This is a genomic window from Lactiplantibacillus sp. 7.2.4, from assembly GCF_018991185.1.
GTDB lineage: Bacteria > Bacillota > Bacilli > Lactobacillales > Lactobacillaceae > Lactiplantibacillus > Lactiplantibacillus pentosus.
In genome coordinates this window covers 1-51910 of record NZ_JAGYGS010000022.1, presented here as the reverse complement: position 1 = coordinate 51910, position 51910 = coordinate 1, and the positions used below count along the sequence as shown (strand labels likewise).

Sequence of the window (51910 nt, the reverse complement as noted above, 5' to 3'; positions counted from 1 at the left end):
TTAAAAAGCTCATTTAATGTTGTACTAAAATTTATTTGCTAGCGAATTGACTTCGCAAATGTTTTGCTCTTGATTCAAAATCAAGAGACCCTACACATTTGATTCGTCGAAACTTTGTTCAGTTTTCAAAGGTCTAAATCGTTCGTTGATTACCTCAACGCAACTTAATCATTATATCAAGTCATCAACATCTTGTCAACAACTTTTTATAATTAATTTTTCGTTGGAAGCAAGCGGCTAACCGCTTTGTGCGCCTCAACAACGTATACTAATTTACCAATTATCCAGATGAATTGCAACCCCTAAAACGTAAAAATAACCAGTCAATAATATCATGTTAATTAATCCAGCATTCGAATGTACGGTATTAATTTTCGAGCCGCCGTTTTTCACTCGTAATCGACCCAGTTTGTCACTCAAAAATTCGGTTTTCCTTAATTTTATCCAACTCATCTCGCAACAATGTTCGGTTAAAAAATTTTGAACTTTTTTCAATCAAAACGCTTTCTAAAGTTAAGCGGCACTAAAAAACGGCATCTAACTCAGGTCAACTGAGCTAAATACCGTTAAAATATTACTTATCTTCTTCTGGACGCATGGTTGGGAAAAGTAAAACGTCGCGAATTGAATCCGCATCCGTCATCAACATAACCAACCGGTCGATCCCAATTCCTAATCCACCAGTAGGCGGCATCCCGTATTCCAACGCCTCGACAAAGTCTTCATCGATATGTTCCGCTTCATCATTACCAGCAGTCCGTTCAGCCGCTTGAGCTTCGAACCGTTGCCGTTGATCAATTGGATCATTCAATTCACTAAAGGCATTGGCATATTCATTACCTAAGATAAATAATTCGAACCGGTCGGTAAACCGAGGGTCGTCTTCATTCTTCTTAGCTAATGGTGAAATTTCAACTGGATGACCATAAACAAAGGTCGGTTCATTTAAGGTATCTTCAACGAATTCTTCAAAGAACGCGTTGATAATATGACCAACCTTCCAGTATGGTTCATATTTAACGTGATGTTCATCCGCTAATTTTTGCGCATCTTCTACTGACATTGGTTGCCAGAAATCGATACCCGTCTTTTCTTTGATGGCATCAACCATGTGAATTTGCTTAAATGGTTGGTTGAAATCAACTTTTTGGTCATGGTAAGTCACGACGCCATCTTCAGTCACGGCATTAGCCGCAGCTTTAAAGATACCCTCAGTCTCGGCCATGACATCGTGGAAGTCATAGTAAGCCACGTACGTTTCCATCATTGTAAATTCAGGATTGTGTTCGCGGTCCATTCCTTCATTCCGGAAGACCCGGCCGATTTCGTAGACTTTTTCCATCCCACCAACGATCAAACGCTTTAGATGTAATTCTAAGGCGATTCGTAGGTATAAGTCGATGTTCAAAGCGTTGTGATGCGTGATAAATGGTCGTGCAGCAGCACCACCCGCCTGATTATGCAACATTGGCGTCTCAACTTCAGTGAAGCCCTGACCGTCCAAGTGATGCCGAATCGCAGAAATAATCTTCGTCCGCTTCAAGAAACGATCGAAACTATCCCGATTCGAAATCAGGTCCAAGTAACGTTGACGGTAAATCTGTTCCACATTCTGTAAGCCATGGAACTTGTCTGGTAATGGGCGTAATGCCTTCGATAGGAATGTTAAGCCCGTCACTTTGATCGTCAATTCACCGAAGTCCGTCTTGAAGACTTGACCAGTGATCCCTAAGAAATCACCGATATCGGAACGTTTGAAGATATGATAAGTGTCTTCGCCGACCACGTCTTTACGTACGTAGAGTTGCATCTTACCTGAGCGATCCCAGATATCAGCAAAACCCACTTTACCTTTACCACGCTTAGCAAGCATCCGCCCAGCAATCGTTGCTGTAACTTGCTTAGCATCCAACTCGTCCTTATCCATCTCGCCATACTTGTCTTGCAAGTCTTGGGCTAAATCAGTCCGTTCAAACCGGTGACCAAAAGGATCGATGCCTTCTTCACGCAGTTCATCCATTTTTTCGCGACGAACCTTTAATTGGTCGTTCATCGTCTGTTCTTGTCGTGCCACTAGTGTTCCTCCATTTCTAGTTAGCGTATAGATTACTCCATACCTAAACAATCACTACATGTTAATTTTGACAATCACGCCGTCAAAATGCAAGTTAATTATTCACTTTACCACATGGTCGGCTAAATAAGTCGCTAATTGCGCTTGAAAATCCGTCAAAATCGACTTCATCGCCGCCAACGAGTCTGCTTCCATCAGGGCCACCTTTGTCCGAGCTGACCGTGGAATGCCCTTTAAATAGTACGGGGCCTGTTCACGGAATTCGTGACAGCCACCACGTTCACCCTTCAATGCCACCAACCGTTCTAAATGTTCGATGGCCGTTTGCATCTTAGCCATCGGTGTCGGCGGCGTTAACAGTTCCCCCGTTTCCAAATAATGAACGGTTTGCGTCAGCATCCAGGGATTGCCTTCGACTGCGCGACCAATCATGACCGCGTCAGCACCGACTTCCGTTAACATCCGAGCGGCATCCTGGGGTGTTTGGACATCGCCATTGCCCATAAACGGAATCGTGACGGCATCCGCAACGCGTTTTAACACGTCCCAGTCAGCGTGTCCCTGATACATCTGCTTACGAGTCCGACCGTGCATCGCAATTGCAGCGGCCCCGGCGCGTTCAGCTGCCCGTGCATTTTCGACTGCATAGACATGTTCTGCATCCCAACCAGTCCGCATTTTGACTGTCACTGGTTTATTGACCGCGGCCGTTACCGCTGCAACCATCTCATAGACTTTGTTAGGGTCCAGTAGCCACTTAGCGCCCGCATCCGTCTTAACGACCTTATTGACCGGACATCCCATATTAATATCAATAATATCCGCATTCGTCTGCTGGTCGACAAATTCAGCCGCCTGTACTAAGGTTGCCTGACTGCCACCAAAGATTTGAATGCTCATCGGATGTTCCTTCGGGTCGACAAACATCATTTCGAGCGTCTTGCGATTATGGTACATGATGCCCCGGTCGGAAATCATCTCGCAAACCACCAGTCCCGCACCAAAGTCCTTACAAATAACCCGAAATGCGGCGTTAGTCACCCCAGCCATCGGTGCAACCACGACCCGGTTGGGAATCGTCACGTCACCAATCTGCCAAGCACTCGTCATTATTCAGCACCCTTAGACCGTGAGAGGACTGCTTCAAGTTCGGCCTCGCTGAACTGGTATTGCGACCCACAGAAATGACAAACCGCCGTCGCACCATGGTCTTCATCGATCATGGCCCGAACTTCATGCTTTGGTAAGGCCATTAAGGCTTCGGCAAACCGTTCCTTAGAACAATCACATTCAAACTTGACGGGCATCTTGTCTAATACTTTGACATCACCATCAAATAGCAAGTCCAAAATATCTTCGGGGGTCTTACCCTCGCGCATCAGTTGTGAAACGAGTGGTAAATCTTTGAGCTTGGCTTCCAAACTACTAATCGCCCCATCAGTAGCGTTCGGCAATACTTGGACTAAAAAGCCCCCGGCCACACCAATCGAGTTATCATCATTCACAAACACCGACAAACTGACCGCTGACGGAATTTGTTCAGATTGGGCTAGGTAGTAAGTGAAGTCTTCGCCTAATTCACCAGAAACCAAGGCGACCGTCCCCGTAAACGGATCACCGACACCCTGATCCTTGGTGACTGACAAGAAACCGTCCGTCCCGACCGCCGTCTTAACATCAATCTTATGTTGTTCATTTAATGGTAGATGGATGTGTGGATGCTGCAGGTAACCTTTGACCGTTCCCTTAGCATTGCCGTCGATCACGATGCCACCGACTGGGCCGTTACCGTTGATTTTAACGGTCATCTGTTCGTCACCCTTCAATACGGACGACGCTAACAAGAGCGTCCCCACTAAGCTACGACCTAAAGCGGCGGAAGCAGCACTCCAAGTATCATGGTGCTGCTGTGCTTCTGCAACGACCCCGGTCGCGTCGACCGCGTAGGCCCGAAACATTTCGTTACCGGCCACGCTCTTGACTAAATAATCTGACATTCAATCAAACTCCTATCTCTAATTAGATTTACTTGTACTTTTGATCATACGGTTCATTACTGCACTCAAATACGGTTGCCAGGCGGTTAGACCACCGCCAGTGTATTTGCCTGAAATATCATAACGCAAAAAAGGAGCTGAGACAAAGTCCCAACTCCTTAATAACCATTTTAATTGCGCCTACGCCTGAGAATTAGAATCATCCTGTGACGTTGGTGCCGCACTTTTAGCATGTGGTAAGCCAGTCTCTGAAGTGGATGTCGCACCACTCGTCGCTGAGCTAGTTGCAGAAGTTGCATCTGCTGAACTAGCCTGACTGTCTGCACTTGCTTCAGAACGAACTTCCGCTTCACTTGGGAAAGTTGGTTCTTCGACACTGGTCTTGGCCGTGTCATCAGAATCAGTGCTATCAGTATCGGTACCTTGGTGTTGCGCGTGCTTTTCAGCTTCGCGCCGTTCCAATTCACGCTTGGATTCTTCAAAGGTTGCGGCCTTTTCACTAGGGAATTGGTTGCTATCCTTTTCAGGCATCTTCCCAGTCTTGAATAAACTGAGAATTTGCTTTTCGTCCAAGGTTTCGTACTTCAACAAGGCTTCCGCGATCAACTTGTGTTGTTCACGGTGTGATTGAATAATATCCGTAGCCGTTTGATGTGCTTCTTGACTCAAACGACGAACTTCATCATCAATTAACTGAGCCGTATGTTGTGAGAAGGCACTAGCGCCCATCCCTTGTTGGTAAGCGGCTTGCTGGTTGGCATTTTCTAATTCAACTGGGCCAAGTTTTTCACTCATCCCATATTGAGTGACCATCGCACGGGCAATTTGGGTTGCCTGTTCGAAGTCATTAGAAGCCCCGGATGATTGTGCCCCAAAGATGATTTCTTCGGCTGCACGACCACCCATCAAACCAGCCATTTGTTCCTTCGCATCACGTTTCGACATTAACATTTGGTCTTCACGCGGTAACATGATGGCGTATCCGCCAGCACGACCCCGTGGCACGATCGTTACCTTATGAACGACCCGCGCATCATTTAAGACCAACCCAACGATCGTATGACCCGCTTCGTGATAAGCAACGGTTTCCCGTTCATGCTTGTTCACGACGCGATCATGCTTAGCTGGTCCGGCAATGACCCGGTCCTCAGCCTCATCTAGGTCCGCTGCGTCGACTTGCTTCTTATTCCGACGAGCCGCTAATAAGGCCGCTTCGTTCAGTAAGTTTTCCAAATCGGCACCCACGAATCCAGGTGTTTGCTTGGCGATTTCCTGGAGGTCAACGTCAGCTGCTAAAGGCTTGTTCTTGGCATGGACTTTCAAGATGGCTTCGCGGCCCTTGACGTCCGGACGACCAACTAAGATCTTCCGGTCGAAACGACCTGGACGAAGTAAGGCAGGGTCTAGGACATCAGAACGGTTCGTCGCCGCCATGACGATGACCCCTTCATTACCCGTAAATCCATCCATTTCAACCAGCAATTGGTTCAAGGTTTGTTCACGTTCATCGTGACCGCCGCCCATACCATTACCACGTTGACGTCCAACCGCATCAATTTCATCAATGAAGATAATTGATGGGGCATTCTTCTTCGCTTGTTCGAATAAGTCCCGAACCCGGCTAGCACCGACCCCGACGAACATTTCGACGAAATCAGAACCAGAGATCGAGAAGAATGGCACACCGGCTTCACCGGCAACCGCCTTGGCAAGCAAGGTTTTACCAGTACCAGGAGGCCCCTCGAGAAGCACCCCAGATGGAATCCGGGCACCTAAGGAGACAAACTTCCTTGGATCCTTCAAGAATTCGACAACTTCGACCAATTCTTGTTTTTCTTCTTCTTCACCGGCAACGTCTGAGAAACGAACTTTGTTTTGCTTACTATCAGCTGGTTTGGCCTTCGTCTTACCAAAGTTCATCACCCGGTTGTTCCCGCCGCCTTGTCCTGCTTGTCCCATCATCATATAGAAGAGGAACAACATTAGGATGACTGGCGCGATGTACATTAATAACGTGACCCAGATGCCGCTAGATTCCTCGGCTTTCGCCGTCACCTTCACGTCATGCTTAGCCGCCAACTTGGAGACTTGGTCAACCGTTGAGTTGTTTTCCAACATCGTTGTTGAAAATGACGTGGTCTTTGTCGACGCGCTCTTGATTCCAAGGGCGTTAGCAGAAGAAGTCGTCCGTGCTTTCCGGTATGAACCAGTTACCTTGTAGACGCCGCCACTAGGCTGGATACTAACGTTTTTAACGTTATTCTTATCTAATTGTTTGACAAATTCGCTATAACGAATATTTTGCGTCTGCGAGCTTGAATTTCCACCAAAGAAAAAGTAGATAATTCCCATCAAACTCAAGAACATCAAAATGTAAAATAAGCTATTACGAAAGAGTCCATTGCGTCGATTGTTCATATGTGCCTCCTTCATCGAAACTTTTATATTCAGTTACTTCGATAGTCTAAATAATAGCACATTTGACTATCATTGACCAATTATTTATACTCGTAAATCGCAGGTTTTAAAATCCCAACGTACGGTAAGTTCCGATACCGTTCGGCGTAGTCCAAGCCGTAGCCGACTACAAACTCATTTGGTACTTCAAATCCGATATAATCCGCCTTAATATCAACGAGTCGACCAGCTGGTTTATCCAAAAGCGTGCAGACCTTTACCGAGTTCACATCGCGGCGTTTCAACAGGTCGACCAGGAACTTCAAGGTCCGACCGGTATCAATGATATCTTCAATAACTAGCACATCGCGGCCCGTAACGTCAGCGTCTAAGTCCTTAGTCAGCTGAACCTCACCACTCGAGATGGTTTCATTACCGTAACTTGATAAGTTAATAAAATCAAGGTCCGCGTAAATATCCATCTCCCGAATAATATCAGTGGTAAATAAGACGGCACCCTTGAGTACGCAAATAATTAATGGGTTCTTACCAGCATAGGCGGTTGTCAGTTCTTTTCCTAATTTTTGTGCAACCTGATGGATATCCTCGCGACTATATAGTACTCGTTCAATGTCGTTGTTCATCGTTTCAGATGTACTCCTTTCAACTCTTGTGTTTTAAGGCTAAAAATACGGTCTGAGTGCCAGTCGTTCGATAACTATATTTATGACCAACGACCCATAGGACCTCCCCTTGAGCATTCACTAACACTTGCACCTGATCTCGCCGTTCAGCCGGCACTTTTTGATTGATCAGTAGCCGGCGAACCGTCTGATGACCGCCACCCTTTAAGGCCACTCGGTCACCAGACTGCCACGGTCGCCAAACTAGCGGCCAATCAGCGGTCGTTAACCAAAATGGTTGACTAGTAGCAGTCGGTGCTTGTGTAAAGATTCCAACCGTCTGGGTTGTCGTGATTTTCTGCCATTGGTTTAAGTCTACCATAATTTTTTCTTGGGGCATTAACTTTTTACCCCTTTTTTTGATTGGCGCAGCTTCAATGATATCGGCACTGCGCTGTAATTCCCAGCTCGCATTCACCGCCACGGTTCGAGACGCTGAGGACGATGGTCGTGCCCAGGCAACGAGTGGCTTCAACTTCAGCTCACTCACTAAGTTGCCCGTCCGCTCAGTCAACCACGCCTTGAACACTGGCAGTTGCCACTGGTCCGGCACTCGTTGCCACTGACTCACGATCAGTCCCCCAGTTTTCGTCATCACGGTCGGTAATAACGTCGCTACCATCTGCTGCTTAGCCGCCAACAAATCGGCCAACTGTTGCTGATAATCCGCAACATGACTCAGTAACCGCGGATTGACCGTCATCAATTCTGGCACAACGCGCTGCCGAACCCGATTACGCGTCAGCTGGACATCTTGATTCGTCGCATCTTCGAAGTAGGTAACATCATGTTGGGCCGCATAGTCTCTTAGCTCCGCCTTCGACCAATCCAGTAGCGGTCGTACCAACTGTCCGCCCGCAAACGGCCGACTGTCAGCGATTCCCGTCAATTGCGCGATGTCGCCACCGCGCGCTAGCTTCATTAAATAGGTCTCAACTTGGTCATTCGCGTGATGGGCCGTCAACACGGCTTTAGCTCCCGTTGCTTGCATCACCTTGGTGAAAAAACGATACCGAAACTGGCGGCCAGCTGCTTCAACGCCATGTTCGGGATGGTCCGTTGCCTGCCAATCCGCCAGCTTTAAGTTCAATTGATGTTTCTGACAATAACGTTGCAAGTACGCCGCTTCCGTCTGGCTTTGTGCCCGCAAATGGTGGTTAACATGCGCGACGACCAACTGTGGCCGTTCCGTCACCGGCAATTGTTGCAACAACCGCAACAACACCATCGAATCCACTCCCGTCGACACCGCCACCACGACCGTCACTTGCGGCGACAAAAGTCCTGCGGCTGCCAACCGCCGATTGAATTTTTGAATTGGGGTCATTTGACACCTCCTATCTATAAAACATCATTCTTCATTGTATATTGACATTTCAAAATCAAAACCGACCAGCTTAGGTACGCTCGAATCAAAGTGAGGCGGTCATGTTCGTCTGCATCAGGTTCGTCCTAGTCCGACCTCCGGGGGTGGCTGACAATTGCTGGAACGTAAGCCGACATCGATTTGAACTCACGCAGAAACCCACTGCGCAATTTCAAATACGAGTCTTATTCTAAGCCGGAAGCAACCCACTTCCGACTTAGAATAATTTGGCTACTGAGCATTGTCCGCCAGTCCCTCCAGTCGGGAAGCCGTTCGAATGGCGGATGAACGACCATCTATCTTGGTACAATTGGCCACTGAATTTTGGGAGGCTGCTCCTTCACACAAACTATGAGCCAGTATCTCGCGATTGGCGATTGGATGTAGAATTTCAATGTCAGATGACCTAGACACTACTGAATAATTCCATTTAATAGGCCCCCTAGAGGCGGATGACAGACTCATCGTTTGTTAAAAATCAAGGCTTATACACTTTGAATACATGTCGAGTAGTGTCTAGAAATTCAACGGCCCCGTACACCATGAGAATTACGAAGATAACCTAAGCTTTCAATCAAACCTAACCACAAAGTTAGATAACAGACTATCAGTCGACTAAGAATCAAAGACCAGTTTTTCAAAAATTGAGTCCGCACATGTTCGCCTTTCGAATACCATCCCGGCTGGAAGGCGTTCTGGGCAAGGCCCAGTGGTGAAATTTCACTTACCAAGTGTTTTGTGCTTGGTTAGTGAAAGACCAGTATTTAAGACGTGGGTTTCGGCTTAAATCTGTGTCCACCACGTTCCGGCCATTGCCCAGAATGCCTGGAAGCCGGCCTAGGACGCAACTACCACAGAAAGTTTACACTAACTCGCCCTATTTCCAGCGCCCTAAGCTGGCCTGCCGTTGACTTTGAACTAGTACCACTCGCCAAGTTTTGAACAAAAAAAGCACGGTCTGACTTTAGTCGCACCGTGCTTCTCAATTTAACTAGATTAATGGCAAGTCACTAAGTTTAGCTACGACGACCGCCACGGCCACCGCGTTTACCTTCCGTATTACGCTTTAAGGTCGCTAATCGATCCTCGCTGTCTTTTAAGAAACCAGACATCAATGAGTCAAAGTCTTGCTTCTTAGGTTCATGTTGCCGTGATTGGTAACGGCCACCGCCATTGCCGCCGCGGCTATGAAAATTATTGCTGTGTTCACGATGATTACCATTGGATTGGCGTTCGCCACGGCCATGGTTATTGCCTTGATGATTATTATTTGGACGGCCACCACCTTGATGATTGCCATGATGTTCATGTTCACCCTGTGGCTTGTCGACAGCTTTACGAATTGATAAGCCAATCTTACCGTCGTCACCGACTGATAAGACCTTGACCGTCACTTCATCGCCAACACTCAAAACGTCATGGATGTCCTTCACGAACCCATCGGAAACTTCACTGATGTGTACCAGCCCCGTTTGATTATTACCCAAGTTTACAAATGCACCAAAATTCGTAATCCCAGATACCTTACCAGTGACTTTTGTTCCTACTTCAATTGCCATAAAAAAAGTTGTTCCTCCTATGAAATAATGGTTTTAGTATAGCATACTTTGTGAAATGTTGAGTTATACATTTAAACAATTATTAAAAAGTGGTCTACCTACATAAAGTAGACCAAATTCCCGACTAGTTGGCAGTTACATCCGCAGCGCTGTCATTTGGTAAACTGTAGACCGTTTCGCCACTCTTCGTATAATCATACTTTGAACGTAATAACTTTTGTAAGTAATCCTTATTATTCAGCTGTTTGATCTGACCTTCGAGTTGGTCATTTCGCTGCTGCACCTTTTTTAATTTAACTTGACTGGTCGCAACTTGGCGGTTCATCTGGTGCAGATTAGACCGCGTATTAATTAACTGAAAGCCTAAAAATAATATCAACGCGCCGAACACCGCAACAATCAAAACAAACCGTCGCCGTCGCACCTGTGAGACTCGCTGGGCTTGCCCATGCTCATTAGTTGCAACTTGGCGGATGTAATCATTATCTAACTGTTTGATTTTATCCCGTGACCCATTCGTCATGTTGGTCCAGTCCTTTCAAATTGGGTTGCCTAAATTATAACAACTTCACCGGCTGGTGTAAACGACATCATTACGATTAAATCAACGCTTACGACCATTTCAATGAACGGATGCCCGCAATTAATCGCTGAATGGTTGCCGATAATCCGTTTTATAATCTTCACTGACAATATCATACATTAATTCAGCGTCATTTTTCTTGGTCGTTTCCAATAATTGCGTCACTTTGACCGTTAATGTCTTATTACCAAAGCTAATGACCAGTTCATCGCCAACACTGACGTTGCTGGATGACTTGGCGACTTTGCCGTTGATTTGAATCCGGCCCTTATCCGCAATTTCTTTGGCGACCGAACGCCGTTTAATAATCCGTGATACTTTTAAAAATTTATCTAACCGCATACTCATGAATGATGTTCCTTTCCTTTTACAACGGCCTTAATTAGCCGTTTTCCGTATGGTAAGACTAACCACTCGCGAATCGTGAATAATCGGGCGTAGATTGCGCCGACTAGGAAGACGATCACGCCGAGCACGACCCCGACGACCGTCACGATTCCCGCCATTCCACGCGTATTTGCGAGGACCGGGTTGACGAGCGCGGTCATCTGATGGCTGGTGAGAATCACCACAATGCCCATCACCGCACTGATGGCGAGTAGTTTAATCAAATAACCACTCTCTAATAACACTTGCTGTAAATCTTCGGGTGACCCGAGCCACATCACCGCAAACATCACGGCGAGGCTGAGCACAGTCACCGCACTGGCCCCGTTAATGCCGTAGTGAACGACAAAGACGTAATTGGCGAACACCTTGGTTGCCAGACCAGCTATGATGCCAATAATCATGGCGGTATACTGGTTTAAACTTTGCAGAACGCTCGTATACGTCGTGATGAGGGCGGCAAACAAAATACTAATAATATAAATTCTCAGCGCGGTGGTCCCTTCTAGTGAGCCAAATAATAATCGGTTGATTTGCGGCATCAAGGCAATTAAGCCGACAGTTGCCGCCATCGATAAGGCCAAACTCACGTGGACCATCGCCTGAGTCTGCCGTTTAAATTCAATGGGTTGACGTTTGGCGAGTGCATCCGTCAGTGCCGGTAATAAAGTGGCCGAAAAGGCAGTCGCCACGACCAACCCGAGTTGAACTAACGGTTGGCCTCGGTCATAGACCCCTTTCAAGGCTTTGGCGACGTCTGGTAACTGGCCCTGACGAACGAGTCCACGCATCACCGTGAACGAATCCACGAGCTGTAGCAAGATTACGACGGCCGCGACCAGACACAACGTCCCACCCTCGACGATAAACCGTTTAGTCAGCTTACGGTAGCTCGGCAACGGCCGGGTTGCGGCGGGCGCGGGTGCCAACAAGTACTTTAACCCAAAAGTCGTAAAAATCAGTGAGGAACAAATTGCCGCAATCGGCGCAGAGCTCATCGCCCACGTGCCCATGTGGTAATTGTCCCAACCAAGCCGGACACTGAAGTAGGCTGCCATAATAATGATGCCGACCCGAACGACCTGCTCAATCAACTGGGAGACAGCGGTCGGACCCATCAAAAACTTGCCTTGATAGTAGCCACGCCCCGTCGCCAGCCACGGCATAAAGATAAACATCCACGCGACCGCACTAATGATCGGCGCCAAACTGGCATCGCCCATATGGACCGCAATCCAAGTCGCCCCTAGCTGAAGGCCAAAGAAGACGATCAACGACAGTCCCGTCAAAATATGGAAGGCCCGCCGCGCAATCAGCGACTTACTGGTCTCATCCGGCTGCTCCGCCACTAACTTTGAAATGAAATTTGGAAACCCATTTAACGCAAAGGTCATGCCAATGCCGTACAAGGGGTAAATTTGTTGATAAACGTAAAATCCCGTATTACCAACCATGTTCTGTAATGGAATTCGGTATACCGCGCTCAGTATCTTAGCGACTAATGATGATATCGATAAGATGAGTGCGCCTTTGAACATGGTGTTCAAGTGATCCTTTGGCATAACCAATCCCTTCTACCGAGCGACTCGGTGCTTAAATCTAACCGACTGACTGAATTTCCCAGTCAAATGTGCCGACCAGCCTGACTACGACGCGGTTGTACGACGCGCCACACTGGAAGCCAGAATTTGCTCACGATCTTAACAGTCAGTGACAACTTTTAACCAGCCATCCGTTGCGGGCCACCGGCTAAAAGGTGCTTTAAGCCATGCGACTTAGGACGCACTGGCCACGTCGTCTTCTGCCAAGATCAAACTGAGCTGTTCGACAAACTGGGTTAACTGTTCGAGCCATTCATCCTGTTGCATCTTCGGTTGAATGACTAATTTAACCTTCATTTTATCATCATCAATTCCAACTGTCGCTTTTAATTTGGTTTTTGCTAAGGCCTTAAAAATATCTTTAGTATCTAGCTTAGCGGTGCCTTGTTGCGACAACGTCAACTGTAAGTCGCTGTCTTCACGTTGAATCTTTTCAATCAGCGCATCATCGGCTAACATTTTCAGCTTGCCGACTGCCAACAGTCCCGCTACTTCAACCGGATAGTCGCCAAAGCGATCCATCAAATCATCCTGGACTTCCAAGTACTGATCGTTATTTTCCAACTGCCGAATCCGCTTGTAAATCTCAATCTTCTGCCGTTCGTCTTCAATATAGGACGTTGGCAAGTAAGCCTCGATGCCCAATTCGACGGTCGCATCCGTCTTGACTTTCGTAGCCTGCCCGCGTTTCTTAGCCACCGCTTCCGACAGCATCTGCGTATAGAGGTCATACCCGACTGAGTCGATGAAACCGTGCTGTTGCTTACCTAGTAAGTTCCCAGCGCCCCGAATCGAGAGGTCGCGCATCGCGATTTTGAAACCAGAACCCAGTTCCGTGAAGTCCTTGATGGCTTGTAGCCGCTTTTCACCAACTTCCGTCAAAACTTTGTCCTGTTGATAGGTAAAGTAAGCATACGCGACCCGACTACTACGGCCGATCCGTCCCCGCAATTGGTACAGCTGTGACAAGCCCATCCGGTCCGCATTCTCCACAAACAAGGTGTTGACATTTGGAATATCGACCCCGGTCTCGATGATGGTCGTCGTCACGAGCACATCGTATTCGCCACGAATGAAGTCATAGAGAATTCCTTCCAACTGTGACTCGGGCATTTGGCCGTCAATATGCGCCACGGCAGCGTCCGGCACTAAGTCCTTGATCTGCGCCACGACTTTATCAATATCGTGCACACGATTATGCAAGTAAAAGACTTGACCGTTACGCTGCATCTCACGCTCGATGCCTTCCTTGATGACGCCAAAATTCTGGGCCATGACGTACGTCTGAATCGGATAACGGTTCGTCGGTGGCGTCTCAATCACTGACAAGTCCCGCACACCCAGCATTGACATGTGCAGCGTTCGTGGAATCGGTGTCGCGGTCAATGTCAGCACATCGACACTGGCCTTCAATGATTTCAACCGTTCCTTATGCTTCACACCAAACCGTTGCTCTTCATCAATAATCAGTAGACCGAGGTCGGCAAACGCGACGTCCTTTGATAACAGACGGTGCGTCCCGACGACGATGTCCAACTCACCATTCTTGAGTTGTTGGACCGTCTCCTTCATTTCCTTAGAAGTCCGGAAACGTGACAGCATGCCAACGTTGATTGGATAACCTTCAAAGCGATTAAGCATCGTTTCGTAATGTTGTTGGGCCAGAATCGTGGTCGGCACCAGGAAGGCGACTTGTTTACCGGCTTCAATCGCCTTAAACGCCGCCCGCAAGGCAACTTCCGTCTTCCCATAACCAACGTCACCAACTAGCAAACGGTCCATTGGTTTCGGCCGTTCCATATCATGCTTGATTTCGTTGATACTCCGCAATTGGTCCGGAGTTTCAGGATATGGAAAATCATTGTCAAAGTCTTCTTGGTAACTGTCATCGGGTGGAAAGGCATAGCCCTTCTCCGCTTCACGTTTGGCATACAAGTCCACGAGTTCATCCGCAATGTCCTCAATCTTGGCCGCAACTTTACGCTTGGCTTTCGTCCACTCGGTCCCGCCTAACTTGTTGATCTTAGGCGTCTTAGATTCGGATGAGACGTACTTCTGGACCAAGTTCAGTTGTGTGACCGGAATAAAGATTTTGGCGTTATTTTGGTACGCGATCGTGATATAGTCCTGATGCACGCCGTCAACTTCCAGCGTTTCCATGCCGACGTACTTCCCAATCCCGTGGTTGACGTGGACGACATAGTCTCCCGGCTTCAAGTCGGTATAACTCTTCAGCCGTTCCGCGTTGGCCAAGGTCTGGCGCCGCGGCCGCTTCTTAGCGACTTTCTTGAACATTTCCTGTTCAGTAACGATCACCAGTTTGCCATCCGGGAATTCAAACCCGTTCTGCAGGCTGCCCTGAACGATCTGGACTTCCCCTGGTTGCAAATTGGTCGCCTTAGTCATCACCGCCTCGATTTCAAAATCATCGAGGGTATCACTGACTTTGGTCAGGCGTTCGGCTTCCGACACCATCAAAACGACCGTCTGCTGTAACTTATGCCAGCGGTCCAATTCAGTCTTCAAGGCCGGCAATTGCCCGAAGAATTCTTGCATCGGCCGAGTCCGCACGTTGGTCACTTGCGCCAACCGAACGTTCCCGATGCCCTTTTGGAAGAGCGAGATCAGTAATTGCGCATGGGCGTCATCCCGCAACAAATCCCGAATGTCATTGCCGTAACTGGCCGTTGCCAGTACCCGATGATGGGCAAGCTGGTCGGTGACCCAGTCAGCTTCTTGGGTCAAAAGTTGTTGTTCATTATCTAGGAGTCGCGAGTATTCTTCAAAAATCACCAGCCCGTTTTCAGCCACGTAGTCTAAAATGCTGGTCTTGCTGTCATATAAATAATCACCGTACAATAACAAATCATTGCCGATAATTCCTTTTTGCATATCTGCCAAGGGTTGTGCCAAGTTGTCCGCTAAAGTCTGACGATCAGCTGGCTTGAGCTTCTTGCTCTCCGTTGCCATCGCGGCCTTTAACCGCTCAGCCCCGGCCGTCATCATGTCGTCGGTCAAAATAAAATCGGTCGCTGGCAAGACGGTATACGCATCGAGTGATTCCACTGAACGTTGGGTCTCCGGGTCAAAATACTTCAAGGTATCAATCTCAGTATCGAAGAAGTCTAACCGCAATGGGTAATCCGCGTCGAGCGGGTAGATGTCCACGATTGAGCCCCGGACCGCATAGTCACCTGGCCGTGCGACCAACTTTTCTTTGACGTAGCCCATCTCATGTAATTGATGTTGGAGCACTTCTAGATCAATATCCTTGCCAACTGCTAAGGATAACGTCGCTGCTTTGAACTGTTCGACTGGTGGCAAAAACCGGCGAGCACCCGCAACGGAAGTCACAACTACTGCCGGCTGCGGACTGAGTAAGGCGTTGAGTGCCTCGACCCGTTGTGCCCGTGATTCTGGTGAACTAGTCGCCACCTCGGTCGCAATCATCTCTTCTGCCGGGAACAGATAGACTTGGTCTTCATCTAATAGACTGGTCAAATCATCCACTAACTGACTGGCATGAAAACCGTTGTCAGTCACGATCAATAATGAATGCGTTAATTGATGAAATAGCGCACTTAAATAAACCGTTCTCGCCGAACCGTTTAATCCTGTAATCAATTGACGACTGTGCGGACTGATTGCCGCTAAAATCGTTTGAAAGTCGGGCGTTTGCTCAACAATCGTCTCAATATCCATACTGTGTTTCCTCCCGGGCTAGTTATACTGATTCATAACTGCCGCAAAATCATCGTTTGCTAACCACGCTTCGATTGCCGCCAAAGCGGTCGTCTTCGCATCTTCAAACTGGGCCACTTCCGCCGGTTTAAATTTGCCGAGCACGTAATCGACCACCGACATCTTTTGCGGATGGTCAATGCCGACCTTGACGCGTTTGAAATGCTGGTCACCGACATGGCTGATAATACTCTTAATGCCATTGTGACCGCCCGCGGAGCCCTTTTGCTTCAACCGGACCTTACCGAGTGGCAGATCTAAGTCGTCGTGAATCACCAGCAGATCTGCCGGCTCGATATTGTAGTAACTCATCAGTGGGCCGACCGCCCGACCCGAATCGTTCATATAAGTCGACGGTTTGACCAGCAAAATCTTCTCACCATTCTGAAATGCAGTCGCCACTTGGGCTTCAAACTTACTCGTCTGAAAATCAGCGTTCAACTTAGCCGCTAATTCATCAATTATCATAAAGCCGACATTGTGCCGTGTCTGGGCGTACTGGCGCCCGATATTACCTAATCCAACGATCATTTTCATTACGTTTATCTACTCCCATTACTTGGCCTACCAAAACAGGCCGAACCGGTTATCCACCGATTCGGCAACTTAGCGTGGACCAGCCAGGCTCGTCACACGCACACCGCACCAATTTGGCTGGGGCGGTGCTCAAAAGTTAGCGTTTATTAAGTGCAGTAAGTATACCACAAAGCGCTTGTTGACGCCCGTCAAAGGATTTCGGCAAGATTGCTAACAATCACATGAGAAGCATGTTCAATTCCACACTTGGCTAGCGCAAATATGTTACAATATAACCGTAAAACTAAATTTTCATTATGAGAGGATGATTTATTTTGTCAAGCATGCCAAATCATCAAAAAGTTGTGTTAGTCGGCGACGGCGCTGTTGGTTCTAGTTACGCTTTTGCCATGGCACAACAAGGAATTGCTGAAGAATTTGTAATTGTCGATGTTGTTAAGGATCGGACAAAGGGTGACGCCCTTGATCTTGAAGACGCCCAAGCTTTCACCGCTCCCAAGAAGATTTACTCCGGCGAATATTCTGATTGCAAGGACGCCGATTTAGTTGTGATTACCGCTGGTGCCCCACAAAAGCCTGGCGAATCACGTTTAGACTTAGTTAACAAGAACTTGAACATTTTATCATCAATCGTAAAACCAGTGGTCGACTCCGGCTTCGACGGCATCTTCTTAGTTGCTGCTAACCCAGTTGACATCCTGACTTACGCGACTTGGAAATTCTCTGGTTTCCCAAAGGAACGCGTCATTGGTTCCGGGACTTCCTTAGATTCTTCACGTCTACGGGTTGCATTAGGCAAGCAATTCAATGTCGACCCTCGCTCCGTTGATGCTTACATCATGGGTGAACACGGTGACTCTGAATTCGCCGCTTACTCAACTGCCACTATCGGGACTCGTCCTGTACGCGACGTTGCTAAGGAACAAGGCGTTTCTGACGACGACTTAGCTAAGTTGGAAGATGGCGTTCGGAACAAAGCTTACGACATCATCAACTTAAAGGGTGCAACCTTCTACGGTATCGGGACTGCTTTAATGCGGATCTCAAAGGCCATCTTACGTGATGAAAATGCCGTCTTACCAGTTGGCGCCTACATGGACGGCCAATATGGTTTGAATGACATCTACATCGGGACACCAGCAATCATCGGTGGGACTGGTTTGAAGCAAATCATCGAATCCCCACTTTCAGCTGATGAACTGAAGAAGATGCAAGATTCTGCCGCTACTTTGAAAAAAGTGCTTAACGACGGTTTAGCAGAATTAGAAAACAAATAATCCGAATTAATTAAGCTTACATGCGCACGCTCAACTGACCACTCGCTGGCCTGAGCGTGCGCTTTTTATTTGCTCACATCAAGTTGGAACATGACTGGTCACGCGTTGTGGGCGTATTCATGACAGTTCTTAAGTTCAAAGGCAGCCAGCTGAGACCCGCTGGAAACAGTGCGAGTTCGCGTAAACTTTCTGTTGTAGCTGCGTCCTATTCCGGCTTCCAGGCATTCTGTGCAATGGCCGGAACGTGGTGGACACAGATTTAAGCCGACAGCCCACGTCTTAAATACTGGTCTTTCACTAACCAAGCACAAAACGCTTGCTAAGTGAAATTTCACCACTGGGCCTTGCTCAGAATACCTTCCAGCCGGGATGGTATTCGAAAGGCGGACACGTGCGGACTCAACTTTTCGTTGGACTAGTCGTTGGTACCTTGGTACACGGTCATTTTTATATTCAACTGTCAGACCGGTTTCTAACAATCACTAAACTTCCTTACCCATGATTTAATGCTTCGGTCGCGCGGCTCCACTGAAATTGCTGGAATTTTCTTGAGTTACCTGAAACAACAAGATCTTGAATCCTGAGCGCAGGCAATTTTATCGACTAGTTTTAAGATTTGTTGTCATTGAAATTTGTGGTATATGAGATAAGTGATTAATATTCAGGTCATCTTCTCAGTGATTAGATGCCATAAATTATCATCCATGCTGATTCAAAAAGTTTGCCTGAAGGACTAGATACTTAACATTCAATGGTCAATTGCACCCAGATAGGTGGTCGTTCATCCGCCATTCGAGTGGCTTCCCGACTGGAGGGGCTGGCTGACAATGCTCAAGGGCGAAGTTCTTCTTGTCCGGGCGGGTTTCCCGGGCTAGAAGAAGACTCGTATTTGAAATTGCGCAGTGGTTTTCTGCGTGAGTTCAAATCGATGTCCGCCCTGTTCCAGCGTTGTCAGCCGGCCCCGGAAGTCGGACTAGGAAGCGCATCGGCTGACGAACAGGAATCCATCAACTGGCACGATTTAATCATCCTTAATATTAAAGAATAGCTCAACGCGTGACTGACCGTTAATCGTTAAATAGGCAAATATTAACGCGCGTACCACGGATTTAACAATTTCTTATCACGATTCCCGGCCTTGACGTTTGCACTCGCGCCACTTCTGTTATAAGGTGAGTTTATTACAAATAGATGGAGGACCAACCTAATTATGAAACATAAACGCGGGCTAATCGTCGGGGGCAGCATCCTCGGTCTTTTAGTCATCGGGTACGTTGTCACCAGTCTGGTCTGGCAACACCAACAAACGTTCCTCACGAATACTTCGGTAGCCGGCGTCGACGTCAGCGGTAAGACCGTAGCGCAAGCCGCACCCAAGGTCAATCGGGCCTTAGAACACCGAACCTATCGGATTATTGAAAATGGCAAAACACAATATCACTTTACAAGCAAGTCTGCGGGCATCACGATCAATACCAAAAAAGATTTGACCAAGCTGGTCGCCAAGCAAAATTATTGGCGCTGGCCACTCGCCCTCTTACAATCAGCGCAAGCCGCTGACTCAGCCGCGGTCGGACAACTGACGATCAAGTACAGTGATTTGAACGCACTCCTGCAAAAAATCACGACGACTGCTAATCAAACCAAACGAACCAAGACTGAGAACGCCAAGTTAGTTTATAAAAATAACCAAGTGGTGATTCAAAAAGAAGTGCAAGGGACCGAGCTTGACCAAGCCAAGCTGAAGGCCGTTGTGACCAAGGCTATCAGTAATGGGCAGTCCCAAATTGCACTGAAAAAGGCCTACGTCACGCCAACGGTAACTAGCACAAGTGCCAGTTTGAAAACCGCCAAGACCAAATCGGCTAAATACGCGAGTGAAACGGCGACCTATAATATCAACGGTCACAAGTTCACGATTCCGCACGACTTGATTCTTAGCTGGATCAAAGTCGATAAACAGGGCAAGGTCAGCCTCGACCAGAGCGCCGTCTTGGCCTACGTCAAAAAACTCAATGATAAGTATCATACCTATCACACCACGCGGAAGTTCAAGAGTACTGCCCGCGGCACGGTCACGGTCAGCGGTGGTTTCTACGGTTGGACGATCAAAACTGAGTCCGAAGCCAAGGCATTAGCGGCTGAGATTCTAAAAGGTAAAGACTTCACCCGCTCGCCAATCACTAGTGGTTCCGGCTATAACAACAACGGGACCGACATTGGCAACACGTACGTCGAAGTCGATAAAGTCAACCAGCACATGTACGTCTACGTTGACGGCAAGCTCAAAGTTTCGACCGACGTTGTCACTGGGAAACCAGGCAAGCACGCCACAACGACTGGTGTCTGGTATATCTGGAACAAGGAAAAGAACGCGACGTTGAAGGGTGACAATGATGATGGCTCAAGCTATTCACAGCCTGTCTCCTACTGGATGCCATTTGATGACACTGGTGAAGGCATTCATGATTCATCCTGGCAAACCCATTACGGTGGCACTTGGTACAAGAAGCACGGGTCGCACGGTTGTGTGAACACCCCACCTTCCGTCATGAAGAAAGTCTTCGCGGCTGTTCCTGAAGGTACGCCTGTGATTGTTTTCTAATTTAAATTTAATTTAAAGAAGCCGGCCTGACAACGTTCAGGCCGGCTTTTGGCGCCCATTTTTACGGCTTACAGTTGCAGAATGATACCAGTTTGCGGCGGTTTTATGGTATTATTTATTAAAACAAACTAATAAATCTGGGGGACCAACTGCTATGCTATTAAAAACACTCGTTAAGCCTAAAGAACGCCTCGTCACGATCACGGCTGACGCAACTTTAGAAGACGCCTTAAAAGTCTTGGAAGATTCCGGCTTCCGCTGTGTGCCGATCTTAGACGAAACCGGCCATATTTTCCGCGGTAACATTTACAAAATGCATATCTACCGCCACAAGTCACGGGGTGGCGACATGTCACTTCCCGTCACGACCTTACTGAAAAACGCGACTAAGACGATTCAAGTCGATTCAGCGTTTTACAACATCTTCTTCTCCATCAAAGATTTGCCATACATCGCCGTCCTCGATGAACACGGCTACTTTTATGGCATCTTGACGCATACACGCCTGCTGGATATGCTGTCACAATCTTGGAACGTCAACGTTGGCAGTTACGTCCTCACCGTTGTCTCCGTTGGTGAACGTGGTGACTTAGCCGCCATGGCAAAAATCATCACCAAATATACGTCAATCGCCGGCTGTTTGACCTTGGACGTTCAAAATGGCACCTTGGGCTACCGGACCCTCTTCACCCTGCCAGAAAACGTCGACAGTGAAAAGCTCAAACGCATCATCGATAACTTGAACCGCAAACAATTCAAAGTTATCGAAGTTGAAGACTTACAAGCTGAATAGTCAGTATGCTTTGGCAGCCGCATTAAGAATTGAATTCTTGATGCGGCTTTTTTTTGCTGAAATGCTGGGTCAGATGTCCTGTTCGTCAGCCGATGGGCGCCTTATTCCGACTTCCGGGGCTGGCTGACAACGCTGGAACAGGGCGGACATCGATTTGAACTCACGCAGAAGATCACTGCGCAATTTCAAATACGAGTCTTCTTCTAGCCCGGGAAATTCGCCCGGACAAGAAGAATTTCGCCCTTGAGCATTGTCCGCCAGCCCCTCCAGTCGGGAACCCACTCGAATGGCGGATGAACGGCCACCTATCTGGGTACAATTGACCACTGAATATTAAGTGACTGGTCCTTCAAGTAAACTTTCAATTGACCTCAATAATGCTTTATCAGACTTAATCACTAAAAAATCGGTTGAATTTTATTCGCAAAATTCAACGGACATTAGTCTTGAATTTAGTCGATAAAATTACCTTCGTTTATAATTTGAGACTTTACTATCTCAAACGACTAAGGAAAGTTCTGACAAATTCAGTGAAACTGCTGATTCGAAAAGTTAAAACATGGGTTAGGAAGCATAGCTATCATTAGAAACCAGTCTGACAGTTAAATGTCAAAATGACCTTGGACTATGAATCAACGACTAATCCAACAAAAAGTTGAGTCCGCACACGTCCGCCTTTCGAATAGGATCCCGGCTGGAAGGTGTTCGGGGCAAGGCCAAGTGGTGAAATTCCACTTAGCAAGCGTTCTTTGCTTGGTTAGTGGAAGGTCAGTGTTTGAGACGTGGTTTGTCGGCTCAAACCTGTACCCACCACGTCACGGCTATGGCCCAGAATGCCTGGAAGTCGGCTTAGGACGTCACCACCACTGCAAGTTTACGCTAACTCGCACTGTTTCCAGCGGGTCACAGTTGGCCGCTTTTGACTTTGATTTCGACGTTGCCTTTGCTCCAATCCTCAATCCAACTCAAAAAGACCGTTACAATCACCGACATGAATCGGTATTGTAACGGTCTTTTAGGTCATCTAGACACGAGTTAACCTATTGGATCCGGTCACTAAAGTGTAAGATGCGATCTAAGCTATACATAATTGGTGCGGTAATACTCATGATAATTAATTCGGATAATGCGGTCGTAAGGTACGTTGGCCAGAATGCGACGCCGCTGCTCATCATGGTGATCATGATGGCAATCATGAACATCGAGACGGTGAAGAGGAAGATGTTCAGTAACATCCGCTGCCACACCGTCTTCAACTTAGGCGCGAGCCAAGTCAAAATCAGTAAGGCCAGTAAGGATTGGCCGCCACCGAATAAGACGTTGAGTAGGCTGGCACCTGGGCCAAAGGCGTCGAATAAAATCACCCCGGCAACGATGCCCCAGATATACTTGCGATTGAAGACTGCCAAATGATTCAGGCCTTCTGAGACCCGAAATTGGATGGCACCCGAGGCCAGACTGAAGGCTGCGGGACCGAGACATAGTACGACATACATTGCAGCGACCAGGGCATTAATGATCCATGGTCGAATTTTGGATTGCGTCATCCGCTTGATTCCTCCTAGTTTTTTAACGTGGGATGGTTACGAACCACGTATTGATTATGAAACAAAGCGAATATTATCGTAGCACGCCCTCAGCTTTCCCGCAAGCCAGCTAGGCAAAAATGCTGTCGGGAATAAATAGATCGCCCAAAGTTGCGGCCATGACTGCCTTGATTGCGGGCATTCGGTTGGCGGCCTCCTCGAAGACGACCGATTGCTTGCTTTGGAAGACGTCGTCGGTGATTTCAAACGCCGCAAGCTGGTATTGTTCACCGAGTTTGGCACCGAGATCAGTCTGATGGTCATGGAGTGCTGGTAAACAGTGCATGACGATGGTCGTTGCTTTGCCAGTCGCCGCTAGCAGGTCAGCGTTGATTTGGAATGGCAAGAGTTGTTTGATTCGTGCGCCATAATCGACCTGTTCACCCATGGAGACCCAGACATCCGTATACAAGGCATCCGCTTGGGCCACGGCCTGCTGCGGGTCGGCCGTGATCACGACGGTGCTTCCGGCGGCTTGCGCATACTGTTGTGCTAACGCGGTCACGTGGGCATCCGGCTGGAGTGCTGCGGGTGCGCCGATTGCCATATTGATACCGAGCATGGCACCAGCGACTAACAAACTGTTGGCCATATTATTGCGGCCGTCACCAACGTACGCTAGTGTCAGCCCTTTTAAATGTCCGAAGTGTTCTTTGAGCGTCAAGAAATCGGCTAAAATCTGGGTCGGATGCCAGTCATCCGTTAGACCGTTCCATACCGGTACGCCGCTATATTGCGCTAAGTCCTCGACAGTAGCCTGTTTGAAGCCCCGAAACTCGATGCCGTCATACATTGAGCCGAGCACTTTGGCCGTATCAACGACCGATTCCTTAGTGCCAAACTGAATATCGTTTTTACCGAGAAATTCAGGATGCGCGCCCAAGTCATTGGCTGCGACCGTAAAGGCCGAGCGTGTCCGCGTTGAGGTCTTCTCGAAGAGCAACGCGATATTCTTACCTTGTAAATAAGGGTGCGGAATATGTTGGGCTTTGAGCGCTTTTAAATGGCTCGCAAAATCGATCAGATAGGTCAATTCTGCGGGTGTAAAGTCGATTTCTTTTAAAAATGACTGACCTTGAAAATGATTATTCATGGGTTTAAACCTCCGTCGTTAAAGCTGATAAGACTTGCGTAATCGTGGCAACACCGGCTAATAAGTCGTCGGGTTGCATCACGATCGGTGGCAATAGGCGTAACGTATTATCCCCAGCTGATAACGTCAATAACCCGACTGCTTGTAATTGGGTGATGACCTGGCTGACGGGCAGCTGCTCGTCCAAATGAATCCCGACCATCAAACCTTTACCCGTCAATTGTTTGACGGCTGGTAATGCGGCAACTTGAGTCTCAAGTGCGTGCCACAAGGTTGCGGCGTGGTCACGAACTTCCGCCAACAACTCGGGCGTCAATTGCGTCAAAACACTCTTTGCGGCCGCCATTGCGAGGGCGTTGCCCGCAAAAGTCGAGCCATGGCTACCCGGACCAAACGCACTCGCAAATTGCTTGTGGCCGACCATCGCGCCAACCGGAATCCCGTTTGCTAACCCCTTCGCAACCGTATAAATGTCGGGGTCCAGGCCGTAACCTTCATACGCCATCCGGTAACCGGTCCGGCCGATGCCCGTCTGAACCTCATCGATGATCAGTAAGACGCCGGTTGCCTGACATTTCGCATTAACGTGTTGTAACCAGGCTTGTTCACCCGCGTAGACGCCACCCTCACCTTGGACGACTTCTAGAATGACCGCTGCTAAGTCCGGGGTGATTTGTGCTAGCGCCGCCTCATCGTTGTAAGGGGCAAAACTAATTCCTGGGACCAATGGCGCGTAACCGGCTTGAATATGGGGATTGCCCGTCATCGACATTGCACCATAAGTCCGGCCATGAAAGGAATGTTGGAAGGCTAAAATATTAGTCTTACCCGTATATTTGCGGGCGAGTTTGAGCGCCGCTTCGTTGGCCTCGGTCCCGGAATTGGCAAAATACACCAACCGGTCTTCACCATGGGCCAATAAGCCGGCGACTTGGTCCTGCAAGTCATTTTCATAGAGATTTGACGTATGCCAGATATGCGTCAATTGCTCAGCGACCGCTTGTTGAATCTGGGGTTGATGGTAGCCAAAGTTACAGACCCCGATACCGGCCGTGAAATCTAAGTATGTGTTGCCGTGATTGTCCATCAAGTGAACGCCTTGACCATCTTCAATCACAAATGGGAACCGTTGGTAAGTTGGAAAAACGTGTTGCATGGTCATACGGCCACCTCCTGAATAATTGCTGTACCGGGACGATCAATGGCATTCGTAATGACTGCCTGCTTGACACCGGTCTGAATTGCGGCGATTGCCGCGCGTACTTTGGGTTGCATGCCCGCCGTGATAACGGCCGTTTGAATCAGTCGCTGGGCCTGATGAGGCGAAAGTGACGTCATCAAATTGCCATGGTGCATGATGCCGGGAACATCCGTCAACAAGACTAATTTTTCTGCGTGTAACTGTTGTGCTAGGACCGTCGCCGCCATATCGGCATTAACATTCAACCATTGCTCATTTTCTGTAAGGGCCAGAGGTGCCAAAACGCCAATGTGGTGAGCCAACAGATGACTGAGCTGGTTGTCGTCGACTGCCGTGATGCGGCCAACATACCCCAACTGTTGGTAATCGACGAGTTTCCCCGTCAACAATTGATTATCGGCAGCATTCAGTCCAAGTACTGGTAGTCCATGTTGACTGAGCTGACTCAGCAATGCGGGTTGCGCATCTCCTAACAGCGCTAGTTTGGTCAAATTAAGGGTAGCGGCATCCGTGACGCGTAAGCCGTTGACTTTTTTGACTGGCAGGGCCAATTCATCCGTCAGCTGCGTGATCATTGGGCCGCCGCCATGTACGATCAGTAGTTGATAATCTTGGTCGCGCCAGTGCTGTAGCTGGGTAAAAAACGTCGGTTGTAGTTGGTGGATCGCCTGCCCGCCAATTTTAATTACGATTAACTTTTGCATCATGTGACAGACCTCCGTTTAAGTATGGTAGCTGGCGTTGATTTTGACATAGTTGTAAGTCAGGTCACAGCCCCACGCCTGTCCACTGGCCGTGCCATGGTGCAAATCGACGTCAATCATGATTTGACTGTCATGCAAGGTCCCTTGAACGGCAGCTAGGTCAAAGTCAACCGCTAAACTGTCCTGAACTAGTGGAATCCCATTCATTTCAATATCGACCGTGTCAATGTCAATGTCTGCATCGGTCGCGCCAATCGTACTGATGATCCGGCCCCAGTTCGGGTCTTCGCCAAAGATGGCGGCCTTCACGAGGTTGGAACCCACGATGGCCTTGGCAATCTTTTGACCATCTTCATCCGAGGCCGCGTGGGTCACGTTACATTCGACTAACTTGGTCGCCCCTTCACCGTCCGCCGCAATTTGTTTGGCGAGTTGCCCCAAGACATAATGCAAGGCTTGATTAAAAATGTCATAGTCGGTGGTCCCGGGTTCTAAGCTAGGATTGTCGGCTAACCCGTTGGCCATCGTTACGACCATGTCATTGGTAGAGGTATCGCCATCGACCGTGATTTGGTTAAAGGTCGAATCCACGTTGGTACTTAACATGCTTTGGAGCACGTCGCCATCTACCTGGGCATCGGTCGTGACAAAGCCGAGCATCGTTGCCATCTTCGGATGAATCATCCCGGACCCCTTGGCAAATCCGGTCAGCGTCACTAAATGGCCACTCAATTCACACTGCACACAGACGGTTTTCGGATGTTTATCAGTCGTCAAAACGGCGTAGGTCACGGCATCGCTCTTAGTCGGTGTCAACTGCGGTAAGCCATTTTGGATTTTATCCATCGGTAACTGGGCACCAATCAAGCCGGTCGAGGCCACCCCAATCAAGTCAGGGGCAACGGCTAGTTTATTGGCTAGCCAAGTTTGTTCTTGCAAGGCATTTTGCCAGCCCTGCGCACCAGTACAAGAATTGGCGATGGCGCTGTTCAGTAATAAGCCCTGTAACTGATGATTGTGGTCGATCATCTGCTTGGTCAGCTTAGTAGGTGCCGCCTGAAACTGGTTCGTGGTATACGTTCCAGCCGCACTGGCAGGCACTTTTGAAAACAACCAGCCGAAATCTTTCTTATGCCGACGTAGCCCAATATGAATGCCATCACTGTAAAACCCATTCGGCCACTGAAAAGCGACCGTTTCAAATTTCGTATTCGTTAAAACTTGCATCTGAATAACTTCCTCTCTTATGGAACTACCGGACATGGAAACTACGGGTCATAGAACGACGAGTCCATGCATCCAAGAGTCCTAAAACTAGGGTCATAAAACTAGGGTCATAAAACTAGAGTCATAAAGCGACGAATTAAGGGAATACGGGTAATGTCGGTAGTCCTGCCGTCACGGGTAACTCAAAGTAACGATTGAAGTTTTGAATCGCCTGGCCCGCCGCCCCCTTCATTAAATTGTCGATGACGCTGACGACCACGATCGTATTGGTGACCGGATTATAATCGACCCCTAACGCGCAGTTGTTCGACCCAACGACGTCTTTTAAGGTCGGCATGCCCGTTGGTAAAACTTGCACGAACGGTTGCGCTTGATAGCTGTCATTAAACGTGGCCTGAAGTTGCGCCGTCGTCAGTGGTTGTTGGGCCTTGGCGTAAATTGTGGCCATGATGCCACGGGTCACGGGAATCAGCGTCGTTGTAAATTCGATGGCCGGAACCGCTGACCACCATTCCTGCAATTGCTGCATGATTTCTGGAATGTGCTGATGCTGGTTTAATTTGTATAAACTCAAATTATCATTCACGGCAACGTAGTGACTACTATCCGTCGCACGTTTGCCCGCCCCCGATAACCCCGACTTGGCATCGACGACGATCGAGGTCGGGTCAATCAACTGATGCTGGACGAGCGGTGCTAATCCTAATAGCGTCGCCGTTGCGTAACACCCCGGATTAGCAATGTAGGTCGTCAGGGTGGCCGGTATATCTGCTAAACCGTAACTCGCCTGCGCCAAAGCTTCAGCCGGAGCAGGTTCACGATGATACCAATGTTGATACTGTTGTGGGTCATGTAGTCGAAAATCACCAGATAAATCGATGACTGGAAAATGCGCTTCAATTAATGGTAAGGCGAGCTGCCGGGTGATTCCCGCCGAAGTGGCGAAGAAGACGACCGCATCGTCGCGCATAATCGTGGCTGCATCGAATGGTCGAATCTCAGCCGTTTCTTCCTGGTACATCGTGGCAACCGTCTTTAATGGAACGGTCGCCGCATCCGCATGCCCGTATAAGTGGATCTCATCAACTTGCGGGTGTTGCTTCAAGAGTCGGTACAACACCATGCCACTGTATCCCGTAACGCCAACTAGCGCGACTTGCATATAATCACCTCAAATATTCAAAAATAGTTTTCAAATCGCATATTCATGCAACGAGTATGCTTCACACTATATTCTCATTATTTTTAAAACGCAAGCTTTTTTGAAAAAATATTCAAATTAATTCAGTATAATGCATAAAATTGACTTTATTCAACCGTTTATACAGTTATTTTGTATTTTTAATTGACATTCGTTTTAAAATACTGTTACTTATCCCATTAACTAAAATGAAATTTTAACCAAATCATCAGAAAGGGTGCGATTGGGATGAACAAATACTTAACTTTAGCGGATGGCACACAGTGGATTGGAACGGCGATTGGGGATTGCCAATTAGAGACGTCCGGACAAGTCGTCTTCAATACGGGGATGACCGGTTATCAAGAAACGCTGACTGATCCGTCCTACTTAAATCAAATGATTGCTTTTACTTACCCCTTAATTGGTAACTATGGCATCGACCCGACCGTTGCCCAGGCACCGACCGTGGGCGCACAGGCGATTATCGTTCATGAACTTGCGACTTTTGAGGATCATTATACGAGCCGTCAATCACTGGCCAACTTCTTAACGACCCACCATGTTGCGGGCATTGAAGGCATCGACACCCGCGATTTGACGATTCATATTCGGCAGACAGGCACGCAGATGGCAATTTTAAGTAACCAACCCGTCAGCGACTTTAATGCCAAACTCGCCACACTACCGGCCCATCATCTTAACGCCGCGCCACTACCAGCCGTACCAGCATCAACATCTAAGCCGCGGATCGCAATCCTCAATTTTGGTGAGAAAGCCGCGATTACGGCTGAGCTTCAGGAACGGGGCTGTGACGTCATTGTACTCCCCGCCATGACTAGTCTCAAGGCAATTGCCGCCTACCATCCAGACGGTATCTTACTCTCCAACGGCCCCGGCGACCCCACTGACTACGCCGCTTGCCTGCCAACGATTCGCCAGTTAGCGCACCAATATCCACTCGCTGGCATTTGCCTGGGACATCAATTGATTGCCCTCGCATACGGCGCTCAGACTTACCAATTACCATTTGGGCACCACGGGATGAATCATCCGGTGCAAGCCTGCGTTGATGGCAGCGTCATGATGACGTCGCAAAATCACGATTACGCTGTCGACCCAGCTTCCATCAAAGCCACCCCGCTGATGGTCACCCATACCGAGCTAAATGACGGTAGTATTGAGGGGCTACGTTTGCCACATCAAGCCGTCATGTCCGTTCAGTTTCACCCTGAAGCCCATCCGGGTCCCAAGGAAGCGGGTCAATTCTTCGATAATTTCTTACTAACGATTCAAAAGGAGGCCGTCGTTAATGCCTAAAAACACTAAAATCCATTCCATCGCCGTCATCGGGTCCGGTCCAATCAAGATCGGTCAAGCGGCCGAATTTGACTACGCTGGCACTCAGGCTTGTCTCAGTCTCAAAGCGGCTGGCTACCATGTGATCCTCATCAACTCGAACCCGGCCACCATTATGACCGACACAACGACGGCCGATGAAGTCTATTTACAACCACTAACACTCAGTAGTGTCACTAAAATCTTACAAGCGACCCGTCCCGACGCCTTACTTCCCACACTTGGCGGGCAAACCGGCTTGAACTTGGCGATAGCACTCGACCAGGCGCGTGTTCTGACGGAGTTACACATTCAACTCTTAGGCACTTCGCTGGCCACCATCAATCAAGCTGAAGACCGGGCCGCCTTCAAAGCGCTGATGAATCAACTCCAGCAACCGATTCCCGCTAGTACGACAGTTCACCACGTGGCTAGTGCCCTTAAGTTCGCTGAAAAAATCGGCTATCCAGTCATCGTGCGGCCAGCCTTTACGCTCGGTGGTTCTGGTGGCGGGATCGCCAATAACGCCACAGAATTAACACAAACGTTACAACGGGGACTCACCATGTCGCCGGTCAACGAATGTCTGATTGAACAGAGTATTGCGGGTTATAAAGAAATCGAATTCGAAGTGATGCGTGATAATCAGGGTGACAAAATCATCGTCTGCTCAATGGAAAACTTCGATCCTGTCGGTATTCACACGGGCGATTCGATCGTCTACGCCCCCGTTCAGACGTTGACGGATACTGAATATCAACGGTTACGGACCGCTGCTTTAAACATCGTCGAAGCCCTAGATATCAAGGGTGGCTGCAACGTACAATTAGCCCAAGATCCGGCCAGTCAGCAGTACTACGTCATCGAAGTCAATCCACGGGTCAGCCGTTCTTCTGCTTTGGCTTCCAAGGCGACCGGCTATCCAATCGCCAAAATCGCTGCGGAAATTGCGGTCGGACTGAATTTATCTGAAATCAAAAATCCAGTCACTCAAACGACCTACGCTGCCTTCGAACCAGCGCTCGATTACGTCGTCGCCAAGATTCCCCGCTTTGCTTTCGATAAATTTCCGACGGCCGACGCCCATTTAGGCACCCAGATGAAAGCGACTGGTGAAGTGATGGCCATCGGGTCGACGCTTGAGGAGGCGACCTTGAAAGCAATTGCCTCACTGGAAACCGACCCGACTGTTCAGACGACCTTAAAGCCAAATCACCTCGTCACCACCGCTGAATACATCGATCAGCTGACGCATCCGACCGACCAGCGACTCTTTTACCTACTTGGTGCGCTCCAGGCGGGCTGGCCACTCGCCAAACTGGCCGAATTGACCGGCATCACCCCGTTTTTCCTGAGCAAATTGCAACACATTACGACACTTATCCAGGATTTAACCCACAGTGCGACAGCCAGTCATCTATTAGCCGCAAAAAAATATGGCTTGAGCTTGGCCACCATCGCACATTATACGAACCAACCGCTCGCCACCGTTGCGCAATTGACCGCTGATTTACCATTCGTTTACAAAATGGTCGATACTTGCGCCGGCGAATTTGCGAGCGTCACGCCGTATTTTTACAGCACCGCCTTTGGTCAAACCAATGAGAGTCAAGCACTCGGCCACAGTATTCTCGTACTTGGCTCGGGTCCGATTCGAATCGGGCAAGGTATCGAATTCGACTACACGACCGTCCACTGTATCAAGGCGATTCAGCAAGCGGGTTACCACGCAATCGTGGTCAATAACAATCCCGAGACCGTTTCGACCGACTTCTCGACTTCGGATAAGCTCTACTTCGAACCGCTGACCATCGAACGGTTAATGCCGATTATCGAACTTGAACAGCCAGTTGGTGTCATCGTTCAATTTGGTGGTCAAACGGCCATCAACCTCGCCCAACAGTTAACGGAATGCGGCGTTAACGTTCTCGGGACGAGTGTTGCTGCGACGGACCTGACTGAAAATCGGCAAGACTTTGCGGCCTGTTTGCAACAATTAGACATTGCTCAAGCTGCCGGCACCACCGTCACTGATTTTAACGGTGCGCTCAAAGCCGCCGAAACCATCGGCTATCCACTGCTCGTACGTCCGAGTTTCGTGCTGGGCGGCCGGGCAATGGCCATCGTGCATGATGCTCAGGAACTCACGCCGGTCATTAAATCCGCAGTCGCGGCGGGTCATGGCGCCCCTATTTTGATGGACCAGTACTTAGCCGGGACCGAATGTGAGGTCGACGTACTTTCTGACGGCACGCACTGCTTCATTCCCGGGATCATGGAACATATCGAAGGCGCTGGTGTGCACTCTGGTGATTCGATCACGGTCTATCCACCCCAACATTTGTCGGCCACGGTCCAAGACCAAATTGTTACCATTGCCACCAAACTCGCCCAGCACCTACACTGTATCGGCATGATGAATATCCAATTTGTCGTCACCGACAAGGTCTACGTCATTGACGTCAACCCACGGGCCAGCCGGACAGTACCATACATGAGTAAAGTGACGCACTTGCCGCTTGCCCAACTTGCGACGCAACTGATTCTGGGTCAAACGTTCGCCGACCTCGGACTGCAGCCAGGATTACTGACGCCACAGCCCAATCAAGTCGCCATCAAAGCCCCCGTCTTTTCGTTCAACAAGTTGCCACAGACACCGGTCGTCCTGAGTCCAGAAATGAAATCGACGGGCGAAACGCTGGGCGTTGGTCCGACCTTTGCCGCCGCTTGGCACGCGGCAATGGCCGATAGTTACCAAGTCAATGACTGGCAACCATCCGCTGGCATTATCACCGACAATGCGACCTTAACGCATGCTGGTGTTCAAGCTTTGCTGAAAACTTACGACGTACCAGTCACGACCATCCACGACGCTAGCGATTGGGATGCAACCACTACTGCAATCGGCTTCACGCTTGACGACCAACCACATAATCCCGTGGCAACAGCCGCGCTCAACCACGGTCAACCGCTCATCACAGCCATCGACACTTTAGCGACACTCCTAACCGTCGTACCTGCGCCGGTGCGGGCTTAGTTGTTACGTTATTAAGTTCAAAAACCGCCAGCTGAGGACCGCTGGAAACAGTGCAGGTTTGCATAAAATTGCTGTTGTAGAGACGCCCTACACCGGCCTCCAGGCATTCGAAAGGCAGGCATGTGTGGACCCAACTTTTGATGGAGTAGTCGTTGATATTCAGAAAACAGTTATTTTGATAATTAACTGTAAGACTTGTTTCTGATAATTGCTGAATCAGCATACTCATGTTTGACTTTCAGGAGTCAGTAACATTACAGAACATGTGGCACATCGTCTCTAGTCGCCCGAGATGAAAAAAGTCCCGAACGCGCAACGACTGGAAATGAACGAATAATACTCAAGCAAGCACCTGAGTCTTCGAATGCGACAACTCATTTTCGATACTGACTCAAAGTTTGCCTGAAGGACTAGCCACTTAATATTCAGTGGCCAATTGCACCTAATTCGGTGGCCGTTCATCCGCCATTCGAGCGGTTTCCCGACTGAAGGGGCTGGCTGACAATGCTCAAGGGCGAAGTTCTTCTTGTCCGGGTGGTCTTCCCGGGCTAGAAGAAGACTCGTATTTGAAATTGCGCAGTGATTTTCTGCGTGAGTTCAAATCGATGTCCGCCCTGTTCCAGCGTTGTCAGCCGGCCCCGGAAGTCGGACTAAGGAGATCAACGGCTGACGAACAGCAATCCAACTCTTTGCCTATGGTCTATTGCAAATCAATTCAAATCAGTTCCACAAAGCAAAAAAATGCTGCTCAAGCGCTTAGTCATTAGCTAAGTCGCTTGAGCAGCATTTTTAATTAGCGGGCCGCTTGTTCGTCACGGGCACCGAAGTTTAGTTTATCTTGAATCTGATGACGGAAGGCTGCAAAGTCGGCACTAACGCGAGAGCGCGGATGTGGCAGCGGATTGGTCACGATTTCCTTGATGCGTCCGGGGCGCGGTGTCATGACGATGATGCGGTCACTCAAATAAACGGCTTCATCGATGTCATGTGTCACGAGGATCATCGTCGTCTTGGTCTGTTGCCAGACACGTTCGATAACATTTTGAATATCCGCGCGGGTGAAGGCGTCGAGTGCGCCCATCGGTTCATCCAGTAATAATAATTCCGGATTCATGATAATCGACCGGGCCAACGCCGCTCGTTGCGCCATCCCGCCTGAGACTTGGTGGGGATACGCATTTTCAAAGCCCGTCAGTCCCATCAAGTCAATATAATGTGTCACTAACTGGTGGTCGAAGTGCCGGCCGCGAGTCACTTTCAAGCCAACGCTAATGTTCTCTTTGATGGTCGCCCACGGAAAGAGGCTGCCGTGCTGGAAGACGTAGCCCCGCGAATAATCCGGGCGCGTAATCAATTGGTCGTCGATCTTCAACTGGCCACTAGCAGGCTGGTCCAATCCTGAAATGAGCCGCAACAGCGTGGTCTTGCCACAACCTGAAGGTCCGATAATGGCGATAAATTCACCCGGGTCGACCGTAAAATCAATATCGTCTAACACGTCAATTGAACGACCAGTGTTGTCCGCCAATCGCTGATTGACATGTTGTACTGTCAGTAATCCCATAATTGCCAAGCTCCTTTCTAGTGACTACTGTCGCGCCAACGCAAGCAGTAATCTTGGACTTTCGTGAACACCGCAAATAGCACTGAAAATAGAATCGCCATAATCACGATGGCCGCGTAGACCTGGGTATAGTTACCGGTACCTTTAGCCCAGTTGATAAACCAACCCAGCCCGACTTTGGCGCCAATCATTTCAGAAATCACTAGCATGGTAAAGGATAGGCCCATCGCCGTGTAAACGCCGGTAAAAATACTCGGTAGGGCACCTGGTAACACGATTTTGCGGATGATTTGCCACTCGCTAAAGCCCAAGGTCCGGGCGGATTCAAAGTATTCCTTGCTGATACCTTGGACCCCACCAATCGTCATAAACGCTACCGGGAACCAGACGGAAAAGGCAATCAAGAAGACTTCTGCCATGTAGCTGGTCGGAAAAATCACCATTGTCAGTGGCATCCAAGCTGCCGCCGGAATGATCCCAATAACTTTTAGATACGGGAAAGCCCAGTAGTTAAACTGCCGATAACGCCCCATCCCAAGGCCGAGCAAGATTCCCAGCAACGTCCCAATCACAAAGCTGATTAACCACAAGCCCAGCGATGAGAGTGTCGATGCCCACAACAAGGCCGCGTTTTCACGCATCTGGTCTAAAATCTGGGCAAAACTAACGAAAAATGGTTGTTCTAAGACCGCAAATTTCTGTGTCAATAAATCTTGAACGATCAATAAACCGCCTAACGAGACGTTTAATTGCGCGAAATGGCCGTTGTACCGGCGAATGCGGCCATGGGTCACCGCGCCGATGATCGTCACCAGCAATAAGTAGGCGAAGTACAGGCCTAAGAACCAATGATAAGTCTGATTATTAACATATTCTTGTGCCGTCACCCATTGATTTTCAAAATACGCGAGAGCAACAACAATTAAGCTGATAATATTCCAGGTCAGGTGCCACGGCTTCCAGTAACGCCCGGTCGTCTTGGTGGCCTGCGCAGCCTTTTTACGACTCAATTGGACTGCTGTGATTTGCATGTGATTCAACCTCCTTCAACTTAATCCTTTGACAAGTCTGGGTACCAGTAAGCTTGCTTCAGTAACTGTTTGTTGTTCGTGTTCTTCTTCAAGTAACCGGCTTGCTTCAATTGCTTGATGTAGTAGCTTAAGTCTTCCTTACCGGTCTTCAAGTTCAATTCAAAATGTTCATCCTTCAAAATCTGAGTGACGTTCTTGACGTTGATAAACTTGGTCTTTGAAACGTAACCCTTGTTCAACTCAATCTTGGCCGTTTCTTCTGGATGCTTGTTGATCCAGGCAGCCGCTTGTTTGTATGACCGAACGATAGCCTTCGCCTTGGCTGGATTTTCCTTGATCAACTTGCTTGAGAGGTAGAGGTAGCAGCAAGAACCCTTTGATTTCATGCCCATGGCCGCCATCTTGGCATTGCCACTATTGTTGTTATTGTCGATGATCGTCTTGAAGCCATCTTCACGTTGCGCTTGATAAGCATATGGATCGACCGTCCCAATCGCATCGACCTGCCCCTTTTCAGCGGCCTTTGCGAGCAAATCAGTACTGTAAACCTTCCACGTCACGCCCGTCTTCGGGTCGATGCCCGCGTGTTGTAAGGCAATTGACGTCACGTACTGTGGTGTGGACCCCTGCGCCGGAATCCCAATCGTCTTGCCTTTCAAGTCCTTGACACTATTGATTTTGGAATTTTTCGGAACTAATAATTTGATACAACCTTGGTGAATCCCCCCGACTGCTTTGATTTGTGCGCCATTTTGAATCGCTGGTAAGTACTGAAAATCACCATTTTGTGCATCGTATTTGCCACTCGCAAAGCCGGCTTCCAAATCACTGATGTCCCGCGGATTGGCGACTAACTTAGCCTTGAGGCCATTCTTCTTGAAGAACCCCTTCTCATAGGCGATATAGTTAGGCGCGTTACAAATAGACCCATCCTTCGCGGGAATCGTAATCTCCCCATACTTATAAGTCTTGGAAGCACCCTTGGTACTGGCACTGCTACTCCCACAACCCGCTAACACCGTTCCTAGTGCAATAAAACTCAACAACCCGAAAATAATTCCCTTTTTCCGCATATGCGAAACCTCCCAAATAAATAAAATAAAAAAATCGCCCCACTGCCGTTATGACAGAAGGACGATTACTCGCGTTACCACCTTTAATTCGACTATTTCTCACAAAATAGTCCTCATCAGGTACGTCAATCTCACTGAATTGAGATACCCTTGTCCGCTATCGGGGACCACCGTCAGTACTTAATCATTCGGCACTGAATGCTCCAAGACCATTTTCAACTGTGTCCGCATACCGGCTTGCACCTGTCCCGGCTCTCTGTGCTGCGTCCAACTAGCTTACTTATCCCATCACCGCATGTGAATCATTAGAATATAATTAGATTATAGTCTTAAGTTCACACTTGTCAACCTAATTTTTAAATCAAAATTTAGATACGGACAAGCCGCAAACATTCAGTTATCAGCTGACACAAGCTGTCTCATCTGGGATAAAGGCAACTTAGCTTAGCTGTAAAAATCACCGTTTAAATTAAAACGAAATGAGTGTTTCATCTAAGGCTGTTTCTCCGTAATCGGCAAAGCGGGAATCTCACTGAACAAAATCGGGACGGTCTCCACGGTGACTTCTGAAAATTCCAGGCCAAACCATTTGGCAGGCGTCGTCGCGTATTTCTTGATCGCCAACTTAGTTTCGAGCACCAACCGGTCTAATCGGGATAAGCGACTACTATTCGTCAGCTTTTCCTCAATGATGACGAAGCGGAAATCACCCACGTCGCGTCCCGGTGTTACGGAGTACGTCTGTTCCTGTGAGGCTAGCCGTCCTGAAGCCATCAAATCACGGACGATCGTGCGCAGGTAGCGGTTGATATCCTGGCGCACGCGGAATCCCAGGTAGAGTTTGACCATCACCACGTAATCAGTGGCGAGCGTATCGACCTTGTATTCAGCGGTATACGGCTCATCGGTAATCGTGACGTTGACGAACCAGTAGACATCCGCACGTTTGGGCCACTTGTCCAGAATCGAATACAAGACCTGCCGCTCCAATTGGTCCCCGTCCATGCGGCTCGTTAAGAAGACGACATTGGTTTGAAACTTATCGATCGTTTGGTCATCACGCAAACGGGCCAGCTGCGGCTTGTACTGACTCAGGCTGAGCGGTTGGCTGTGCTGCTTCACCAGTTGTTCACCGCGATACCAGATGGCCATCACTAAGAAAATCAGTAGCGCCAGCCCGACAGCCACGTAGCCCCCGTGCCAAAATTTAGCGGCACTAGCCACTAAGAAGATACCTTCGATCACCGCAAAGAAAGCGGTCAGACTGCCGGCACCGAGAATCGGCACTCGTTTTTGGCGCATATAGGCGTAAATCAGCGTCGTCGTCATGAGCATCGTCAACGTAATCGCTAATCCATAGGCTGCTTCCATCTTTTCACTAGTTTGAAAGAACAGCACGAGCGAACTCGTCACGACCCAGAGACCCCAGTTGACGGCTGGCAGATACATCTGACCGACCGCATTTCCGGGATAAGTGGTGAACAGTCGTGGGAACAGCTTGAGCCGAATCGCCTCGCTGACCAGGGTAAACGACCCACTGATCAGTGACTGCGACGCAATAATCGCGGCGACCGTCGCAAAAATAACGGCAGCCATCGTTAAATTAGCTGGTAACATGGCCAAAAACGGATTAACGTTACCCTGCCGTGCCTGTCCGGGGCCCAAAATCCAAGCGGCTTGTCCGAAGTAGCTCAACAGTAAGCAGATTTTGACATACGGCCAACTCAACCGAATATTGGTCTTACCGACGTGCCCGAGGTCGCTATACAACGCCTCCGCCCCCGTCGTTGCCAGAAAGACGCTCCCTAAGATCAAAATGCCGACTTTATTGGCTGGACTAATCAGTAACATGCCGGCATAGTACGGATTGAGCGCCCGCAAAATCGTCCAATCGTGCGTCAAGTTCAGGAGCCCACTCAGGCCTAGAAAAGTGAACCACGCGAGCATGATTGGTCTAAATAGTTTACCAATAGTATTGGTACCGAAACGTTGCAACATGAACAAGCCCGTAATAATCGCCAACGTGATGATAATGATGGCTTGCTGGCCCGTCCCAAAGAGTTGCACGTAAGCTGGCACATCACGCAAGCCTTCAATGGCCGTCGTCACCGTCACCGCCGGGGTCAATGCCCCATCGGCTAATAGTGCGGCACCACCAATCATCGCCGGTACGACCAACCAGCGGGCCCGGTGCCGAACTAATGCGAATAGGGAGAAAATACCACCTTCACCATGATTATCCGCATTGAGCGCAATCATCACGTATTTGACCGTTGTTAGCAGCGTCATCGTCCAAAACACTAACGAGACCGCCCCTAACATAAAAGTTTCATCAACGGCTTGAAGACCGCCTTGACCGGTCACGATTGCCTTCATCACGTAGAGGGGACTCGTCCCAATATCGCCATATACCACGCCCATCGCCAATAACAGACCGGCGGCGCGGCGCTTACTTAACTGCGTCTGCTTACTCATGATTCGCCCATCCTTTCTACACCATCTGCGGGTGACTAATTGGTTCCGTACTGTGGGTCCAATTAGCTTACCTAACGCCTAGTGAAAAGGCAACCATAACGCAATCGCTATTCAGGGCTTGGTAGCTAGCCGGCAGTCGGTGGGCAGTTGCTACGGCGATGGGACTGAATGATGACTAATTTGGCTGTTAGTTTGGTCAGTGGCCTTTTGAGCTCAAGCTGATTCGTCGGTTAAATTTGCAAGTGTGACTGGTGTACTGGATGGCGTGATTTAACCGACCTCACTATCAAAATGCGACAGACACCGGTAGTTCCAAACCGGATTACCAGCAACAGTCAACGGAGAACGAAAATAGCCGCCGTCAGTGACCAAGATTTTTACTTGATTGCCAACAACAACTATTATCGCGCCAACATAAAAAGGTGTCTCAAAGCAAGTGACCTATCGACGCCAAAAATTATAGTGCTAGCAAAAAAAGACCACTGATTCAGCAATTACTCTGAATCAGTGGTCCGCATTATTAACCTCGGTCATCGCACCGAAATAGCTCAATTATGTAAATAATTTATCCCCATCGATTGACTATGATTGGAACGTGCGTTGTGGCCGTCGTCGTGTTCGGTCAGCTAACCCGATACTAATTTGTAACGCATTATCAACTCGGCGCATCGTTTGGTCATCCAAGTGCGTGACCCGATCTTTAAGCCGTTGCTTATCAATCGTTCGAATTTGCTCTAACAATACAACCGAATTTTTTTCAATCCCCGTATGGGCAGCGTTAATGTTCACGTGGGTGGGCATTTTCGCTTTTTGAACCTTGGCAGTAATTGCTGCAACAATCACCGTGGGACTGTAATGGTTACCGACATTATTTTGTACGATTAGCACTGGGCGCATGCCCCCCTGTTCGGAGCCCACGACTGGTGATAAATCTGCATAGAAAATATCACCACGCTTAATGTCAGCTGCAGCCATCGCCTCATCTCCCTTTATTCGATACCCAGATAACTGATAGTGCCCCAATATAACTATCTTGCTACTCATGATAGCATGAATCATTCACTTTTAGCAACCGTTTACCAATTTAATCCAAAGACTAATTGGTAGAAATGGCCTCACCTTATGTCTGTTGGGCGTTACCGAACCGGATTTTAGTTTATCTTTTTAGGCCAAACGCAGCCAGCTTAGGGCCGCTGGAACATAAAGTAAGTTAGTGTGAACCTGCAATGGTTGGTGCGCCCTGCGCTGGTTTTCCGGGATTTTTGACAACCCTCAAAATTAGTGTAAGACGCACAGAATTGTCACCCCTGAATCTCTAATTATTTAAAATTAAAAAGGCTCCAAAAAGTCAGCGCGACTTTCTGAAACCAATATTCACTGAGTTGTCAGCGGTATTTCGATTTTAATAACGTAAATGTTAGTCTAATCAACGTAAACTCGTGGCACCCGTGTGGCAAGTCCACAGGCAATTTCGTAGTGAATCGTGCCACAGTAATCCGCAATATCTTGTAACGTAATCGTGTTGTCGCCATCCGTCCCAACTAGCGTTACCTTGGCACCGACAGGAACCTCATGGGGTAAACGAACCATTAACTGGTCCATGCAGACCCGCCCAACGATTTCACAAAATTCGCCATCAACTAAGACGTGAAAGCCCTGGAGTCGGCGTTCATAACCGTCAGCGTACCCAATTGGCACCGTCCCGATCCATTCATCCTGGTCAGCCGTATACGTGGCCCCATAACTCACTGATTTACCGCGAGCAAGCCGTTTCACAAACGTCAACTGAGCGGTCAGAGACAGTGCTGGATGCAGTGGGTATGGGGTGCTGAGTTCCCGGCCAGACGGGTTCAGTCCATATAAGGCCACACCAAACCGAACCATATTACCGTTGCAAGCCTGATGCCACAAACTCGTCGCAGAATTCGAAACATGCACATACTTTGGCAGTTCATCCACTGCCGCAATCAGCTTCTTCCACTGGTTCAATTGGTGCGTAAAGTAGGTGTCATCGGCTTGGTCCGCCGTGGCAAAGTGCGTAAAGATACCTTCAAAATCAAAGGGTGACTTCGACTGGCGAAGTGCTGCGACCGCCTGAGCTAATTCGGCAGGCGTTTGAAAGCCGATGCGGCCCATACCAGTATCTAGTGCCAGGTGAACGTGTAACGGTGTGACGACCTCGTTAGCCGTCAAAATTGCGGCCGCTGTTTTGAGCCACTCCTGCGTTCCCACTGCGAGCGAGATGTCTTTTTCTGCCGCTAGCGGTGCAAATTCAGGTTCTGTAATGCCCAACACTAAGATGGGTTCGGTGAGCCCAGCAGCCCGCAAGGCCAGTGCTTCATCCAAAATAGCGACACAAAAACCAGTCGCACCGGCTTCCTTAGCTGCCTGTGCCACTTGGATGATGCCGTGGCCGTAACCATTGGCTTTAACAACTGCCCAGAGTTCCGTTAGCTCATCCTTTTGCACCATTTCTGCACTAATATTTGTCTTAATTGCCTGCAAATCAACTGTGACTTGCGTGTGGCAGTGTTCCCCAATTACAACCATCACAAATTGCCTCTTTCCAATATAACTTGTGTCATGACGAACGTATCCGTATGCGAAATTGAGACCCAGGCCGGCCCATCAAATGGATGCCGCGTAATCTCAGGTTTGCCATGCTGATTATCTAAAATTTCAATATCTTGAAACCCAACTGCAGCGCCAATGCCAGTCCCGTACGCCTTACTGTAGGCTTCCTTGGCTGAAAAACGTCCTGCCAAAAATTCAATTTGCCGTTTTAGCGGGTAACGTGCAAACACCGCTTGTTCAGCGGGAGTGAGGACCTTTTCAGGTAGCTTCAATCCCTTCGCCAAAATCGTCTGAATCCGACTTAGCTCAGTTAAATCGATCCCGGTCCCATAAATCACGCTGATCCCCCCTCTTTTACTCATTAACATGATTCATTGTATCAACGGCAATCCACCAGTTGAATTCTATTTCAATACTTAAAGTCAAAGGCGGCCAGCTTCCATTGAATTAGGCACTAATCTTCAGCTAATCCTGTCGACATTCGAATATCATAAATCATCATAAATATTATTTCAAAGTTTGCCTGAAAGACCAGTCGCCTAATATCGATGGTCAATTGCACCAAAATAAGTGGTCGTTCATCCGCCATTCGAGTGGCTTCCCGACTGGAAGGGCTGGCTGACAATGCTCAAGGGCGAAGTTCTTCTTGTCCGGGCGATTTTCCCGGGCTAGAAGAAGACTCGTATTTGAAATTGCGCAGTGCTTTTCTGCGTGAGTTCAAATCGATGTCCGCCCTGTTCCAGCGTTGTCAGCCAGCCCTGGAGGTCGGATTAGGACGCCTCATCGGCTGACGAACAAGCCATCCACTTCCTGTTCTTGCAATTCCAATTAACAACAATCAAACTAACTTTTCCGTCGCTTCAGGTTGATGTTTCCAATTTACCACAGCTACCGGTTGGATAAAAGGGGCAGTGCACGCAATCTTTTCACGTCAACATGAGTAATCGTTGTCTACAGGTTAAAATTTAGAAGGCGCCGGTCATCGCAGTCAGCCACTATATCCAATACCGTTGCGTCCCTCACTCGATTTTAGCATTAATGCCAACAAAAAAGGCCGAGCCTGCGCTCGACCTTTGGGCTTAACGGAACATTAAGCCGATTTAATTTGTGAGTTGACTTTAATCATTAGTCCGAATCGTGTAGCTCCGCTTACTGCTTTGCTTCCGACCGTCATCATGATTCCGGTTGTTGCTCCGGTTGTCGTCACGGCTACGACTCTTGTAACCGTTGCTCTTACGATCGCCACGACCATTGCGGTCACGATCGCGATTACGACCATTGTGTGAGTAGCCACCACGGCCGTTGCCATGACTGTTGTTCCGGCCACGGTTACCGCGATAACCACCACGACGGTTGTTACCGCCGCCCTTATGACGAGGTAATGGCCGTTCTGGCGTAATCTTAACAGGAACGGCAGAAGCATCGTCCTTGGTCAAATCATTTAACAAGGCCGCAACTAAGTCCGTTGCATCATACTTCTGCAAGAGTTCAGCAGCTTGTGTAGCGTACTTATCAGTTGAAGTCTTTGCAACCAACGTATCAACGTCCGCTTCGGCAGCAGCCAATTGGCCAGCAAAAGCTTCGGATTCAGTTGGTGGCTTCAATGGTAACATCCGCTTCTTGGTCAACTTTTCGATGACCCGCAAATATTCCATTTCGTTTGGTGTGACAAAGGTCAATGAGACCCCTTTATGTCCGGCCCGGCCAGTCCGGCCAATCCGGTGAACATAACTGTCAGGATCTTGTGGAATATCATAGTTGTACACGTGAGTCACACCAGAAACGTCCAGTCCCCGGGCAGCCACGTCAGTCGCAACTAAGATATCCAACTTACCAGCCTTGAATTGACGCATGATTTGCGTCCGCCGTTGTTGACTTAAATCACCGTGAATCCCAGCAGCGTTGTAACCACGTGCTTCGAGACCCTTGGATAATTCGTCGACCCGGCGCTTGGTCCGACCAAACACGATGGTGAGTTCAGGTGCCTGAACATCGAACAACCGAGTCATGATGTCGAACTTTTCAAATTCTTTGGCCTTAACGTAATATTGATCGACCGTGTCGGCAGTCATTTCTTTCGACTTGATCTTAACGTGGTGCGGTTCCTTCATGAACTGCACACCAATCCGTTTGATTTCTGGTGGCATCGTTGCGGAGAACAGCATTGTTTGACGTTCATCCGGCACTTGTTTGATGATTGATTCGATGTCTTCCAAGAAACCCATGTTTAACATTTCGTCAGCTTCGTCAAGAACTAACATCTTGACGTGGTCTAATTTGACCGTTCCACGACGAATGTGGTCAAGTAATCGACCAGGTGTCCCTACGATAACTTGAGGATTTTGTTTCAGATTTCTGATTTGGCGCCGAATATCAGCACCACCGTAAACGACTTGGACCTTGGCCCGTTCGTCTTTACCTAAACGGAAGATTTCTTCCTGAGTTTGGATGGCTAATTCACGCGTTGGTGAAACCACCAAAGCTTGAATGTTATGGTTGTTAAAATCCAAGCGTTGTAAGATTGGCAATGCAAACGCGGCGGTCTTCCCAGTACCGGTTTGTGCTTGGCCAATCACATCTTTGCCTTCTAGCACCATTGGAATGGTTTCGGCTTGAATCGGGGTCGCTTCTTCGTAGCCGGCCCGCTGAACTGCTTTAAGTAGGCTATCGGATAAGCCTAGTTCTGTAAACTTCAAATATGTTTCCTCCTAAGGATGACACCATGGGATTACTGACAGCTAGGAAAAAATCCGTTTCCCGTAAGACGCTGTCATGTAAGCCAACGGTCTGACTTTCAAATGGTACAACTGAATTATCATACACCGGTTATTCTAAATAAGCAAGCAAGGCCCCCGCAATGATAAGCGTTGAAATGACGTGTCAAAATTCATGTTAGCGTCACCATTACCTAGTCACCGCGAGGGCCTCTTAATTTAAATGGTTAAAATTTTATTTTTCAGGTGCGGCTTGCAAGGCAGCCAAGACATTTTCGAGATGAATGCCGTGACTCCCCTTCAATAGGACTTGATCATCAGCTTCAACCGCTGCCGTTAAGGCGTCAATCAGTTGCGGCTGTCGAGCCGTCGCGTAGTAGTGGATACTACCAGCCGGGTACTTATCTTGCAAAACTTCCGCCAAGGCCCGCATGTGTTCACCATTCAAGTACACACTTTGAATCGTGGCAGGATCTAATTCGCTTGCCAGACTCATGTGTAAGGCGTCCGATTGGTCACCCAATTCAAGCATGTCTCCTAAAACGGCGATGCGCTTGCCCTTGGTCGGAACGGCTGCAAATGCGGCCAATACGCGCCGCGCAGCAGTTGGGTTGGAATTATAAACATCACTCAAAATGGCTTCGCCACGTTGGCCCGTCAGCCATTCCGTCCGATTCTCAGTTGGCACGAAGCTCGCAATGGCTTGTTGTGCAGCGGCTGGTCGAATATGGAACGTATCACCAACTAAGAGTGCAGCCAAGGCATTGTTGACGTTGTAGGCGCCCATCATTGGAATCGTGTAAGTTGCATCCGGCCACAAGCTCGCTTTGAACTGTGTCTGAGCGCGACTGGTCGTGATTTCACTACCCGCTAAGGTGTTCGTCGCATCTAGTCCAAAGGTCCGTTGATGTTGACTCACTTCTTTGGCCCGTTCTTGTAATAGCGGTTCATCACCATTAAAGATGAAGGTCCCATCTTCTTTGAGTCCATGGACGATTTCTAACTTGGCATCCGCAATCCGGTCACGCGTGCCGAAGAATTCAATGTGCGCTTCACCAATCATCGTAATCACCGCAACATCTGGTTGGACTAAGCGGCTGAGAAAGTCGAGCTCGCCAAAATGGTCCATGCCCATTTCGACCACCACGACCTCGGTGTTGGGTTCCATACTAAGTAAAGTGACCGGCACCCCAATCTGGTTATTGAAGTTCGCATGCGTTTTGGTGACGTTAAACTGCGTACTCAGCACACTGGCAATCATGTCCTTGGTCGTAGTCTTCCCATTACTGCCCGTCACGGCGACGACCTTCGGATTGATTTTTTGTAAGTAATACTGACCCAGTTGTTGTAACGCGGTCAACGTGTCGGCGACCATAATCACCGGGATACTTTCAGGAACATTGTCGGCGTGGTCGCTGGCCCATAAGGTCGCAACGGCCCCGTGCTCGATTGCACTTTGAATATATTGATGACCATCATTGGCACCCATCAGCGGTATGAATAAATCCCCCGCTTGCAGGTGCCGGCTATCAAACGCCACTCCCGTTACATTGACGTCGGGCCAAGCCTGTTCGGCATTGACCGCTTCAACGGCCTTGGCAATTTCGGCAACTTGCATCTTCATATCGATTAAACTCTCCATTCATGGTGACCACTGTTCGGCCACCAACTTCTGACTAAGGTTCCACTTGCTCGAATCGTAGCCCCAATTCAAGCTACGCGCAATAAAATTATACCACTTTGACTACGGGTACTCTACGGTCAGGCCGAATTAGGCGACAATTCGGTTTGAGCGTCTAGCCCAAAAACGCCCGCTAAGATTAGCAGGGCGTTCATAATCAGCTTTTTAATTGAATCATATTACTGTTTTAATCTGCGAGCATCCAGACGAGCTGCCTGGACCGCCGCTGACGACTTGTTGCCACGATAGCGTATGCGTGGTCGCTGGTGGTTGGCCCGCTGACCTACGAATAGCTGTCGTAGCGCATCCGCCCGACCGATACTGGTGTACTGCTGGCAACTCTTACCTCACACTGACCAGGCTTCACAACTACCAATTAACTGATCACTATAAGTGTGGCTCAAAGGCCGTCTCATCATGAACTTGTAGCGCCCAGGTGCCAGAGTTCAAGTTGAACTTAAGGGTGGCCACGTTATGGGTCCGTCGATTCTCTCCGCCCCGCGCTGGGTCAAAGACTTCGATCTCATTCCCCGTCGTCTCCGTATGCACGGGGACTAGCAATTGCCGTTGGCGAACCATCGACTGATCAAAATAAATGAACAGTCCATCTGGCATCAACGCGACTAACTGCTTTAAAATCGCTTCGGGAACTCGAGGAACGCTGAGCGAACGCATGAACATCCGCCGACCGCGGTAAGCAGCCAACGTGTGGCGAACGATTGCGGCACTCAAAATATGGCTGAACGCCGAAATATAATAGAAGTATAGCTTGATACCACCGTTGCGCTGTTCCAAGAAAACGTAGCGATTGCGCAACTTATAATTAAATGGCGACCGAATTGGCCGATCCATGTGGCCTAAATAGAGCAATTCGGCAATTTCGGTGGCCGTCAGAAAGTCTAAGTCACCGACCTCATCATAGTCCAGCCACTTAACGGGTAACGAGTGACTTTGGAGCATGTAACGCCGAATTTCATTTTCATCATTAATGACGTTCAATCCGGTATGGGCATTGACCGCATGTTCGTTGTCATCAACGCCCACTAACGAAACTAAGTTCGCCGGGAGCCGCTTAATACCGTGTACAAAATCGCTCTGGTCGATTCCATAGGCAAAGACAAGATTATCCAGTTTTTCCAAATTGGCGTAAATATATTTGCGTTGCAACCGTCTCACTCTTTCAACTTTCTATTTAGTTTTATTATAAGCCGTTATTAACCTCAGCGCATTTTTTATTACATATTTTTTAGGCGGGCAATTCGGTCAGCCATCGGTGGGTGCGTCTCAAAAAGGTGCGTCCACGATTTCTTAGCCTTGAACGGGTCGGAGATATACAACGCGGCACTGCTAGGATCCGCTTGTTGCATCGGCTGACTGTCGTCGATTTTTTCTAACGCATTGATCAGACCCAGTGGATTACGCGTGAGTTCAACACTACCCGCATCCGCCAAGTATTCGCGGTTCCTAGACAGGGCCATCTGCACCAGACTAGCGGCTAACGGAGCCAGAATGATGACGACCACGGCAAGCACCATCAATAGGGCTTGGGCGCCGTTACTATCGCGATCATTATCACGACTGCGCCGACCACCGCCCCACCAAAAGGCATTCATGCCCCAGTTGACTAACAGGCTAATGGCCGCCGTTAAGGCCAGTGCAATCGTCTGTAAGCGAATGTCGTAATTACGCACGTGACTCATCTCGTGGCCAATCACGCCTTCCATCTCTTCACGATTCAACCGAGCCTGAATCCCAGTAGTGACCGCGACCGCAGCGTGTTCCGGATTATTGCCGGTCGCAAACGCATTGGGGCTCTCATCGTCAATGATAAATACGCGTGGCATCGGTACTTTAGCCACTAGTGCCATGTCTTCGACGATGTGCCATAACTCAGGATCATCGTCCGCATGATGTAACTCACGCGCATGATTCATATTCATGACGATGTCCGTCGACTGACTAATCATGAGTAACATATAAAAGCCGGCCGCAATCATGGCAATGATCAGTCCAGCCAGCGAACTGTTGAAAAAGACATAACCCACAGCGAGGCCGATGACGGCCAGTAAAACGACAAAAGCGGCCATCACGTATACCGTGTGCCGCTTGTTGCGGGCAATTTGCTCAAATAACATGGGCGTAACCTCTAATCTTCAAATGAAACAGTTGGTGCTGCTTTTTCAGCTTCAGGGACCGTTAAGAATTCAACGTCCTTAAAGTGATGAATTCCCGCAATGATATTGGATGGGAATTGTTGTAACTTCATGTTATAACTAGCGGCACTCGAGTTAAATAATTGCCGTGAATACGCAATCTTATTTTCAGTATTCGTTAACTCTTCCATCAGCTTGCCAAATTCTTGGTTCGCTTTCAAATCAGGATAACTTTCAGCTAAAGCAAAGATACTCTTCAACGAATTTGTTAATTGATCCGAAACTGCCATGGCCTGTTGGTGATCGCCACTTGGAACTTGCGTTAATTGGTTCCGTAACGAAATGACCTCAGCCAAAGTGCTTTTTTCATGCTTGGCATAGCCCTTGACCGTATTGACCAGATTAGGAATCAAATCCGTCCGCCGTTTGAGTTGCACGTCGATTTGACTCCAGGCTTCCTGCGTATACATCCGCGACTTCACTAAGCCGTTATAAATAACCACGTAGATTGCGATCAAAACTAAAATGACCGCCACGATAATTAAACCAACCATCAATAGACCCCCTCTAAATTTAGATCAACCTGAAACAGATTAACTTAAGTTATATTGTACCGTGAAATTCACTCGGACGGTATCGATACCCTCAAATTGTAATAATTGTTAATATTTGTTGTTAAAATGACTTGTAAAGGCCTTCTGAACCTGAGCCGGTGCCGACTTGAACGACCATTTTTGGACATACATTCCGCGAATCATCAGTCGGCCCGCTCCGGTCTTGTCACACGTAATCAACGTAATCAGCTTTTTGCCGGGCACGTCATCGATCACTTGGACATCCGTCGCCTTAATAAAGGTCCGTTGACTCGTCTTGTAAGCGTAAATCTTCTTCGCATCACTGACATAAATCATTTGACCAACCTTACTCTTGTAATAGAGTGGGCTAAATAGAGCGCCGTGCTTGATCATATGGTGACCGGCCAGTGCGTAGTTCCCCTGTCCCATCTTTTGATCAGCCTTCATCGTTCCCGCGGCTAAGGCGAGCGTCTCGTTGCTGACACCATTTCCAATCGGTAAGTATAAATCAATGGACGGAATCGCAATCGAACCAATCACGTGAATCGCGTTCTTATTCATGCGGGCTTTCGCGACCGTTTGAAAGTCCAACGATTTAACTTTTGAAAAGTTGAAATCACTCTTTTTCTTAGCATTCTGTTTGACCGTTTTGGTCGTGACCGTTGGTGAATATGAACTGACCAACCAACTCTTGATCTGCTCATTAAAAATCAGCGCCAACGACACTAACACTAGCAGGACAAAGACGCCCCGACCTAACCACTTTAACCCGGGATGTTGCTTGGACTTCATTAATCCCGCCTCCTAATTTGTTTACGCCCTTTATCAAAGGCCTTAGGGTAAATATACCTTAATTGCCGCACAGAATAAAGCCCCGAATTCGTTAAGTTGCGTCAACTTAAACGGAATTGCACCTCCGTCAGGGTTATCAGACTAAGTCGCGTGGTCAAAACTGCACTTAAATCAGTGCGATTCACCTACCCTTACGTGCTTCACTCATCAGTCTGAAATCAGCTGAACGGCAATGACATCAGTGTACTAACTGCCTTCATCGCAAATAGTTGAACACTGGTTGACCAACCGTCAGCTGACAATGCAACCTGAGCCGCCTCGATTCGCATTTCAACTTATTATAATCATAATATTTGCGTTAATAATCCAATCCTTGGTATGCTAGGCTTATCAAATACAGAAAGCAGGTTGGACCTATGGAAACGATGGTTAAAAACGATCTCACTCAACTGATGCAACAGCGCGACGACGGCCCCTTCATTGCAATCTATGGCAATACGGCCGTTGTCATGAACGACCTGAACCGCCGCCGCTTACAATTCAAACAATTAATTAACGACGCTGAAACCCAGATGGCCCACCACTTTCCAAAGACAGACTTTGCGCCTTATCAGCAACAGTTGACCCAACTGATCGATGATAACGCTTTTTGGCTTCAACACACGGGGCCTCAAACGGGGATTATTACCAACGGCCGCGATTTACACGTCTTTGACCTGCAATACCCAACCGAAAATCAAGTTATCGTCAATAGTATGCCTGCGATTCGTCCGGTGCTCGCCGACCGTCAACATCAATTTGATTTTGATTTGTTAGCGCTTAACGAAGATAGCATGGCACTCTATGCACAACGTGACGGTCGCTTCATTGAAATCGAGCTGCCCGCGGATGCCCCTCGAACTTTGACAGAAGCACTGGGTACTGAAAAGCGCGGCGGTGACCTGAATTTCAACGCGAGTCCGGTCCACGGCGCGAACTATCACGGCCACAACGCCAAAGCCGAAGAGCGCGATATTGACCAGCGCAACTATTACCAACAAGTTGCAACCTATGTCCAAGCCTACTCACAACGGACACAACGCCCACTGATTTTGATGGGCCTGCCGCATAATCAAGCTGTCTTTCGGGCAATCAACAAGAACCCGTACTTGTCGCAACACTTGATGATTGATAAATCGCCAAGCAACTTAACGTTAGGTGCCATGCAAACGGCCACTGAACCAGTTCAGACCAAGTGGCATACGCAGCTCGCCGACATCATGATGGAGCGCTACGACCAGGCCCAATCACGGCAACTCGCCATTGACGATCCCTTCGACATGATCAAACCCGCACTCAGCGGTCGCATCGACACCTTGATCGTTGCAGCTGACGCGAATGTCGCTGGTGGTCTGCCAACAACCACCGTCGAACAACCCGATCCCGTCGCCGCACCGGATAACCTAATCGATGACCTCGTCGATGTGGTGATGGCAATGAATGGCCAGATTCGCATCATCCCAGCTGACCGGATGCCCGTCGAAACTGCCGCTCTCGCCATCATGCGGTACTGAATTGACGTTTGCTTAAACTGATATAACCCGCCCGAGTTTGTGAGAACTTGGGCGGGTTATTTGGAGTTGTTCAGCTTCAAATTCTGCATCCTTTTCAATATTGAATACTTTAGGAATGGTTAGGACTGCGGAATCACCCACCAATCTTACTTTGATCTTCATAATGCTCATTGTGCTAGTTGGTGGATTCCTGTTCGTCAGCCGGTGAGCTCCAGTCGGGAAGCCGCTCGAATGGCGGATGAACGCCCACCTAACTTGGTGCAATTGACCACTGAATATTAAGTGTCTGGTCCTTCAGACAAAGTCTTAATTGGTATCATTGGTGCCTTACGACGTTTAGTACTGAGAAGATTACTGAGTATGATTCACTAAATACAATGACACTAGTCTTGAATTTAGTCCTTGAATTTAGTCGATAAAATTACTTGCGTTTATAATTTGAGATTCCGCTATCTCAAACAACTGGGGAAAGTTCTGACAAATTCAGTGCAGCTACTGGTCAGAAGCCTTAAAGCATGGGTAAAAAAGCTTAGCTATTGTTAGAACCAGTCTGACAGTTGAATATCAAAATGTCCGTGTACCCAGTAACCAACGACTAATCCAACAAAAAGTTGGGTCCATAAGTGTCCACCTTTCGAATACCATCCCGGCTGGAAGGTATTCTGGGCAAGGCTCAGTGGTGAAATTCCACTTAGCAAGCGTTTTGTGCTTGGTTAGTAGAAGACCAGTATTTAAAACGTGGGTTGTCGGCTTAAATCT

At 48.5% G+C, this 51910-nt stretch carries 38 protein-coding genes, 1 riboswitch and 1 other annotated feature; of the genes, 6 read left to right on the top strand and 32 right to left on the bottom strand.

Going from position 1 to position 51910, the window contains the following annotated elements:
- Window positions 1–574 precede the first annotated feature (574 nt).
- The 12 genes from lysS to pth form a co-directional block, all read right to left on the bottom strand.
- Window positions 575–2074, bottom strand: a complete 1500-nt coding sequence (gene lysS, locus KGF70_RS08820) for a lysine--tRNA ligase (protein ID WP_088770064.1) — start codon at window positions 2072–2074, stop codon at window positions 575–577.
- A 102-nt stretch (window positions 2075–2176) separates the two neighbouring features.
- On the bottom strand, window positions 2177–3184 hold the full coding sequence (gene dusB, locus KGF70_RS08815) for a tRNA dihydrouridine synthase DusB (protein WP_216768830.1): 1008 nt from the start codon (window positions 3182–3184) through the stop codon (window positions 2177–2179).
- Window positions 3184–4071 (bottom strand): Hsp33 family molecular chaperone HslO, encoded by an 888-nt coding sequence (hslO, locus tag KGF70_RS08810; RefSeq protein ID WP_216768829.1) that lies wholly within the window; start codon window positions 4069–4071, stop codon window positions 3184–3186. The genes dusB and hslO overlap by 1 nt, the downstream gene beginning before the upstream one ends.
- 180 nt (window positions 4072–4251) lie before the next feature.
- The gene (gene ftsH, locus KGF70_RS08805) at window positions 4252–6489 is read right to left on the bottom strand and encodes an ATP-dependent zinc metalloprotease FtsH (protein ID WP_216768828.1); all 2238 of its coding nucleotides are present in this window, start codon (window positions 6487–6489) and stop codon (window positions 4252–4254) included.
- A gap of 80 nt (window positions 6490–6569) precedes the next feature.
- Window positions 6570–7112, bottom strand: a complete 543-nt coding sequence (gene hpt, locus KGF70_RS08800) for a hypoxanthine phosphoribosyltransferase (RefSeq protein WP_216768827.1) — start codon at window positions 7110–7112, stop codon at window positions 6570–6572.
- A 19-nt stretch (window positions 7113–7131) separates the two neighbouring features.
- On the bottom strand, window positions 7132–8478 hold the full coding sequence (gene tilS, locus KGF70_RS08795) for a tRNA lysidine(34) synthetase TilS (RefSeq protein ID WP_216768826.1): 1347 nt from the start codon (window positions 8476–8478) through the stop codon (window positions 7132–7134).
- Between the two features lie 1055 nt (window positions 8479–9533).
- Complete coding sequence (locus tag KGF70_RS08790; protein WP_050337695.1) at window positions 9534–10076, bottom strand: S1 domain-containing RNA-binding protein; 543 nt, start codon at window positions 10074–10076, stop codon at window positions 9534–9536.
- A gap of 124 nt (window positions 10077–10200) precedes the next feature.
- A complete protein-coding gene (locus tag KGF70_RS08785) occupies window positions 10201–10599 on the bottom strand; it encodes a septum formation initiator family protein (RefSeq protein ID WP_003637709.1) in 399 nt (132 codons plus the stop codon).
- A 120-nt stretch (window positions 10600–10719) separates the two neighbouring features.
- Window positions 10720–11001 (bottom strand): RNA-binding S4 domain-containing protein, encoded by a 282-nt coding sequence (locus tag KGF70_RS08780; protein ID WP_031267632.1) that lies wholly within the window; start codon window positions 10999–11001, stop codon window positions 10720–10722.
- Window positions 11002–11003: 2 nt separating this feature from the next.
- Entirely contained in the window at window positions 11004–12608 is a 1605-nt protein-coding gene (locus KGF70_RS08775) for a polysaccharide biosynthesis protein (RefSeq protein WP_216768825.1), read from the bottom strand.
- A gap of 213 nt (window positions 12609–12821) precedes the next feature.
- Entirely contained in the window at window positions 12822–16349 is a 3528-nt protein-coding gene (mfd, locus tag KGF70_RS08770; RefSeq protein ID WP_105919888.1) for a transcription-repair coupling factor, read from the bottom strand.
- An 18-nt stretch (window positions 16350–16367) separates the two neighbouring features.
- On the bottom strand, window positions 16368–16925 hold the full coding sequence (gene pth / locus KGF70_RS08765; RefSeq protein WP_003637705.1) for an aminoacyl-tRNA hydrolase: 558 nt from the start codon (window positions 16923–16925) through the stop codon (window positions 16368–16370).
- A gap of 314 nt (window positions 16926–17239) precedes the next feature.
- On the opposite strand from pth, the gene KGF70_RS08760 reads away from it, so the two are divergent.
- The 3 genes from KGF70_RS08760 (at window position 17240) to cbpA (ending at window position 21600) form a co-directional block, all read left to right on the top strand.
- On the top strand, window positions 17240–18202 hold the full coding sequence (locus KGF70_RS08760; protein ID WP_050337700.1) for an L-lactate dehydrogenase: 963 nt from the start codon (window positions 17240–17242) through the stop codon (window positions 18200–18202).
- Between the two features lie 1210 nt (window positions 18203–19412).
- Entirely contained in the window at window positions 19413–20807 is a 1395-nt protein-coding gene (locus KGF70_RS08755) for a peptidoglycan binding domain-containing protein (RefSeq protein ID WP_216768824.1), read from the top strand.
- Between the two features lie 154 nt (window positions 20808–20961).
- Complete coding sequence (cbpA, locus tag KGF70_RS08750) at window positions 20962–21600, top strand: cyclic di-AMP binding protein CbpA (protein WP_003637701.1); 639 nt, start codon at window positions 20962–20964, stop codon at window positions 21598–21600.
- A gap of 1040 nt (window positions 21601–22640) precedes the next feature.
- On the opposite strand, the gene KGF70_RS08745 is transcribed toward cbpA, so the two are convergent.
- The 6 genes from KGF70_RS08745 to argC all read right to left on the bottom strand — a co-directional run bounded on the left by KGF70_RS08745 (window position 22641) and on the right by argC (window position 28573).
- A complete protein-coding gene (locus tag KGF70_RS08745) occupies window positions 22641–23147 on the bottom strand; it encodes a QueT transporter family protein (protein WP_003637700.1) in 507 nt (168 codons plus the stop codon).
- A gap of 8 nt (window positions 23148–23155) precedes the next feature.
- Window positions 23156–23200: riboswitch (PreQ1 riboswitch) on the bottom strand.
- A gap of 56 nt (window positions 23201–23256) precedes the next feature.
- A complete protein-coding gene (gene argF / locus KGF70_RS08740; protein ID WP_105921504.1) occupies window positions 23257–24279 on the bottom strand; it encodes an ornithine carbamoyltransferase in 1023 nt (340 codons plus the stop codon).
- Between the two features lie 4 nt (window positions 24280–24283).
- Entirely contained in the window at window positions 24284–25441 is a 1158-nt protein-coding gene (locus tag KGF70_RS08735; protein ID WP_216768822.1) for an acetylornithine transaminase, read from the bottom strand.
- Complete coding sequence (argB, locus tag KGF70_RS08730) at window positions 25438–26184, bottom strand: acetylglutamate kinase (RefSeq protein WP_216768832.1); 747 nt, start codon at window positions 26182–26184, stop codon at window positions 25438–25440. The genes KGF70_RS08735 and argB overlap by 4 nt, the downstream gene beginning before the upstream one ends.
- A gap of 18 nt (window positions 26185–26202) precedes the next feature.
- Complete coding sequence (argJ, locus tag KGF70_RS08725; protein ID WP_105923817.1) at window positions 26203–27411, bottom strand: bifunctional glutamate N-acetyltransferase/amino-acid acetyltransferase ArgJ; 1209 nt, start codon at window positions 27409–27411, stop codon at window positions 26203–26205.
- A gap of 136 nt (window positions 27412–27547) precedes the next feature.
- Window positions 27548–28573, bottom strand: coding sequence for an N-acetyl-gamma-glutamyl-phosphate reductase (gene argC / locus KGF70_RS08720; RefSeq protein ID WP_216768918.1), 1026 nt, complete (start codon window positions 28571–28573; stop codon window positions 27548–27550).
- 267 nt (window positions 28574–28840) lie between these two features.
- Between argC and KGF70_RS08715 the strand changes: the two genes are divergently transcribed.
- Both KGF70_RS08715 and carB read left to right on the top strand, forming a co-directional pair.
- Window positions 28841–29911, top strand: coding sequence for a carbamoyl phosphate synthase small subunit (locus tag KGF70_RS08715; RefSeq protein WP_216768915.1), 1071 nt, complete (start codon window positions 28841–28843; stop codon window positions 29909–29911).
- Window positions 29904–32966: a carbamoyl-phosphate synthase large subunit gene (gene carB, locus KGF70_RS08710; protein WP_216768903.1), complete on the top strand. Its 3063-nt coding sequence runs from the start codon at window positions 29904–29906 to the stop codon at window positions 32964–32966. The genes KGF70_RS08715 and carB overlap by 8 nt, the downstream gene beginning before the upstream one ends.
- Before the next feature lie 793 nt (window positions 32967–33759).
- On the opposite strand, the gene KGF70_RS08705 is transcribed toward carB, so the two are convergent.
- From KGF70_RS08705 to KGF70_RS08645, 14 genes are all read right to left on the bottom strand, one after another.
- A complete protein-coding gene (locus tag KGF70_RS08705) occupies window positions 33760–34530 on the bottom strand; it encodes an ABC transporter ATP-binding protein (protein ID WP_050337711.1) in 771 nt (256 codons plus the stop codon).
- A gap of 17 nt (window positions 34531–34547) precedes the next feature.
- Entirely contained in the window at window positions 34548–35561 is a 1014-nt protein-coding gene (locus KGF70_RS08700; protein ID WP_050337712.1) for an ABC transporter permease, read from the bottom strand.
- Window positions 35562–35581: 20 nt separating this feature from the next.
- Window positions 35582–36634, bottom strand: coding sequence for an ABC transporter substrate-binding protein (locus KGF70_RS08695; RefSeq protein WP_088770078.1), 1053 nt, complete (start codon window positions 36632–36634; stop codon window positions 35582–35584).
- Between the two features lie 54 nt (window positions 36635–36688).
- Window positions 36689–36935, bottom strand: a binding site (T-box leader).
- Between the two features lie 191 nt (window positions 36936–37126).
- Complete coding sequence (locus KGF70_RS08690) at window positions 37127–39109, bottom strand: KUP/HAK/KT family potassium transporter (protein WP_216768901.1); 1983 nt, start codon at window positions 39107–39109, stop codon at window positions 37127–37129.
- Window positions 39110–39691: 582 nt separating this feature from the next.
- Window positions 39692–40084, bottom strand: coding sequence for a type II toxin-antitoxin system PemK/MazF family toxin (locus tag KGF70_RS08685; protein ID WP_003637688.1), 393 nt, complete (start codon window positions 40082–40084; stop codon window positions 39692–39694).
- Window positions 40085–40531: 447 nt separating this feature from the next.
- Window positions 40532–41659, bottom strand: coding sequence for an alanine racemase (alr, locus tag KGF70_RS08680; protein WP_216768899.1), 1128 nt, complete (start codon window positions 41657–41659; stop codon window positions 40532–40534).
- Entirely contained in the window at window positions 41659–42021 is a 363-nt protein-coding gene (gene acpS, locus KGF70_RS08675; protein WP_003637679.1) for a holo-ACP synthase, read from the bottom strand. The genes alr and acpS overlap by 1 nt, the downstream gene beginning before the upstream one ends.
- A gap of 116 nt (window positions 42022–42137) precedes the next feature.
- Window positions 42138–42272 carry a hypothetical protein gene (locus KGF70_RS17600; RefSeq protein ID WP_260197764.1) on the bottom strand — a complete coding sequence of 45 codons (135 nt, stop codon included), beginning with the start codon at window positions 42270–42272 and terminating at the stop codon, window positions 42138–42140.
- Window positions 42273–42801: 529 nt separating this feature from the next.
- Window positions 42802–44379, bottom strand: coding sequence for a DEAD/DEAH box helicase (locus KGF70_RS08670; RefSeq protein ID WP_216768897.1), 1578 nt, complete (start codon window positions 44377–44379; stop codon window positions 42802–42804).
- Window positions 44380–44632: 253 nt separating this feature from the next.
- The gene (murF, locus tag KGF70_RS08665; RefSeq protein WP_216768921.1) at window positions 44633–46021 is read right to left on the bottom strand and encodes a UDP-N-acetylmuramoyl-tripeptide--D-alanyl-D-alanine ligase; all 1389 of its coding nucleotides are present in this window, start codon (window positions 46019–46021) and stop codon (window positions 44633–44635) included.
- Between the two features lie 444 nt (window positions 46022–46465).
- Complete coding sequence (locus KGF70_RS08660) at window positions 46466–47254, bottom strand: hypothetical protein (RefSeq protein WP_050337716.1); 789 nt, start codon at window positions 47252–47254, stop codon at window positions 46466–46468.
- 59 nt (window positions 47255–47313) lie between these two features.
- Window positions 47314–48213 (bottom strand): zinc metalloprotease HtpX, encoded by a 900-nt coding sequence (htpX, locus tag KGF70_RS08655; RefSeq protein WP_003637675.1) that lies wholly within the window; start codon window positions 48211–48213, stop codon window positions 47314–47316.
- Between the two features lie 11 nt (window positions 48214–48224).
- Window positions 48225–48785: a LemA family protein gene (locus KGF70_RS08650; RefSeq protein WP_003637674.1), complete on the bottom strand. Its 561-nt coding sequence runs from the start codon at window positions 48783–48785 to the stop codon at window positions 48225–48227.
- Window positions 48786–48893: 108 nt separating this feature from the next.
- Window positions 48894–49598, bottom strand: coding sequence for a class A sortase (locus tag KGF70_RS08645; protein WP_216768896.1), 705 nt, complete (start codon window positions 49596–49598; stop codon window positions 48894–48896).
- A 416-nt stretch (window positions 49599–50014) separates the two neighbouring features.
- Between KGF70_RS08645 and KGF70_RS08640 the strand changes: the two genes are divergently transcribed.
- Window positions 50015–51151: a hypothetical protein gene (locus KGF70_RS08640; protein WP_050337720.1), complete on the top strand. Its 1137-nt coding sequence runs from the start codon at window positions 50015–50017 to the stop codon at window positions 51149–51151.
- Window positions 51152–51910 lie beyond the last annotated feature (759 nt).

Excerpts from the sequence above, each read along its gene's own strand:
- dusB (WP_216768830.1), bottom strand. The coding sequence starts at position 3,184 with ATGACGAGTGCTTGGCAGATTGGTGACGTGACGATTCCCAACCGGGTC.
- hslO (WP_216768829.1), bottom strand. The coding sequence starts at position 4,071 with ATGTCAGATTATTTAGTCAAGAGCGTGGCCGGTAACGAAATGTTTCGG.
- ftsH (WP_216768828.1), bottom strand. The coding sequence starts at position 6,489 with ATGAACAATCGACGCAATGGACTCTTTCGTAATAGCTTATTTTACATT.
- hpt (WP_216768827.1), bottom strand. The coding sequence starts at position 7,112 with ATGAACAACGACATTGAACGAGTACTATATAGTCGCGAGGATATCCAT.
- tilS (WP_216768826.1), bottom strand. The coding sequence starts at position 8,478 with ATGACCCCAATTCAAAAATTCAATCGGCGGTTGGCAGCCGCAGGACTT.
- KGF70_RS08790 (WP_050337695.1), bottom strand. The coding sequence starts at position 10,076 with ATGGCAATTGAAGTAGGAACAAAAGTCACTGGTAAGGTATCTGGGATT.
- KGF70_RS08785 (WP_003637709.1), bottom strand. The coding sequence starts at position 10,599 with ATGACGAATGGGTCACGGGATAAAATCAAACAGTTAGATAATGATTAC.
- KGF70_RS08780 (WP_031267632.1), bottom strand. The coding sequence starts at position 11,001 with ATGCGGTTAGATAAATTTTTAAAAGTATCACGGATTATTAAACGGCGT.
- KGF70_RS08775 (WP_216768825.1), bottom strand. The coding sequence starts at position 12,608 with ATGCCAAAGGATCACTTGAACACCATGTTCAAAGGCGCACTCATCTTA.
- mfd (WP_105919888.1), bottom strand. The coding sequence starts at position 16,349 with ATGGATATTGAGACGATTGTTGAGCAAACGCCCGACTTTCAAACGATT.
- pth (WP_003637705.1), bottom strand. The coding sequence starts at position 16,925 with ATGAAAATGATCGTTGGATTAGGTAATATCGGGCGCCAGTACGCCCAG.
- KGF70_RS08755 (WP_216768824.1), top strand. The coding sequence starts at position 19,413 with ATGAAACATAAACGCGGGCTAATCGTCGGGGGCAGCATCCTCGGTCTT.
- cbpA (WP_003637701.1), top strand. The coding sequence starts at position 20,962 with ATGCTATTAAAAACACTCGTTAAGCCTAAAGAACGCCTCGTCACGATC.
- KGF70_RS08745 (WP_003637700.1), bottom strand. The coding sequence starts at position 23,147 with ATGACGCAATCCAAAATTCGACCATGGATCATTAATGCCCTGGTCGCT.
- argF (WP_105921504.1), bottom strand. The coding sequence starts at position 24,279 with ATGAATAATCATTTTCAAGGTCAGTCATTTTTAAAAGAAATCGACTTT.
- KGF70_RS08735 (WP_216768822.1), bottom strand. The coding sequence starts at position 25,441 with ATGACCATGCAACACGTTTTTCCAACTTACCAACGGTTCCCATTTGTG.
- argB (WP_216768832.1), bottom strand. The coding sequence starts at position 26,184 with ATGCAAAAGTTAATCGTAATTAAAATTGGCGGGCAGGCGATCCACCAA.
- argJ (WP_105923817.1), bottom strand. The coding sequence starts at position 27,411 with ATGCAAGTTTTAACGAATACGAAATTTGAAACGGTCGCTTTTCAGTGG.
- argC (WP_216768918.1), bottom strand. The coding sequence starts at position 28,573 with ATGCAAGTCGCGCTAGTTGGCGTTACGGGATACAGTGGCATGGTGTTG.
- KGF70_RS08715 (WP_216768915.1), top strand. The coding sequence starts at position 28,841 with ATGAACAAATACTTAACTTTAGCGGATGGCACACAGTGGATTGGAACG.
- carB (WP_216768903.1), top strand. The coding sequence starts at position 29,904 with ATGCCTAAAAACACTAAAATCCATTCCATCGCCGTCATCGGGTCCGGT.
- KGF70_RS08705 (WP_050337711.1), bottom strand. The coding sequence starts at position 34,530 with ATGGGATTACTGACAGTACAACATGTCAATCAGCGATTGGCGGACAAC.
- KGF70_RS08700 (WP_050337712.1), bottom strand. The coding sequence starts at position 35,561 with ATGCAAATCACAGCAGTCCAATTGAGTCGTAAAAAGGCTGCGCAGGCC.
- KGF70_RS08695 (WP_088770078.1), bottom strand. The coding sequence starts at position 36,634 with ATGCGGAAAAAGGGAATTATTTTCGGGTTGTTGAGTTTTATTGCACTA.
- KGF70_RS08690 (WP_216768901.1), bottom strand. The coding sequence starts at position 39,109 with ATGAGTAAGCAGACGCAGTTAAGTAAGCGCCGCGCCGCCGGTCTGTTA.
- KGF70_RS08685 (WP_003637688.1), bottom strand. The coding sequence starts at position 40,084 with ATGGCTGCAGCTGACATTAAGCGTGGTGATATTTTCTATGCAGATTTA.
- alr (WP_216768899.1), bottom strand. The coding sequence starts at position 41,659 with ATGGTTGTAATTGGGGAACACTGCCACACGCAAGTCACAGTTGATTTG.
- KGF70_RS17600 (WP_260197764.1), bottom strand. The coding sequence starts at position 42,272 with ATGGCGGATGAACGACCACTTATTTTGGTGCAATTGACCATCGATATT.
- murF (WP_216768921.1), bottom strand. The coding sequence starts at position 46,021 with ATGAAGATGCAAGTTGCCGAAATTGCCAAGGCCGTTGAAGCGGTCAAT.
- htpX (WP_003637675.1), bottom strand. The coding sequence starts at position 48,213 with ATGTTATTTGAGCAAATTGCCCGCAACAAGCGGCACACGGTATACGTG.
- KGF70_RS08650 (WP_003637674.1), bottom strand. The coding sequence starts at position 48,785 with ATGGTTGGTTTAATTATCGTGGCGGTCATTTTAGTTTTGATCGCAATC.
- KGF70_RS08645 (WP_216768896.1), bottom strand. The coding sequence starts at position 49,598 with ATGAAGTCCAAGCAACATCCCGGGTTAAAGTGGTTAGGTCGGGGCGTC.
- KGF70_RS08640 (WP_050337720.1), top strand. The coding sequence starts at position 50,015 with ATGGAAACGATGGTTAAAAACGATCTCACTCAACTGATGCAACAGCGC.